This is a genomic window from Shewanella fodinae, assembly GCF_014651955.1.
Classification (GTDB): Bacteria; Pseudomonadota; Gammaproteobacteria; order Enterobacterales; family Shewanellaceae; genus Shewanella; species Shewanella fodinae.
The window spans coordinates 1-57,387 of record NZ_BMXW01000009.1 but is presented as its reverse complement, the minus strand read 5'-3'; the positions used below and the strand labels follow the sequence as shown (position 1 = coordinate 57,387).

The following is a 57,387-nucleotide window of genomic DNA, read 5'->3' as shown; positions in this document are numbered from 1 at the left end:
TTTAACGCTATGCTGTCACTGACGCGTATTGAAGAAGGCCAGCAGGCGTTGGAATTACAACCGGTGAGTTTGCATGATCTGTGTGCCGACTTGCGGGAAATGGCAGAAGCTCTGGCGGAAGAGCGCCAGCAAACACTAACGCTGGAAACCAACGAGGATTATGTTGTTTCTGGCGATAAACATCTGTTATTTCAAGCGCTGTTCAATTTAGTGGACAACGCCATCAAATATGCCGGTGAGGGCGCCAGTATCTGTATTCGCCAGCGCGGTGGCAGTATTGAGATCAGTGACAATGGCCCTGGTATCCCGGAAGCAGCCCGTGAAAAGGTGTTTGAACGATTGGTGCGGCTTGATCCCAGCCGACATGAGCAGGGCAGTGGTTTGGGGCTATCGATGGTAAAAGCGATTTTATCGCGCCATCATGCGACAATTAACCTCACCGATAACCAGCCGGGGCTGAAAGTTATTCTTAACTTCCCGCGTGCCTGAATAGCCGATGGACAGAAGCACCCTTCATGACCAATCCTGATAACTATCGTCTGCTCGCCACTGAGGCGGATTTCATTGTGGTGGATAAAGCCCCGGCCGTGCATTTCCATAGCCAGGATGGCACTGCCGGGCTGGTGGCGCAGTTGGAAGCCGACTTAAACATCAAGCTGTATCCGGTGCATCGGCTCGATACCATGACGTCAGGATTGTTGCTGCTGGCACGATCTTCTGCCGCCGCAGCTGGATTTACCGCCATGTTTAGCCAGCACCAGGTGCAGAAATACTATCTAGCATTAGCGAGCGGCAAACCGAAGAAAAAACAGGGCTGGGTGATTGGCGATATGGCTAAATCTCGTCGCGGCATGTATAAACTGCTGCGAACTACCGCCAATCCTGCCATTACACAGTTTTTTAGCCAGTCAGTGGCGGAAGGGTTGCGACTGTATTTGCTAAAACCCTTGAGTGGTAAAACCCATCAACTGCGGGTGGCACTGAGTAGTCTGGGCGTGCCAATCCTCGGCGATAGCTTGTACGGTGACGCTCAAACCATTACTGAACGTGGTTATCTGCACGCCTACGGTTTGGAGTTTCATTGGCAAGGGCAGGTGTTTCGCTATCTGTGTCCGCCGCAAACAGGCAGTCAGTTTCAAACGCCCGCAGTTGCCAACCAGTTGCAAGTTTGGGGTGAACCTTGGTCGCTCAACTGGCCGCAGCGTTAGCGGCAATTGTGCTACCTGAGCACAATTGCCATTCCGTCCAATTTAACTGGTCTCAAGTGTTGTTGTCAGGAAGCTCAATACGGCGCGTTCACTACCACAAATTGCTTTCCACCATCCAACGGCAAGTACCAAATACCATTCGCGCAATAATATAACCGTCCGTCATAGGCGACTTTTTTGGTCACCCCGGCAATTACGTCCACTACGGTGCCTGGTGTTAGGGTGCTGCTGCCTGTTACAACGGTTGGAGTACTGACCACGGTATAGTTGCCAGCGGGAGGATTCTGGACATAAATGTACTGATCTCCGCTCTGGCGATAATAGTTGTCCCCCACGATAGCGTAAGTAATCCCTGCAAATACCGCGAAAGTTGCCAAATCGGCCAGCGCATTGCCGTGATAGGACATCACATGTGGTGCTGAACGGTGTACATTGTTATTAACCACAATAATGTTACCTGCATGACCGTGGTGCGGATCGCCATGATGCCCGTGTTCATAGCCGCGTTCATCATGACCATCGTGGGCGTACACAAGGATGGGGGTAACGGCCAGACTTAAGGCGGTCAGGCCAGAAATCAGAAACTTCTGCATGGTAAGCATATCCTCAGTAAATGCTTTATAGCCGTCATACTGCCACCAAAGCGGCGGCCCAAGAAGCACTCTTAGGTTACAAAAGGTAAAGTCATTTCAAGGCGGTTGCAGATGGTTAACATGGCCTTAACCGGATTGGTCTGAACACAATTTTTTAGGTTGTTTCTTTCCTTGATGTGACCATATCTGACCGATTGCCCTAGCCTGGTTTTGCCCCATTGCGAGTCAGCATCATAAATTTTGGCTAGGTGTGATACACACTGATTGACCAAATTTTAGTAATACTACAGAGTGTCTATAGAAATCAGACCGTACCAGAGCTTTCGAACACATAGAAAGCGCTTGTATAATAATGGCTCGCGATATACATAGATTTAGGGAAAGGAAGTTTATGGAATTTGTTACTAGCGCTCTCCTAGGTGGAGCACTTTATGACTTGGTTAAGTCATCTATCAAGCCAACTGCTGCTTATGTAAAAGCTGCATTAGAAAATTTCGTAAATTTAAATTCTACTGTTGCAGCCAGCATCGCCCAAGAGATTGATAAGGAAGAGTTTAAAAACGTAGATTCTAAGGAACAACTTTCTGCAATTATTGAGGCAAACACTCGATTGAAAGCTATTGTTAATGAGTTGAATTCTCAACCTAAACACGTAGTCTATATCACTGCTAACGGTGATGGTGACGCATTCTATGGTGACAAGATTAGCGGAGATAAGATTATTGTAAATAATGACAGCGACAGTAGCGATCACTAGCTTACAACACAGATTATCCCTCCTGACTATACTCTGTGAGTGCATTACACTGGACTTGCTCTCAACTCTATTCTTATACATAAAATTCGGTAAGAGGTATTAATGACTACGTGTACTATCACCAGTAATGGAGCAGGTGATGCATTTAAAGGGGATAAATATGTCAACAATGGAGTTATCAACAGTATCGTTAATCATGTTACAGACGCCCTAAGCCTCGAACCAATTAAACCTAATCTTATCCAAATACTTAAGTCTTTGCAGGAAGGGAAAGTAAGCTCTGCATTACAGCGCTTGGAAACAATCAGCGGGATCCCGACTTTAAACCAAGAGGCAAAACTAGCCGTTTCGTGCCTTAAGATAATTTTGGTTGATAGTAATGAGGTAGCGACTGATGACCTTAATAGAATCGAAGCTTATAACACATCTCAACAATTATCCAGCTTCACAAAGGGATTAGCAGAAGCAGCACTACTCAAACTAATTGAGCAAAAAAGAGGTTTTGACATAGCTCGTCAAAGATTTGAAGATATATCCAAGACTCTTAATGATATAAGTATTCCTAGATATTTTTACATTACCAAACTGGCAAAAAGAGAAGACTTAGAAATAATTAATAAGAACGATGAAGTTTTTTCAACACTGTCGGATTTTGAACTTTTTGCACTATTTGATAGTTCTGTGAATCTTTCTATGTTCACTCTGGCTAGTAAAGCATTAGAAAAGTTAAAAAAATTAAACCCATTAAGAGAGTTTGAGCGGGAAAATATAATTCTACAGTGCATATCAATTCAAAATAAAATTAATAAGGATTTTTACCGTCTATCATATAAGGATAAAGTAGAGTTTGACAAGTTATGTACAGAACTTGTTTTATTGATTGATGCACTTGAATTTCCAGATTTTAAATTGATGCACATCCTTTGCAATTTTTTCTGCTATTCATACATGACGAATGAATCTATGAATGATTGCATAGAGAGAAATAGAAAAATTATAGAGACCAAAAATTTCTTTGATATCGAAGTACTTCAAAATCGATATTTGTGTACTTTGAATGAGGGTTATGAAGCATTGCATCAATGCGAACCAGAAGAACTCATGCTAATGTTAGTTAATCAGAAGGAGGAAGAAATTTGCAAATTTAATGTTTGTAATCTTCTCTACCAAAGCGGGGATAATGATCTTATCGTTGGCACATTAAATCGGTTGTCTGAAAAAAACACTATAGCATCCAATGCTAATCTAATCGCATTAGCGGCATTAAGTTCTCCTATTCTTGAAAGAAATGAGTTTCCATATGAAAACATTGAGAGCGCAATAAATTCATTTAAAAACACCAGTTTAAATCCTTCATTTATTAACATTGTTACTCAAGAATTAGCAATAAATGGATACCCAGAGTTAGCCTTGTTACTGACAGATATGTTTTTTGGGGATGACGTTCCATGGTTATCTGAATATTTTTACTCTCACTTATGTTATCTGCATGCATCAAGGCAGTTCCAAACGTTAGAGAATAAACTAAACCGTCTTTCTAATGAAGAAAAATATCTTGATGAAGTGGTAACCCTTTTCTCACTAATTGCAGAAAACCAAAACGACTACCTGATAGCATCACATTTACTTCGTAAAAGCATTGATAATTATCAAAAAAAGGTATCTTTGGAAGATTATGAAAAAAGAAAGCTTGTGTACTTGTGGGTACGATACCTTAATTCTGTTTATATGCAAGACCAAGAAAATGCGAGGAAACTCACATATGAAGTGCCATTAAGTGTCTTTGATAATTATTTCGACGATTACTCTTGGCAATTAGCATTTTATTTTTCCCACAGAATAGAGGATGTAGGAGAGCGTATCATCGATTGGTTCTTGAATGACCCACAGAATAACGCTAAATACTATTTTAAACTTATATTTCACGCAAGCTAAAACTTTTATCAGCAAAGTTGGCCAATGGCAGTAGGTAAGTATCTACATGCCTTTAAATATACTGGAAACCATCAATCAAATATTAAGCTGGTCGTGAGAAAAATATTTGTTTCGAAATGTCCACAATATCTAATTGACATCAATGGGATAGTAGCAAAAAAACTGATGGAAGCTAAAAATGGGGATGCATTATTATTGCCTGTAAAAATGTTCACGCTAACTGAAAAAATGTCCCCAATTATTGCTGCTTACCAAATTGCTATGGAAATAATGGACGATGATGAAAAAGAAGTTTTTCACATCATTAACCTACCTGAAGACGCGACCGCTGAAGAAATAATTGCTGAACTTGAAAAGTTAACCGCTCTTATCCAGGAGTCAAGAGAAAAACTGAAACCTTTGATGAGGCAATCATTTCCTGTGGATATGAAATTTCGTCATGTAAACGGTCAGAATAATTTTGAAAAAGCAATTTTAGCTGTATTATGTCCAGATGTAAGAATTGAAATTAATACGAGTAAAGTTGTATACGAAAAATCACTATGTACCGATTTTGTTATTGACGAGATGACAGCTGTCTTTCTTGCTTTTCTCGGACCTGACATATTCAATAATTGTACGTGGCACATGACCGAATATGTATATGATCTATTGAGTCAATACTGTGATATATATAAAGGTAAACGGCCTGTACTTAATGAAAAATACTGCACCGTTTATTTTGAAGATTTTAATGGCGAAGTTTCATTATCTAGCGATTTTATTAGTCATTTGACATCAATTTTGGAAAGGTCACAGAAACATTCTGATTCAAAACTCAATATTCCGTTGAATATTAAGCTAAAGCTACGGGATGTATTTACACATAGTTTCCTAATGAGTCACGCTTTGGCAATCAGCCTTAATATAGGGCATTTTTGTATCGATCATTTCACTAGATTTATTTTGCAAGGTTTTTCATCCATCCCGCTTCAACCAGATGATTTTCAGGAAAAGATTATCAATAACTCTAGTATTGAAGTTATCCATAATCTGATTGATTTAAACATCCATAACAACTTAAGTTCTATTGCTTATACTTGCCTACATAGAGTTATCCATGAAGGCGATACTGTTCAGCTAGGTTCATTAAAGAGTTACATAGAAGCACATTCATCTAATTGGGAACCAAGCAATATCAAATTTCTTGTAGAAGCCTGCTTATTTAAGCTAATGGAAAAAGCTCTATTAAAAGAAGCAGATTCTGGGGTGGAGAATGTAATGCTGGCACTGTTGCAATCACTGACTTCTTGCGAAACTTTGAGTGATCAAGTTATTCAGCTTCTATTGGAATGTTTACTTATGCCACTTGTGACTGACGAATTTCTAGAATTAACTCCACAAGAAGCCAGAAAGCTAGTAATAGATGCCTTACATGAAGTGACTGAGCTTTATTGTAATTGCTTAAGTAAAGCCGTCAGGAATAATAGTCATTCTGTCTCGGCATTTTGGAACAGCTTGGCAAAACTATGCAATGAATAGCAATATTTTATCAACAAAGATAGTGAATCTCCATTCTATTCCTCTGCTCTTGTGTTGCATTCTTTTCATAGAAATTCTTATCTGAAACTGTCGAGTTAGATTTAATGCTTTAACTCGGAATTGTCCAGAAGTGAGTTGTGTAGGCGTGCGCTCAAGCCACCCTATATAAATAATCAAAACCGTCACAGCATGTATGAGTTATTACACCTCAACTTATGGTGGCGCTGAGTAACATTAAGTACCAAGAAATTCACGCCGGAGAATGGGCCGTTTACGTTTTTTCCACGATCAGATAGGTATGCAGTTCAGGATGTTGATCATATTCCAGATGTTTTATCTGGCAGCCAAGTTGCAGCAGCAATGATAAAAAGCCTTGGGTTCCCAGGGTGGAATAATAAACTTCTGGCCCCATAACGTTGTTGCTGTGTTCACCCTCAGAGGCAACGCCACCAAAGGAAAAGATGAAGATGCCACCGAGGTTTAAGCCAGCAATAATCTTGGTGATCACCTGGCGTTGCTGCGTTAGTGGAATATGCCAGATGCTGTCCCAAGCGGTGATAAAATCGTAGGTTTTAGGTAGGGTAAACTGACAGATATCCGCGTGATAAAACGAATATTGTGGGTGGCGAAGCTGGGCCAACCGGATCATTTCTCCGGAAACATCCAGCCCCTCCGGTTGCAATCCTTTGGCTGCTAAAAGATCGATAAAACGGCCATTACAGCCACAACCTATGTCCAGTGCGCTGCCCATGTTTTTGCAAAACTTGAGTGCACGCTGGTGTTGCTTAATGCCGTTAAGGCGATTGAAACTGTCACTGTCCCAGATGGTTGCAAGCTGATCATAGGCTTTGCCCGTATCGACCGGGTGCATATCGAAGATTCTCTCCATTGACAAATATCGGTAAAATAACAACTTCAGTATGACTGCCACATTCAGGCGCAGCCAATGCTGGCTGGTGGTTTAGCGGCGATTACCAAGAATACGCAGAATTCGCAAAAACAGGTTGATGATATCCATATACAGTGCCGCAGCACTATCGATGGCATTATCCACGGTTTTAGGAATGGCGTTGGCGCGACCCCAGTCATAACCGATATAACCACAGAAAATCAGCACGACAATCCAGTCGAGAATACCGTGGTGAGTTTTGAAGAAAAACAGTTCAATCAGTTCCACCACGATCACCAGTAACAGCGCGATGGTCAAGGCGCCCGCTATCCGCGCAAAGAACGCCGGGAAAAGTGTGCCCAGCACCATCATACCGAGGGTGACCAGCGTGGTGATGCGCAGCGCCTCAACGACTAAGTCTGGCTGATACTGACTGACGACCAGATTGATGATTAAGCCAAATGGCACCACGACAAGGTTGTAACCAATAAAGCTGACTAGCGGGTTATCGGATTTCTGAAACAGATAGATCCCCGCAAAACAGCTAATAAAATAACCACCAAAAAACAGCCAAGGATTGATACTGGCAATACCCTGCGGGTCGATATTGCTGACCATCAGATAGTTGATGGCGAACCCCCACAACAAGGTAATGCCGATAATCAGATTGTACAGGCTATTACCGATCACCTTGTCATCGGTGCTGGTCCGGTCAAAAACGCTGTGTTCCATTGCGCATATATCCTGAAAATATCAATGACGATCAGATCAAGATATAGAAGAAATGTACGTGAAACCAGCAACATCTGTTGAATTTGCCCGGCAGGAAAGAAATCTGCTGCCGGGCATAGCGTCAGCTCAACTGTACCCCTAAGCGTTTGGCGGTATGCAACAACTGCTGCGTACTATCGGGTTCGATTTGGGCTAAGTGCTGCAAGTAACCGTTGCGGGAAGCCTCGACCAATGCTGCCGGTGCCACTTTGGGCGAACCGGTGTGATAGGGTGGTTGCGGATCGTATTCTAGTGTCAACTCGGTGGCTTGTGCTAACTGTTCATTGGTCAATAACGCTAACAGTTGTAGCGCAAAATCAATGCCGGAAGTCACCCCTGCGCCAGTCACCCGGTTACGGTCACGCACAACACGTTGTGCTACAGGTTGTGCACCGAAATAACGCAAATTGTCTCTAAGTGCCCAATGAGAGGTTGCTTGGTAACCTTTCAGCAATCCGGCGGCCCCCAGAATAAAGGAACCACTGCAGACACTGGTCACCCATTTTGCGTGAGCGCCCACCTGTGCTACCCAATCAACCATATCCTGCTGACGCATCTGCAAATAAGGGTTACTGGTTCCCGGCACAAACAGAATATCGGTATGTTGTAGTTCATTGAAAGTGGCCGTTGGCAAAAAGCCCAACTGGCGATTAGCACGGTTTTCAGCAAATACCGGATTTTTGTCGCGCCAGACAAAATCCACGTTGAAATGACTGTTGGCCAGCACTTCTACCGGACCTATCAGATCCTGTGCGGTCATGCCGTCATAGATAACAAATGCAATATGTGGTTTAGTCGGGTCAGCAGGCAATTGCTGGTGTGCCGTTGCTGGGGTGGCACTCACGTTACCCGTAAATGCGGCGGTACTCATTGCGGCAATGCCTCCCAAACAGGAAAGGGTAAAATCTCTGCGATCCATAATTCCTCCGATAAGATTAATGCTGGGCCACAATAGAGCGGTCGCGGTATGACCGAAAGGGGCGATGCCGCCAGAAAACGTAAGGATCTGGCCAACGTTGATAGAGTGTGAGCTGCCGGCCATTTAGTGGCGCTGAGTTTGGTGCCATGTGGTGGCTTAGGATAGATTGGCGCGATAGGGTTTCTGTGGAGTGTAACAATGTCAGCTGTTATTTGCCGACAATCTGATCGCCATCGTTTGGCCATCTTGGCCGTCGATGAGGTGGTGCTGTTTGATTTGGCGATCCCGCAACAAATGTTTCCTATGGCGCGTAGCAGCGAAGGCACAGCCTTGTATGAGGTGTTTTTCTGTGGCCCCAAACCTATAGCGCGTAGCGGTGCTGTCACCATCAACGAGGTAGCGCCGCTGTCCGAGTTGTTTTATGCGGATACCGTGATCATTCCCGGTAATCTACAGATGCTGGAATTCCATCAGCCGCAGGTCATTGAGGTGTTGCAGCAGGTAGCGGCCCAGGGCATTCGTTTGGCCTCTATTTGTACCGGAGCCGCAATTCTCGCAGCGACCGGACTGCTAAACGGCTTGCGAGCAACGACGCACTGGACGCTGGTGGAGACGCTGGCACAGTGCTATCCCGCCATTAAAATGGAATCCGATGTGCTGTTTGTCGATAACGGCCAGTTATTAACATCGGCCGGGCTCGCTGCCGGACAGGACTTGTGTCTACATATGATTAGCCGAGATTTTGGGGTACAAGTGGCAGAAAAAGTAGCAGATATGCTGGTTATGCCACTAGCGCGGCAAGGTTCACAAGCACAACAGCTATACCGCCATAACGAGCATGCGGCATCACCCTTGCAAGACTTGCAGTTGTGGATGCTGGATCAGCTCCATCAACCTCTGACCTTGAAAACACTGGCACAACGCGCCTGTATCAGCCAGCGCAGCCTGAGTCGGCGCTTTCACGAGCAAACGGGAATATCGCCTATGGCGTGGCTTTATGGCGCTAGGGTAAGACGGGCGCAGTCGTTACTGGAGTCCAGCCGCATGTCGGTGGAGCAGATTGCCGCAGCCTGTGGTTTTGGTAGCGCCGCTGGATTAAGAGAGGCATTTCGCCGGGAAGTTGGCAGTAGCCCCAGTGCTTGGCGTAAAACCTATAGTGCACTGGCAACTACTGACAGTTAACACTCAGCTGGCATGGCATACCGGGCAGTGGGGCTGTTTCGGTAACTTCATCTCGCGAAATTCCATGGTCATGGCATCGACCATCAGCAAGCGGCCATAAAGCGGTTTACCGAGCCCGGCGATCACTTTGATCGCTTCGGTGGCTTGCAAGCAGCCCATCAGTCCTACCACTGGTGCCAGAATGCCAGACTCCACGCAACTCAACTGCTGCTCGCCAAAGAGGCTGGAAAAACAGTGATAACACGGCATATCGCGCTGATAGTTAAAGATGGTGACCACCCCTTCCATGCGGATTGCGGCGGCTGATACCAGCGGTATTTGGTGATGAAAACAGGCCTTGTTCAACTGTTCCCGCACCGCCACATTATCGGTACAGTCCAAGACGATAGTGTGCTCTGCCACCAGCGCGTCTATCTCAGCATCGTCCAGCACCTGATTGATGGTGCGGATAGCCACATGCGGGTTGAGTTCGCGTAACTTTTCTTGTGCCGATACCACCTTGGGTTGGCCAACATTGCGCTCTAGATGCAGTACCTGACGTTGCAGATTGGAAAGCTCTACAGTGTCGAAATCCACCAGCGTTAACTGGCCGATGCCGGCAACGGTTAAATATTGCGCCGCGGTGCAGCCCAAACCACCCGCACCAATCATCAGCACTTTCGCTAGTTTTAACTGCTCTTGCCCTTCAATATCCATGCCTTTTATAGATATCTGGCGGCTGTAACGCAGCATTTCACTGTCGCTGAGAATATCGTCAATCTGCTCCATTAGCGGCGCTCCGTCAGCACAACACGCTGTTAAAAGGTTCTACGGTGACCAACTCGCCCGCCGCAGTATTGCCTTGCTGTTGTTCCAGCACAATAAAGCAGTTGGCTAAGTGCATAGAACTCAGCTGCGAAGAGTCTTGTGATCCTGTGGTGCTGACCTGCAAGGTGCCATCAATATTGTGATTTAGGATGCCGCGCTGATACTCAACCCGCCCCGGCTTTTTGCGAATGGCGCTGGTCAGTACAGCTTTGATTTTTAAAGGGGTTACAGCTTTATGCCCTTGCAGTTTGCGCAGTAGTGGCAGCACCAGCTTGTAGAAGGTGACCATAGACGACACCGGATTACCCGGCAACCCACAGAATATCGCTTCACCTATTTTGCCCATGGCAAAGGGTTTGCCAGGCTTCATGGCCAGTTTCCAGAAGGTGATTTTGCCTTCTTCATCCAGCACCTGTTTGGTGAAATCTGCTTCGCCCACTGAAACTCCGCCAGAAGTGAGTACCATATCGGCGCGGGCGGCGGCTTCACGGAAAGCCTGACGGATAGCTTCTGGATCATCTTTAATCACGCCAAGATCAATCCATTCCACACCCGCTTTAATCAGCAAGCCTTTGATGGAATAGCGGTTTGAATCATAAATTTGTCCTGGTGCCAGTTCACTACCAACCGGGCGCAGTTCATCGCCCGTTGAGAAAAATGCGACGCGGGCACGGCGGAATACCCGTAGGTGACTGATGCCGATAGTGGCGATAATGCCCATCTCGGCGGCGCGAATTTCAGTGCCGCTGGTGAGGACTTTGGCTCCAGCGGTCATTTCGCCGCCTCGCAGTCGCACATTTTCCCACTGCTCGCTGCAGGGCTCCAGTGTCACCTGGTCGCCGTTAACCTCAGCATATTCCTGCATTTGTACCGTGTCATAACCCTCGGGAACGGTGGCTCCGGTCATGATCCGGATACAGCTGCCGGGTTGGTACTCACCTACATAGGGATGACCGGCAAACGATTTTCCAATCACAGTGAGTGTGCCTTTGACTGGCAGATCGGCAAAGCGGTAGGCATAGCCATCCATGCCAGAGTTGTTGAATGGCGGCAGTTCAATACTGCTGCATAAATCTTCCGCCAAAATCCGCCCTAGCGCTTCAGTCAGTGGCACGGTTTCTGTTTCATATAGCGGTACAACCTGTTGCAGCAACATTGGTACCGCGTCATCGGGATGCAGTAATTGCGGACGGGCACAAGGGTCCTGAGACATGGACATAGAGCAACCTTAATTCTGACAGTAAAATTTGATCTGGCGGTTATTATGCCACGCTCAGATTGGCTGGCTATGCTCTCGCCGGAATTTGATGGGGATTTTACCGATAATTCCAACAATAACAGTGAACTGTGTCGCCAACAAAAAAAGCAGCCGCAGCTGCTTTTTGAGATTGAAATCCGGCTTAGCCGACATCCGCCATCAAAGACTGGCGGTAGGCGGCAATATCTTCAATGGTCAGTACCGGCATCTGATGTTGGGCACCAAACTCGATGATTTCCGGTAACCGGGCCATGGTGCCATCGGGATTGGTCACTTCGCACAATACTCCGGCGTGTTTGAGTCCTGCCAGTTTCATCAGATCCACCGTGGCCTCGGTATGACCGCGGCGGGTGAAAACGCCACCTGGCTGGGCGCGTAGTGGATATACATGGCCGGGACGCACCAGATGCTCCGGCTTGGCATCATCGGCAATCGCTGCTTTGATAGTCGTCACTCGGTCTGCAGCAGAAACGCCGGTGGTAACGCCATCGCGTGCTTCAATGCTGACAGTAAACGGTGTGCCGTACTGGCTGGTGTTGGTGGTCACCATTGGCGGTAAATCCAGTGCTTTGACCCGTTCATCGGTCAGACACAGGCAGACAATGCCGCTGCCTTCACGGATTAATAACGCCATCTGCTGGCTGGTTAAGGTTTCAGCGGCAAAAATCATGTCGCCTTCGTTTTCGCGGTCTTCATCATCGACCACCAGTACGCCTCGGCCTTCGCGCAGAGTTTGCAAGGCAATTTCAACCCGTTCACTGGGAGTACCAAAAGGTGCTAATAATGACTGATTCATGGTAAAAGTCCTTAAATCACAACGTGAATTTTCCAGAATCAGGGCAAGAAAGGAGTAGCCTAATCACCGCCACTGCAGCGATTTAAGCCTGAAAGACAGACTGTATAACAGTTGCCATATCCTCTTTCATCCGGACTGAGCCAGCTACTGCTAGCAACACCGTCGGCTCTGGAATAGTCACATGTGGTGAGGACACCAGATCTGCTGACCCTGACATTACATCAGGCGCTCGTGGGCTTTCGCTGTTTGGGCGATTTACCACCGGTGGGGAATTACACCCCGCCCTGAGAATACTGCCTGAGCATGCTCAGGCGGCAGTTAGCATGCGCCTGAGATTGTCAAATAACAAGGCTGTAGTTCACATTTCTGATCAGGCACTTGCGGTAATAAAACTTGCCGTTCACTATAGCACTTTCGGCCAGCAGTTTCGGCCATGAGCACAGCGCAAAACCGGCTGTAGTGGCATAGGAAAAACTCATGAACAAACTGTTGGTATCTCTTGGACTGGCGGGCATAGCGCTAATGCTGTGCGGATGCGAAAGTATGAAACAACAAACAGCAATCACCGCCCCGGTGGCGATGAAAATCCCCCATGCAATGACGTTGCACGGGGTTACTCGGACGGATGACTACTATTGGTTGCGCGATGACAGCCATAGTGATCCGCAAGTACTGGATTATCTACAGCAGGAAAATGCTTATACCGCCGCTAAATTACAGCCGTTTAAGCCGCTGCAACAGCAACTGTTTAAAGAGCTGACAGCAAGAGTCGCCGCTGAGGATAGCTCGGTACCTTATCATTGGCATAAGCATTGGTATTACAGCCGTTACCAGCAAGGACAGGAATACCCACTATTGGCACGCAGCAGCGCGCTTAACGGCCCGGAACAGCTGTTGCTAGATACCAATCAGCGGGCGGCCGGGCATGAATTTTACAGTCTCGGCGGCACCAGTGTCAGTCCTGATGAATCGTTACTGGCGTTTGCGGAAGACACGCTCAGTCGCCGCATCTATACCGTCTACTTTAAGGATCTGCACAGTGGGCAGTTATTAGCGGATAAGCTCACCGACGTTGATGGCGACGTGGTGTGGAGCAATGACGGACGTTATGTGTTCTATATTGCGAAAGATCCACAAACCCTGTTAGGTGATAGGGTCTTCCGCCACAAATTGGGTACACCGCAGTCCGCAGATGTCTTGGTGTATCACGAACTGGATGATGCCTATTATCTTGATTTAGGGAAAACGCTGGATGAGACCCGCATTGTATTGACCCATGAAAGCACCACCACCAGTGAAGTCTCATGGCTCGATGCCAATGCTCCGTTGGGGGAATTTTTAGCGGTTACGCCACGAGAAGAAGGGGTGGAGTACAGCGTTGCCAAACGCGGTAACGAGTTATACATACTGACTAACTGGCAAGCGCAGAATTTCCGCTTGATGCAAGTCAACATCAGCAAAGCGAGTCATAAAGCTAACTGGCAATCGGTGATCCCCCACAGTCCAGATGTATTGCTGGAAGACTTCTTGCTGCTAGATGATTTTCTGGTGTTGCAAACCCGCGAGCAGGGGCTGAGTCATATCCGTATTTATCCGGATGCCGATACGACTCGTGGCTATGAATTGCAGTTTGACGATGCCGCGTATGTGGTAGGGCTAGATGTTAACCCCAGTCAGCACAGCCGCGACTTGCGGGTGTATTATTCCAGCCCATCAACGCCGGAAACCATTTATGACTACCAGTTAGATTTTCCTGGGCGCCGCACACTGCTGAAACAGGAAAAGGTATTGGGCGGCTTTGATGCCGCGAACTACCGCACCGAACGGTTACGGATCACTGCCCGCGATGGCACTCCTGTACCAGTTACGCTGGTGTATCGCAAAGATAAATTCAAACGCGATGGTACCAATCCGCTGTATGTCTACGGCTACGGTGCCTATGGCATTGTGATCGAACCAGCATTTCATGATGATATTATCAGTTTGCTCGATCGCGGCGTGGTATATGCCATTGCCCATGTGCGTGGCAGCGAAATGCTCGGACGACACTGGTACCAAGACGGCAAGATGCTGCATAAGCAGAATAGTTTTAACGATTTTGTGGATGTGACCCGTGGTTTGCTGCAAGAAAAGTATGGCGCTGCCGGTAAGGTGCTAGCGGCAGGGCGCAGTGCGGGCGGCTTACTGATGGGCGAAGTGGTCAATCAAGCGCCGGAGCTGTATCTGGCGGTGGCCGCTCATGTGCCATTTGTGGATATTGTAACCACCATGCTGGATGAATCGATTCCGCTGACTACCAATGAGTACGATGAGTGGGGTAATCCCAATGACAAGCCCTATTTCGATTATATGCTGAGCTATTCGCCTTACGACAACGTCAGACATCAGGACTACCCCAACCTGTTGGTGACCAGCGGCTTGTATGATTCCCAGGTGCAGTACTTTGAACCCGCCAAGTGGGTGGCGAAACTTCGTGAGTATAAAACTGATGATCATCTGTTACTGCTGCATGTTGATATGAGTGCGGGGCACGGCGGCAAGAGTGGCCGCTACAGCAGCTATGAAGATACCGCGCTGGAGTACGCTTTCTTCCTCGGTTTGCTGGGATATAAATGAGTTCGTGGTCGCTATACATTATTCGCTGCCGTGATGGCGAGTTGTATACCGGTGTCACCACCGATGTGAATCGCCGTTTTGTTGAGCACCAAGGCGGTGGGCCAAGGGCGGCCAAATACTTAAAGGGCAAGGCACCGTTGCAGTTGGTCTATCAGGAGCTGGTGGGCAGTCGCAGTGAGGCACTCAAGCGTGAGATACAGATCAAGAAGCTTTCTCGCCAGCAAAAATTAGCCTTGCTGAGTGTCGGCAGGGCAACTGCTGGGTAATGGTGTCCGAGAGAAAAGGAGCGGGACTCACTGACTGTTGGGCAGCCACTGCAGTGAATCCCGCGGTCGGGAAGTTGTCCCAGAGTTGCCACAGCGTGGCTTTCGGAGAACAAACTTTCAAAGCAGTAATCAGGCCAAAATATATCTTACTGAATAATAACTAGAAATTTCTTACTATTGCGCTGAAGCTAGGCAGTTTTACCGATAAATAGCGGATTTAACGCTGACACTTAGTCAAGTTAACAAAAAAAGCAGCCTGAACAGATGTTCAGGCTGAAAGATGAAACGAACTTAAAAAGAACGCAAAAGGGAGCTCGGAACGGTTATTCCGGGGTACTGCAGGTAAAGCTTGCGGCGTCCTCAATACTGCCACTTCCGTTGTACTTGGCAATTTGAGGATATGGGCACAATGGTCGACTGCGTTGAGTAGACCAATCTGCTGGCAATTCCGCATTATTAGGCCGGACAAACGCATCAATCTTTTCTGGGGCCGTGCCACTTTCTACCCAGGTAACCAACTTTTCTAAGGCGTCAAAATTGTCTGTCGCAGGACCATCACCACAGTGGTTCATCCCTGGAACCAGGAATAACCGGGCGAATTTGTCTGCTTCATTGGTGTTGGCCTTTTCTAGGCCGTTATACCAGTTGATGGTGTCCTGAACCGAGAATACGGGGTCAGATGAACCATTGACCACCATGATCTTGGCACCGCGATCACGCAGTTTGCCCATATCTGTTGGGTCTGGTGGTGTCATAAAATCAATAGCCGATTCGGTGAAGTTGGCATCAGTGGCAAAGATTTTGGGTGCATCGGTATCCATACTGAAGTTTTTGACGAAGTTATAGGCATCGGATTCAGTATTGCCCAGCATGGTGGGTGGGGTGGTGAAGATATAGGCAACGGCGCCTGAGTCACGCGTCAATGCCATATTGTATTCCCAACTGAAGTAGTTGTCGGTGCCCATGCCTGCATCGTAAGGGAAACTGCTATAAATCGCTTCACCTACACTGTTGTGCGCACCATTCATGATGTTGGTTAATACGGTTTTTTGTGCCTCAGTCAAACAGGTACCATCACGGTCGCCGCTGCAAGTGGGAACATCGCGTTCAATATCAAACGCTTTTTGACATGCATCTAAAGCATTGACCATCCCATCGGCGGCACCATCTAGTGCATCGCACTGGCGTAGTACAGCTTTAGACACTACACCGAACTCTTGTTTAGTGATGGCGCCTTGGATGCTAGCCAGCACGTTGTTGGGGTCAACTGTCACCAGCGATGCGTACTGTTGGATGCCGTAAAGCTGATCGATAGCAGATTTAGGCAGATTGAAACCAGGGTCACCAACTAAGAAACCGTCATAAAGATCAGCATAGCGCGTGGCCGCAACCATGGTGTGACGGCCACCATTTGAGCAACCCCCAAAATAGGAGCGATCAGGCTGTTTCCCATAAGCGGTTTTAATCAGAGATTTCGCCATTGGTGTCAGTTGCGCCACGGCATTGTAACCATAGTCAAGACGCGCTTGCGGATCTAAACCAAACATTGGTGTTGGCGATGGGTGACCGGCATCAGAACTGATCACTGCAAAACCTTTGGTCAAGGCGCTGGAATCACTGTCGTTGGAAAACATAAATCGTCCAACAGCGGTGGCCACCGAGCCATCCAGACCACCGTTGGCCTGATAATAAAAACGACCGTTCCACGCCATGGGTAAGCGCATTTCAAAGCCAATACGGTAGGTGGTGTCACCACTGATACCTTTGCCGGTACGTTCGTTCATGTAGCCAGTAACCACACAATGTGCGGGAGCGTCATAAGATTCAGTGGCATTGTAGTTAACCGGACCGGCTTCAACAGTGTGCGCGGCGGTGATGACGGTGCTGTCGTAAACAAATTGCGTGACCAGATCTTCGCAGCTGTTCAATGCGCCGGGAGTGGCGGCCCCTAGAACGGGCAGTGCTGTTTCTGAAGTATTGTCAGAAGTATCGTTACTGTTGCAGCCCCAGATTGCTAAACATAATGGCGTTAACACAAATGGTAGTAATGTTTTAATTTTTTTCATGCGTAATTCCCCCTCTGGACCTATGTTGGGCGATCCAGATAGATTTCATTCGTCCATTGAAAGAAGGTTCCGTCCGGGAGCAGTGGACGGAACCTTGGTGGGTAGCTTAATGACCCAGTTTGAACTTGTAAGTAAGGTAGAGACGCAGATCGTTGAGGTCTTCACCGTTGTCGAAATCGACGATAGCGTATCTGACACGAGTGCTGAGTCCTTTCATCACTTTGTCTAACGCGTAAGTGACAGAGAAGTCAGTTTCAGTGAAGTCGCTGGCTTGACCATCTGGCACATCATAATCGGCATAGAACACATAGGCTTGAAGCCCTTCAACACCGGCCTGAGTAAAATCATAAGCCAATCTGGCAGCATAAACTTTTTCGTTGGCGCGGGTGCATTGGTATACCTGCTGGATTACCACTTTTTCATCGCCCCAAGGTGCAAGTAGTGCATCATCACCGGTTTTGGCATACATCAGGGAGGCGTCGAAACCTGCCAATTTAGCGCCCAGATGGAAGCCGTATTGATAGGTGTCTAATGAACCACCGGTTTGATCTCCAGTAGACTGCTGATCTAAGTAAGAAGGCGTGAAATACAACTCAGAATTACCAGCTTTGACAGACATATTGACCTTGGCATAGGTTTGGTCAAATACATCCTTCATACGGTAATGCCACAAATCTGCTTTCATCTTCATCGACTGCAGTGGCACATTGTAACTGGCACCAACAGCGATAACTGGTTCATCAGCAACATCGGCATTGACGCCTGCTCGACGCAGTTCGTTCTGCACAGCTTCTTTTACCGAAATGAAGTTGGAGTCTGACCAGCCCATGGAATCGGTGATGTAATAGGCTTGCAGTGTCAGGTTGTCAAAGCTGTTGTTGATGGCAGAGAGCCCTCGGAATGTGCGTGGAATAGCGCGAATATCATGCGGATTCATCATCGGGGTACGCAGTTCTTGAGCACCGTAGCGGAACAGAGTATTCCACCAGTTGCCTTCAATGTAGTACTCCTGCATGCGGTTGACGCTTTCATGTCCGCCGTCACTATTTGTGGCTACCAGACCATAAACGTCATCAGAGTCCCCATTGAAAACGTGATTAGCTGACGCAAATGTAGTTCCCAGTGTAATACCGTTCACTGCTGCGGTGCGGTAATTGAACAGTCCCCCCAACGAGGTATCGTGTTTCGTATTGGTGGTGCCATCATAGTCCCGGGTAAAGTCAAACATACGTAATTGTGCGTTTAACGTACCCTGAGAGAACATCTCATCAATGGTGGTGTCAGCCATTGCGGGAACAGTGATGGCAGCCAAAATCAGCGCGGAAAGATAGGTCTTTTTCATAATTTTTTCCCATTAATACCAGTCTGGTTGCCCATAACTGTCAGCGGATCTAATTTTTCACGTATTCAGCTCTAGCGTTTTCAGTAGCAACTTGGCCGTAATGGGTCATAAAACCGAGTGGGGCAGCATCATCAGGGGGGACGCAACTGGCGCCGTATTTGGCGCAAGTGGTTATAACCCTGATGATATTCCTCTGATCCGGTTTAACGGTTGCTATCGAAATTGCTATATGTTGGTTACTCTTTTTCGTGCCAGCTAAATGACTTAAGGGAGCTAAGTTGTTATTAGCGAAACGGAAAGGAGCATTAGACTCTGCGCGCAAATAGATGGGGTCTTTACGATATTTTGGATTTTGCAGCGCTGTTACCAATGTGTCTTTGATGACAACGGAGGTATCAGGTTCGTTAATATCCATACCCTGTATCTTCGCCAGATCTATGATGGGATCAGCATTGACCACTTCACGAGCGCCATATTGTTTATCTGAGGAAAAAATTAGTAATTTCTTCATCGTGGCGAACTTAAGTTATCACAGCTAATCAACATATATTAAACGTATGACATATGACCTTTAGCGTAAATCTATAGATATGAGTTCTGAAAATAGGCTCACAAATTTTAAAATTGTGAAAAATGGATCACTTTCGTTAATTAGTTAATTAGTAACTGTTTTATATTGTTGATATTAATTAGCGAATCGAGAATTAGCTTATGGCTCTAAATCATGAGATTATGCCTACTGGCAGGATACTCAGTAGCGGCAATGTCGTGCTATAATCCGCCACCTGACCAATGGGGGAGTGTTTAATTGGAAAATTTCAAGCCGCTCAAACAGATAAAAGCCTCTGATGCTGTTGCTCAACAACTACGAGCAGCGATTTTTGATGGTACTTATCGAGCCGGAGATAAGCTCCCTTCTGAACGAGAATTAATCGAGTCCTTTCAGGTTAGCCGTACCGTTGTCCGTGAGGCGATTAAGGGACTGGAAGCCAGTGGGTTGGTACAGATAAAGCAAGGTGCAACTGGCGGGGCTTTTGTTAAGTTGCTGACATTTGAGCGCCTCAGTGGCGTCTGTCGGGATCTGTTCTTTGTTGGGCGTCTATCGTTTAAAGAGATTTGTGAGGCAAGATTAATTGTTGAGCCACAAATCGCTAGAATGGCTGCATTGAATTGTGACGAAATGTATTCCAAGGCATTGTCGGATGCTGACCTTCATGAAAGTGATACCCTTGAATATCCTGAAACCGTTGTATTAAGACAAAAAGTGCATTGTTTGCTTGCTGATATGTGTGGAAATCGCTTTTTAGCGGCGATCAGTAAGTCTTTGTTACAGTTGGTTGGCGAAATTAACGAAGTATTAGATACTGATACCGATCTCATTCATCCTATTGGTTTACATAAAGAAATTGTAGATGCTGTGATTGCGAATGATCAGGATAAAGCAGAGCAAGCGATGCGAAATCATCTGACAGAATTCTTGGGAATATTGCAAAAAATTGAACAAGATTTCCGAGAAAATGAACGCACTTTAATCTAGCGCATGAATAAAAAGAGCTGTTGAATTGTTTGCGAAGAAACAATATTTGTAATGGTGTTATTAAAATTAAAACATCTGGTTATGCAGTATGAGTGGTTATTAAAGCATAATAGTATTAATTCGAAAGACAGTTTTCGCCAGTTCGCAATGAGTATTGTTTTTTAGTCATCGACAATAATTTTTAGGCGTATCTCATACAATTTTTATAGGTTGCTAATACGCCTATAAAATTCAGTTAACGATTATTTTTTCCATAAAGACGCTGTTTGGATCCAACGGATAATCAGCAAATGGCGGACATTCCCTAAAGCCAAATTTCTGGTATAACGACCGCGCAGGCGCAAAAAATGCCATACTGCCCGTTTCCAAACAGAGTCTATGCAAGCCCAAGTCACTTGCCTGTTGTTGCAAGTGTCGTAATAGCGCGGAAGCCACACCTTGACGTCTTGCGGCGGCGGTTGTGCGCATCGACTTAATCTCACCATATCTGTTTTCGATATCATGAGTATCGTGCAGCTTGAGGGCAATACTTCCGAGCAGTAGTTGCTGTTGCCAAGCGGTCCAGAACAAAATGTCTGGTTGTCGGAGTTTATCAATATCCAATGCATGCACACTTTCAGGCGGTGAGGTGGCATACATATCCTCTAGGTGGGATTGCAATAACGCAATCACTTGCGGAGAGTGTAAATCATCTAATTGAATAATAATGTTATTTGTCATTTTTTGATTGAGTCGATGAATGATTAAAATAGGTATCAGGTACCGATAGATTTTGTGCTCTGAAAAAGCTGAGTTGATCAAAATAGCCGCGCTGAGTGCGGATTTTTCCTGATTCAACCTGAAAGAAACCACAGCCTCTCAGCCCCAAAGGGTCACGCCATTCGAGAATTGCCCAATGACCAGACTCGTGTAATTGGACGATTTCACATTGCATGCTGGCGCGAGCGAATTCAGTTTCGAAAAATTGACGAATGGCGGCTACACCACATAAAGGCTCAGTCACGACTTGGTGGTTGACGGCATCGTCGTGGTATAGCGCACAAAGTCCTGTTATATCAGCCTGGTTAAAACATTTAACCCAAGTGAGAACCGTCTCTCTAGGGCTGGGAAACGCTTCTTTTTCTGAAGTAGATTCTATGCTCTTATGCGCCAGTTTATGTGCATGTTGCTCCCAGTGTTCACCGTCAAAATCGGTGACTTTTACGGCGCTTGGTTGGGTGTCCAGGCAATTAACATTGACGTCGATACCATCAGGGTTAGAACGGGGAATGTAAAAGGGTTTGATGCCACAGATCTGGCAGAAGGTGTGCTGTGCCACTTTGGTATTGAAACGGTAATTTGTCAGCACTGCTTCGCCACTGAGTAAATGAAATTTGCTGCGTGGCACAATGAGATGCAGGTATCCAGACTTACGGCAAATAGAGCAGTTACAATAGTCCGCTTCCAGTTCTGCTGGCGCTTCCACCTCAAAGGTCACTGCTTGGCAATGACAGCTTCCCCGATAAATCACTGGTTTCTCCTCGTGCTCTTTCCTGCCATTCCCCAGCGCATAAATCAGCTGGACGCGAATTTTGCTAGTGTTTGTCGCCAGATTTCTGCAATCTCATGAGTAAACAGATAAAACACAATATGTAGATGCTTAAATTGCGGCTCATTACAGGTCTGCAAGGCGATATTGGCAGCGGCGGATAACGGGTAACCGTATACCCCGCAGGCGATAGCGGGCAAGGCGACCGAATGACAGCCATGGGCCATGGCTAATTGCAGTGATGATCGATATGCCGCCGCCAGATGTTGTGCCGGAGCTGGGTCACTGTGGTAAATTGGGCCAACAGTATGAACCACATAGCGCGCGGCCAATTGGCCTGCTGTGGTAATCCGGGCTTCACCTACCGGGCAGCGTTCGCCATTGATTTTGGGGATTTTGCGACATTCAGCAAGCAACTGCGGCCCAGCGGCTCGATGTATGGCTCCGTCCACACCGCCACCGCCCAGCAAATGAGGATTCGCCGCATTCACGATGGCATCTTCTGTGGCCAGCGTAATATCACCTTCGACCAGTTGAATATGGTTCATGCTATCTCTCCTCCAAGCCCACTGGCGGAATAGTTTGCGGTTATCCTTACTTTAGCTGGTATATGTCTGGCTGCCAGATTTGCATCAGGCTCTGAGGATTAACAACTTCTGTAAAACCATATTGTGCGTATAGCGAATGGGCATCACGGGTTGCCAGCATCATCCGTCTAAGTCCTTGTAGTTCTGGATGATTAACAACGGCTTGGATTAGCATTTTACTCAATCCTAAGCCCCGATGTGGCGGCAGAATAAATACATCTGCGAGATAAGCAAAGGTCGCTTGATCAGTGATAACTCGGGCGAATCCCACTTGCTGACCGTGACCATCATAAACACCAAAACACAGTGAATTCTCCATGGCCTTGCGCAATACGGCTTCTGGGATCCCTGTGGCCCAATAACTGCCAGAAATAAACTGGTGAATGGTGGCAAAGTCCAATCTGGCGGGGTCACTACTGACTTGATAATCTGCGGCTGTCATTGAATGTTCCTGAGCGATCACTGTTCATAAAGTTCTAACGGCAGGTTATCTGGATCGCTAAAAAAGGTAAATCGCTTGCCGGTGTGTTCATCGGTGTGTATCGGTTCACAACTTATCTGCCGCGTTGCCAGCCATTTGAGTGTATGGGGCACGGATGCGACGCTAAAAGCCAAGTGCCATAATCCTGCGCTTCAGAAACGCTAGGCCGCACTGGCGCGTCAGGCAAGGGAAATAGTGCTCTAACTGTAAACCATCTGGTAACTGTAGACCCAATCGGTGAACTTCTTGGCTGTTGCACCAACGTTGATTGCTGGCGAAACAAGAAAAAAAGCGTGCTCAAAGCACGCTCACCACTATTTGGTAATTAGGAAGGGTGTCATATTAAAACTAATAACAGGTTGTAACCCTGCGTTTGGGAAGAGATAGCAAGCTTACAGTAACGGTACAAAGAGAATGCGTTGCAACGGCTTCCAGTTTTGCCAAAATCTGGTGTTTTCGCTCCCTGAGTGATTACCTCAACATCCTGTTACGCCTGATTTTCCATGACAAACAGAAATTGTTTGCCTAAGTCATCAGACCACTCAAAGACTATCACAACACAGACCAGAGTGAGGCCGCTATTTTGTAACAAATTTCTAGGCCGTCAATTGGTCTCGGATAATGGCAGACGCTATTATTTTTTTATTGTAAAAAAAGCCCGGCAAGCGCCGGGCTTGATTAATCACCGTGAGTTACCACACTTTTACGCGTTGTTCCGGTGGCAGATACAACTTATCGCCGGGTTGCACATTAAATGCGCTGTACCAAGCATCCAGATTGCGGACGGTCAGGGCGCGGTACATGCCGGGAGCATGACCATCAGTGGCGATACGCTGCCGTAACGCCTGATCGCGCATTTTGGTTGCCCATGTCTGGGCAAAACCGATAAAGAAACGTTGGTCGCCAGTAAATCCATCAATGACGGGGGCAGGTTGACCATTGAGTGAGGCATGGTAAGCATCTAGTGCAGCGGCCAGACCAGCCACGTCGGCAATGTTTTCACCTAGAGTCAGTTTGCCGTTAACGTGCAAATCTGGGAATGGATAGTAAGTATCGAACTGCGCAGCCAGCGCTTCACCCTGTTGGGCAAACCGCGCGAAATCTTCCTTCGTCCACCAGTTACGCATTGCGCCGGTGGAATCAAACGCCGCGCCGTTGTTGTCAAAACTGTGGCTGATTTCGTGACCGATCACCGCACCGATAGCACCATAGTTATAAGCAGCATCGGCTTTGGCGTCGAAAAACGGCGATTGCAGGATCCCGGCCGGGAAATTCAAGGCGTTCTGTACGGGCAGATTTACTGCGTTGACTATCTGCGGCACCATCCACCATTCGTGTTTATCTTGCGGTTTGCCAATCTTTGCCAACTGCTGCTGGTAGCGGATCTGCTCCCCGGCAATTTCATTGTGGTAGGCATTGTCAGCATTAACCTGATAGTGGCTGTAATCTGGCCAACTGTCTGGATAACCTACACCAACCACCAGAGAATCTACTTTCGCCAAGGCTTCTTTTTTGGTGGTCGGTGCCATCCATGCCAACGCTTCTACCCGCTGATGGAAGGCCTGAATAATCTGCTGCACCATATCGCTGACTTGAGCTTTGGCGGAGGCAGGGAAATACTTTTCGACATAGTCTTTGCCGACAGCATCGCCCAAGTATTCATCCAAGGCACTCAGCGCACGTTTATCGCGGCTGCGTTGCTGTGGTGTACCAGACAGCGCCGTGCCATAAAACGCAAAATGAGCATCATCGATAGCCGCTGGTAGCACATCGGTATGGGCGTTGATTTGATGGAAGACCAGCCAGTCCTTCCAGGACTCCAGTGGTTCAGAAGCCACTAGCGCTGCCAGGTGCGTGATCGCGGCGGCATGGTAAGCGGCAAAGCGCTGTTGTTGCCCCAGATGTGCCGCATTCAGAAATGCTTGCCAATCTATGCCTGGTGCTTTGCTGTCAAAATCAGCTCGACTCCAGATGGTGGATGATTTGGCGAAGTCTTCACTCTCTTCTCGGCTCACGTGTGCCGTGGCGATTTTGGTTTCTAGGGCAAAAATCCGTTCAGCTTTAGCCGCTGCATCGGCAATGCCAGCAGCATTCAGCAGGGTCTCAATGTAATGGCGATACTGCTGGCGAATATCCGCCATTTTGGGGGAGTCAGACAGGTAATATTCGCGTTCCGGCAGGCCCAGTCCACCCTGCAAAATATAGGGCAAAACTTCCCCCGGTGTTGCCAGTCCTTGGGTGACGAATACGCCAAACAGGTTTTCGGTGGCATAGTGGGTGGCGTTCAGCGGATCGACATCGGCCCGCAGATTACTGCCTAATACGGCGGCCAGTTGTTGTTTATCTTTGATGGCGGCATAGCGTGCCAGATCGGCTTGCACCGGCTGTAAACCAGCGGCATTGATGGCCGCGGTGTCGATGTAGGCTTTGTAAAAATTGGCAATGCGCGCTTCATCGCTGTTTGCTGGATGGGGCGTTTTTACCAGGTCTGCGATCAGCTCTGCCTTGTGTTTCTCGGTCGCTTCGAAAGCCACCAAAAAGGCACCAGTACTGGAACGGTCAGCTGGAATTTCAGTGGTTTTCATCCAGTTACCATTAGCATACTGATAAAAATCATCACCCGGCTTAACGGAGGTGTCCATGGCCTTGACGTTTATTCCAATATCAACAGCCGTTGTTGCTACCGGGGTTTTTGTCTCAGTCACTGCCGTTTGTGATGGCGGTGTCTTGTCATTACAGGCGGTCAATCCACCCAGCAGGACGGTACTGACCGCCACTGCAGTTATTAGTCGAGTAAACATAGGGTTCCCTTGTTAATTGTGCGGAGGGGGAAAATTCTTCAGCAGGCAGTGTACCTTGATGTGCATCGATTCTCATTAATGAGATTCAGCATAATATGTGAATTAATGTGTCTGGCCGCTATTGCAGATAAAAGCCGAGAAGCAGGGTGGCGACCAGCAGCGCAACTGCGGCAATTTTGAGCCATTTGGTTTGCTGTTGATAACGAGCGAGCACGGGATCGTGGCGTTGACTCAGGCTGCCTTCACGCAACGATAAGTGAATGGCCGCTACCACGCCACCTCGTGTCTGGCTAATGTCCCGCCATTGCTGTGGCAATTGTTGCTGCAGATATTGTTTAATCCGGTGATCGAGCCACCATTTCAATAACAGAATAAGTAGTGCCGTTGCGATCACCGCGAGCAGTATCTGGTTCATATTTTTTTATACAAGGTTAATTGGCGTTATAGCCTAACGCGCTCCAGCTCGTGAGCATAGCCACTGTAGGCAAAAATTGTCAGATAAGGATAACGGTTGCGGGTGACTCAGTCATGACCTCTGCGATAGCCATGCTTTTGTCATTATCTGCTCATGTTAACCCTATGCTGTATTTTAATTTCAATGGATGTTAAAGAGGCTTTTAAAATCTTTGTTTCTTTTAGCAAATAGTTTTTCCGTAAACAAAAAAATTTGAAATTGCAACAAACTGTTAAAATCGCGCCCGAACTCCTCAGGGGGATGTTTCAGCCATAAGAAACACCTTCAATTTATAAAATTATATGAATCAATCGGGTAATCAATGATGAGCAAACTGTCCAAGCTTTTTTTAAGTGTTAATGCGGCGTTGATCGCTAGCGGCTCGCTGGCTTATGCAGACGAACAAGCGACCAAGAGCGATGATGGTAAATTAGAGCGGATTATGGTGACGGCCCAGAAACGGGTGCAGAACGCTCAGGAAGTACCAATGTCTATCTCTGCGCTGAAAAGTGATGATTTGCAAGCCATGGGGGCCGCTGGTGATGATATTCGTTTTATGTCTTCACGCATTCCCAGTCTGAACATTGAGTCTTCATTTGGTCGTACCTTTCCCCGTTTCTATATTCGTGGCATGGGTAACACCGATTTCGATCTGAACTCTTCACAGCCGGTATCGCTGGTGGTCGATGATGTGGTACAGGAAAACGCGATTCTCAAAGGTTATCCAATTTTTGATCTAGAACGAGTGGAAGTTCTGCGTGGTCCGCAGGGGTCGTTGTTCGGCCGCAACACCACTGCGGGTATCATTAAGCTGGAAACCAAAAAACCGACGCAAGAATTCAGCGCTTATGCCAAAGCCTCTTATGGCACTTACAATACCATCAATATGGAAGGTGCTGTGGGTGGTGGTCTAACAGATACCGTTTCTGCCCGCTTGTCAGTGCTGGATCAACATCGTGATGACTGGGTCGATAACAAAGCACCCGGCTTCGAAGCTAATAATCAAGCAGAAGGTTACAACGACCGAGCTGCCCGTTTGCAGGTGTTGTGGCAACCTAACAGCGATTTTAACGCCTTGCTGAATGCCCATTACCGTAACCTAGATGGCACGCCCCGGGTGTTCCGCGCCAACATTATTAAAGCTGGCACTAATGATCTGGTGGATGGTTTTGATCGTGATACCGTGTATCAGGATGCCGCCAGCCGAGCTGAGCAGTCCGTCAAAACTCACGGCGGCAGCGCTAAACTGGAATACAACTTGGGTGACTACACGCTGACATCTATCACGGGATACGAGTCTGCGGAAGCATTCTCCCATGGTGATATCGACGGTGGTTATGGGGCTGCATATTTGCCTTACATGGGGCCCGGCTTTATTCCTTATACCTCTGAATCTGCCGATGGTCTGCCAGATCACAGCCAGTGGACACAGGAACTGCGTCTGTCCAGCAACGAACTGGGCCGCCTAGACTATCAGGTTGGGCTGTTCTATTTCGATGAATCGCTCGATATTGACAGCTTCAACTATGATGAGAATGGCCTGCAAAATGGTTACGCTTACCAGAAACAGGACACCAAGGCGTGGGCCGCGTTCGGTTCATTAGATTACGATTTGACCGACGACTTCAAGCTCACGGCTGGGGTACGTTACTCCCATGACAAGAAAGATTTCGTGGCACAGCGTTTAGTCTCTCCTGCCGGTGCTGGTGCTACGGATAAGTTGTACGCCGACCCATCCGATGGCCAGATTAGCTGGGATTTGAGCGGTATCTATAGCCTTGATAGCGACACTAATATCTACGGGCGTGTAGCCAAAGGCTTCCGCGCACCCTCAATTCAGGGGCGTTTATTGTTTGGTGATGATGTCACCGTCGCTAATTCAGAAACCATGTACAGCGGTGAGTTGGGTATCAAGTCGGATATTCTAGATAACCGCGGCCGCGTCAACTTTGATGTGTTTTACTATCAGTTGCAAGATCAGCAACTTACCGCAGTTGGCGGCGGTGTTAACTACAACCGCCTGATCAACGCCGATAAGTCTGAAGGCTACGGTTTTGAATTGGATTCCCAGTTTGCGGTAACTGAAAACCTGTTGGTGACGGCGGGTGTTAGCTACAACCACACGGAAATCAAAGACGACCAGTTGGCAATTGCTGCTTGTGGCGGCGGCTGTACGGTGACTGATCCACTGGATGCTGATGGCAATGCGCTCATCAATGGTAATTCATTACCTCAGGCTCCGCGCTGGACGGCTAACATCACCGCTAACTACAGTTACCCTCTGGCAGTGGGTGAGCTGTTTGTATTCACTGATTGGGCATATCGCTCCAAGGTTTCCTTCTTCTTGTATGAATCCAAGGAGTTTGAGAGCAAGTATTTGCTGGAAGGTGGTCTGCGTGCCGGTTACCGTTGGAGCAGCGGTGGCCACGACTATGAAGTGGCGGCTTATGGTCGCAACATCACTGACACCACACGTGTTACAGGTGCTATTGACTTCAACAATCTGACGGGCTTTGTTAACGAGCCACGTATCATTGGGGTTGAATTCAAAGCCAGCTTCTTCTGATCCTGTTAACTATCCGTTGAGAAAAGCCCTGCAGAAGCAGGGCTTTTTGTTTTTCGCAGTTTACAGAGTGCTTAGCGGCGGTGTGTTTACTGACCTCGCTCGCGGCTGCGATACACTGGGTACAGCAGATACTCTTGATCAAAATAAGGGCTACGTTCGTAGAACCAGCGTAAACGTGCTTTAGGGTCGGCCGCAAATGCTGGATCTTTTAATGCCTGCTCAAATGCTTTCTTTAGCTCCGGTTGTTGTGCCAGCATTTGCTGAGCCAGCGGCTCAATTGCGTAATCTTCAATATACTCGGTGCGGTTGGCTATGTTGTTGAAAAATCCCCATTGCAGCAGTGAATCGGGCGATTGCGGCTCCAGCAACATGACGGCGAGATCGCCCAAAGGTTGATCAGTGGGAATTTCTACGGTGCCCGCCGGTAGCGTGACTGCGGCTTTTTCCAGTTTGCTATTGGCTTGCAACCGTTGATGGCCCTCGAAGCTGCTCTGACCAAATTGAGGGTTACTGAGGCGATATTGTTGTAACGTCAGGGTGGTTGGCTGCTCCAGTGTTTCCATGCGGATGCCATGTAGGGCTAAACGCTGGATAACCTTCTGCCACTGTGGCGGAATATAATAGGCAGCCGGGCGACTTACCCGTAATCCTTCTTTCGTATCACCAAACAGTGGTAGTTGCGGATAAAGCTTGGCTTCGCCGTTCCAGTGCACCACGTTGGCACCGGAAATGGCGCTGTGTTCAACGGTGTAAGCTATTCCAAGAAAATCCCGAGTCGTTGGCTGCTGCTCTTGTTCCCACGTTAGGGTCAGCAGTTGAGGATAACGGTAGCGGTCTTTTTCAATGGCCGCCTGCAAGCGGGTGGCTTGTTCTCCAACGGTTCGCAACGTTTGTTCCAGCAACACATAAGTGCCCAGCACCCTTTGCTTGAAGGGTTTCAAACTATGGTTTTCGATAAGCACGGTTGGTAGATGCCGCGCATCACCATAACCATCTGAAAAGCGTGGGCTCGGGTGCCACAGTTTTAACCCCTTGGACAGGTCAGTATTGTCTACGGTGAACACCAGTGGCCCTGGTGTGTGGCCTGCGGCAGTGAGCGCCTGTTCTATCTGAGGTCGGTAATTCTGGGTAAACCACTGATAAATATTGGGACTCAAGCCTTCGGCGGTGTTATAGCCAAAGGTAATGTCATACTGATAATCGAGGCCATCGGTAACATGCACGTCAATATAGAGTTGCGGATCCCAATTGTTGATAGCGCGCAATATACTTTGAATTTCGAGTGTGTCTGCCTTGGCATAGTCGCGGTTAAGATTGAGATTCTGACTGTTACTGCGCCAGCCCATTTGCACCGGGCCGCGTTGGTTAACCCGATTGTATTCACCGCTGCGTTCATGACCATCGACATTTAGGATCGGCACGAACAGCAAGTTCACATGTTCCAATAATTGCCGCTTTTCGCCCTGGAAAATATCACGCAGCAGCATCATGCCAGCATCTTTACCATCTATTTCGCCACCGTGGATCCCAGCTTGTACCAGTACGGTTGGTTTATGATTGGCTTGCAGTTCCTGCGGCGTTTTGGCGCCTTCATCACTGGCAATGTACATCCAAATATCACGCCCTTGGGGACTCAAGCCTAGGCTGACTTTTTCCAGTCCACTGCTGTCGCTCATCAGTTTATCGAGCCATTGCATGGTTTCTTGGTAACTTGGGCTGCGGATGCCACCACTCTGCTCAAACGGGGTGGCCCAACGGCTGTCTCCCGTTTGCATTAATGCCTCATCTGTACCATGCCAAGGGCGCTGTGGCGGCAGGATATTATCATTGACATAAGTTGATACCGGGGCTGTTTGCGCTAGCACGGATAGTGGCAATAGTGCGACACACAAGGCAAACAGCGGGATGAAACGCATGGGGAACTCCGACGACAGGTTGAATACCGGCCTTTGATATTTCAACAATTTAGTGTGAGTTTCAAGGGCAAAGTGGACAATATTGGCTGCTTATAATAAATAAGCCAGCATTGTCGCTGGCTTATTTTTAAGAATGTTATTGCTGACGTTCTGGTGCGCTGCTGATGTTAAAAATGGCTTCCACATCGATGGCGTCAAAGCGGTAGTGGCTGTTGCAATATTCACAGTCCATTTCTACCGCGCCACGCTCGGCGATAACACTGTCGATTTCCGCTTTATCCAAGGTACAAATGGCGGTGGCACAACGTTCGCGCGAACAGCTGCAATGGAAACTGATGTCGATAGGTTCAAACAACCGCAGATCTTCTTGATGATACAACCGATGTAATATTTCCCGCGCAGGCAACTGATACAGTTCTTCGGCGCTGATAGTGGCGGTCAGTTGCTGCAAGTGCTCAAAATCTTCGCGTTGTGGTTGTTCGCTTGGTAACACTTGCAGCAGCATGCCCGCGGCATGATGACCGTCCGCGAACAGCCATATGCCGGTAGGCAACTGCTCTGATTGGGCAAAATAGTCCTCCAAACACTGCGCAACCGTGGCTTTATCCAGTGCAACTACACCTTGATAGCGTTCACCCTCTTCTGGCGTTACGGTAATTGCCATATAACCGTCAGGAAATAGCTGCTGCAACGTCGCATCGTCGGCTATTTCACCTTGCCAGCGCGCAACACCGCGCAGTTGCTGGTTGTTGGTGCCATTGATCACCGCCAGAGATACCGGCCCTTTACTTTGCAGCTGTACGCTAATATCGCCGTTGAACTTCAACGTAGCAGTTAATAAGGAGGTGGCTGCTAACAGTTCTCCCAGCAGTGTCTGGATTCTTGCTGGATACTGATGTGTTGCCAGCACCTGCTGGTAACTTTGCTGCAGTTGTACCATCTCGCCGCGAACATCGGCGTTATCAAACAGGTATCGGTGAAGTTGGTCTTGGTTCATTCGGGTTCTCACAATCAGGATTCTTTAAAACGCAGCAGTTGGCGCCGCTGTTTTTTATCCGGCTTACTGTCGGGGGCCGGATTCAGTAGTATGTTCAACCGTCTGGCTTCAGCATTTGCCTGGCGCTTACTGATGCTGTCACTGGTCTCTTCATAGAGTGTCTGAGCGATGGCCGCGCTTTGGCGCACACCAGAAATTTTTTTGATCACGATCTCTTTCTCGTCATATCCCTGACGTAATTTTATGCGGGCGCCAATTTCGGCATTTTTACTGGATTTAGCCCGTTGACCGTTATAGTGCACTTTACCACTGTTGATCATCTCTTTGGCTAGGGCTCGGGTTTTATAAAAGCGGGCAGCCCATAACCATTTATCTAGCCTGACAGCTTCGTCATTGTGGCTTTCCAGCATGGTGCCGCTCCTATTTGCAGATGGTATGGATGAGTTCACAGAGTTGCCAAAACCGACAACTTATACCTTTAACTGGCTTCAAAGAGTGGGGCGCATCACACCCTTTTTTGGCGCGAAAAGGTAGCATAATCCGGCTGTTTTAGCCAATGTCTGGCGGGTGGTACTCTTGTTGCCGTCCCTGCTCTAGGTTAGCATGGCGCAAGATTTAATTAGTAAATCAGATAATAATATAGCAACAGTGCCTGATTAAGAGGCCCGGGAAAATATGGATTCTCTGGACAAGATTATCACCAAGGTAGCGGCTATTCCGTCAAAACCGGCCAGTAATGCTGTTTTCTGGTTGTTACTGCTGTTGGTGCTGTACCTAGCAGCGCAGATCACTTGGAAGCTGATCCCGGTGGCTCCCGCTCCATTGCTGTGGCAGCCAGCAGACATCGGCCAACGTCAGCAACAGAATGTGGATTTGTCAGTGATTAAAGGACTGGCATTATTCGGTCAGGCAGACGCTAACAGCAGCGCGCCAGCAAAATCTACTGCGCCGGAGCTGATCACCGATGCTCCTAAAACCTCCTTATCTATTCTGTTAACTGGCGTGGTGGCTTCTACGGCTGAGCAGCGTGGACTGGCAGTAATTGAGTCACAGGGTAGCCAAGATACCTACAGTCCGGGCGATAAAATCAAAGGGACATCAGCTTCGCTGAAAGAGGTCTACGCTGACCGCATCATAATTACTAACGCTGGCCGCTACGAGACATTGATGCTCGACGGGCTGGAGTTCACCACCACGAATACCGCCAACCAGCAGCTACAGCAGGCGCGCACTGAAAAACCGCTGAAGGTTGATCGTCGTGATGCGGCATTGGGACGCGATATTCAGGCGTCCCGCGATCAATTGCTGGCGGACCCCGGCAAGCTCAGCGATTATCTGGCGATTTCGCCAGTGCAGCAGGAAGGGGAACTGGTGGGATACCGTATTAACCCGGGGAAAAATCCCGAGTTATTTCAAAAGGCCGGGTTTAAACCCAATGATTTGGCGAAAGCCATTAATGGCTATGATTTGACTGACATGACCCAAGCGCTTGACGTGATGGGTCAATTGCCAGATCTGACCGAGATTTCCGTTACCGTCGAACGGGATGGTCAACTGGTCGAACTTATGTTTAGTTTGCCGCAGTAACGCAGGTTTAGGGGAAGTTGAATAATGAATAATAAGCGGATTCGAACCAAGCTGATTGCGGGGCTGGTGGCTTCAGTTGCTTTGTTTTCCCAATCGAATGCTTGGTCGGAACAATATGCGGCCAACTTTAAGGGCACGGATATTCAGGAATTTATCAATATTGTGGGTAAAAACCTGAATAAAACCATCATTGTTGATCCAACTGTGCGCGGTAAAATCAATGTGCGCAGCTACGATATGCTCAACGATCAGCAATACTACCAGTTCTTCCTCAACGTGCTGCAGGTTTATGGTTACGCCGTGGTGGAGATGGAAAACAATGTCATCAAGGTGGTCAAGGATAAAGATGCCAAAGTGTCATCTATTCGCCTAGCTGATGATAAAGCGCCGGGACTCGGTGACGAAATGGTCACCCGCATTGTTGCCTTGTATAACACCGAAGCCAAACAGTTGGCGCCTTTGCTGCGACAACTGAACGATAACGCTGGTGGCGGCAACGTGGTGAACTATGACCCATCAAACGTGCTGATGATCACTGGCCGGGCGGCGGTGGTGAACAAGCTGGTGGATATCGTCAAGCAAGTGGACAAACAGGGTGATGTTGATACCCAAGTGGTACAGCTGAAATTTGCCTCAGCGGGCGAAATTGTGCGGATTATTGATAATTTGTACCGTACCAGTGCTAACCAGGCGCAGATGCCTGGGCAGGCACCTAAAGTCGTCGCGGATGAACGCACCAATGCGGTGGTGGTCAGTGGCGATCAACGTAGCCGTGAACGGGCCGTTGAACTGATCTCCCGTCTAGATGCGGAACAGGCAACTACCGGTAACACCAAGGTGCGTTATCTGAAATATGCCAAAGCCAAAGACCTAGTGGAAGTGCTGAACGGCTTTGCTCAGAAAATGGAGAGTAAAGACGGCGCTAATGCCGCCACCGCTGCTGTGGCGGGGGGAACTGGCAAGCGCAATAACAATATCACCATCATGGCGCACGAAGAGACCAATTCTTTGGTGATCAGCGCCGAACCTGACCAGATGCGCACATTGGAAAATGTCATCAATCAATTGGATATCCGTCGCGCGCAGGTACTGGTGGAAGCCATCATCGTCGAAATTTCTGAAGGCGATAATATTGGGTTAGGTGTGCAGATGGGGTCGCTATCAGGTGGCATGACCCAGTTCAATAACCTTGGGCCGACGCTGGCAGAAGTAGGCGCTGGGGTGTGGAGTGCGCGTACTAAAGATGGCAATACTATCACAACCTACGATAGCAATAACCAGCCCATAGTGACCAAAAATCCAGATACAGACGGTGACGTAACCGCACTGGCTAGCGCGCTGAGTAAAGTGAACGGTGTGGCATGGGGAATTGTTTCCGGCGATTTTGGTGCCTTGATCCAAGCGGTGGCATCGGACACTAATTCAAACGTACTGGCAACGCCTTCTATTACCACCATGGATAATCAGGAAGCATCCTTTATTGTCGGCGACGAAGTCCCTGTCATTACCGGTTCACAGAGTTCGCAAAACGGTAACAGCAATCCTTTTACCACTGTGGAGCGTAAAGAGGTCGGCGTTAAGTTGAAAGTGGTGCCGCAGATCAACGAAGGTAACGCCGTTAAGTTGACGATTGAGCAGGAAGTGTCAGGTATCAATGGTAACACCAGTGTTGACGTTACTTTTGCGACTCGACGGTTAACCACCACGGTGATGGCGGATTCTGGGCAGATAGTGGTGCTCGGTGGGCTGATCAACGAAGAAACTCAGGAAAGTGTGCAGAAAGTACCATTGCTGGGTGATATTCCGTTCCTCGGGCAGTTGTTCCGTTCCAGCAGTAGCAAAAAGACCAAGCGCAACCTGATGGTCTTTATCAAACCCACCATCGTCCGTGACGGCGTGACCATGGAAGGCATTGCGGGGCGTAAATACAACTACTTCCGCGCGCTACAGCTAGAACAGCAACAGCGAGGCATTAACCTGATGCCAGATGCTAAAGTGCCGGTAATGGATGAGTTAAAAACCGGCGAGCAGTTACCACCAGAAGTCAATGATATTCTGGAGCGTTACAAAAACGGACAGGCGCTGGCGACACCTAAACGTGAATCTGAGCCAGCATTAAGAGCAATTAGCGGCGACAAAAAACAAGACGGCAGTGACCATGAGTGAGATTGAAACTCAGACAGAGGAGTTGACCCAAGTCTCCAGTGAATTGGGATTGGTGGCCGAGTCCGAGGGTGATGAGCTGTTTCATTCGGCAAGCAGTGAACGTCTGCCCTTTGCATTTGCCCATCGCCACGGCGTGGTGCTGAGTAAGGACGGCGAGCAGTTGGTATTGTTTTATACTGCCAGAGCCTCAATGTCCGCGTTGTTGGAAGCCCGACGTTATGCGGGCTGTGAGTTGCGCCTGCAAAAAGTGGACGAAACAACATTTGAATATCGGTTGACCCAGACCTATCAGAGTAACTCCTCTGAAGCGCAACAGTTGATGGAAGACATCGGCAACGAAATGGATCTGTTTACTCTGGCAGAAGAACTGCCACAGACAGAAGATCTGTTGGAAGGGGATGACGATGCGCCGATTATTCGCTTGATCAACGCATTATTGTCCGAGGCCATCAAAGAAGAAGCCTCAGATATCCACATCGAAACCTATGAAAAGCAGCTAGTGATCCGTTTTCGCATTGATGGCGTGCTGCGGGAAGTACTACGTCCCAATCGGAAGTTGTCATCGCTGCTGGTATCCCGTATCAAGGTAATGGCGCGGCTGGACATCGCGGAGAAACGAGTACCTCAAGATGGCCGTATCTCGTTGCGTATCGGCGGTCGTGCGGTGGATGTGCGTGTTTCTACCATGCCGTCCAGCCACGGTGAACGAGTGGTCTTGCGTTTGCTGGATAAAAATGCCGGTAACCTCGATTTAGTGCAGCTCGGGATGACGGAAGCCATCCGGGTACAGTTTGAAGAACTGCTGCGTAAACCCCATGGCATCATTTTGGTGACCGGGCCAACAGGTTCCGGTAAAAGTACTACGCTGTATGCGGGCTTAACTGACATTAACCATAAAGATATCAATATCCTGACAGTAGAAGACCCCATTGAATATGAAATTGAGGGCATAGGTCAGACACAGGTTAACACCAAGGTGGATATGACTTTTGCCCGTGGGCTGCGCGCCATTTTGCGTCAGGACCCAGATGTAGTCATGATTGGTGAAATTCGTGACCTAGAGACGGCTCAAATTGCGGTACAGGCCTCTTTGACAGGCCATCTAGTGTTATCAACTTTGCACACCAACACCGCCTCTGGCGCGATTACCCGTCTACAGGACATGGGGGTAGAGCCATTTCTGGTGTCGTCCAGTTTGCTAGGCGTACTGGCACAGCGTCTGGTGCGCACCCTCTGTGATGAATGTAAAGAGCCACATCTGCCAAGCAAACAGGAGCGGGAACTGCTGGGATTGTCTAAAAAGGATGAAACACCGATATACCGTGCTAAGGGCTGCAAAGCTTGTGGTTTTAACGGTTATAAAGGGCGTACCGGCATCCATGAACTGTTGTTGGTGGATGATAAAATCCGCGAATTGATCCACGGTGGCCGCGGCGAACTAGCGATAGAGAAATATATCCGTGAATTCGCCCCTAGCATCCGCCACGACGGTATGCAGAAAGTACTGGCAGGGATCACCACCCTGGAAGAAGTACTGCGCGTAACCCGCGAGGAGTAAACAATGGCGGCGTTTGACTATAAAGCCCTCAACAGTGCGGGCAAGCAAGTCAAGGGGGTGATTGAAGCGGATACCCCACGGCATGCGCGCAGTCAGTTAAGAGAGCAAAAGCTGATGCCGTTAGAGCTGACTCAGGTCACCGAAAAGGAGTCCAGGGTCGCGAAAGCGGGTTGGTTAAATCGTCGGCAACGGATCTCGGTAACAGAGCTGGCGTTGATTACCCGCCAGATGGCGACACTGATTGCAGCAGGATTGCCGATAGAAGAGGCCTTAAAAGCAGTCGCACAGCAGTGTGACAAAGATCGCTTGGCCTCTATGGTGATGGCGGTGCGTTCGCGGGTGGTTGAAGGTTATTCTCTGGCCGATTCCATGGCCGAATTTCCCCACGTTTTTGATGATCTTTATCGTGCTATGGTGGCCTCAGGCGAGCGTTCCGGTCATTTGGAAGTGGTGCTTAACCGCTTGGCCGATTACACCGAAAGACGTCAACAGCTGAAAAATAAACTCACCCAAGCCATGATCTATCCCACAATGCTAACGCTGGTGGCAATCGCGGTTATCTCTATTTTGCTCACCGCCGTGGTGCCCAAAGTGGTGGAGCAGTTCCAGCATATGGGACAAGAGTTACCGGCAACCACCCGCGCCTTGATAGCCTCTTCTGATTTCCTCAAGGATTATGGCTTGATTGTGCTGGGGGTGATAATCCTGGCGCTCGTGTTGTTTAAACGCATGTTGCTCAAAGCGGATTTCCGGCTGAAGTACGATGGGTTTCTGCTACGCATGCCAGTAGTGGGAAAAGTGAGCAAGGGGCTCAACACCGCACGTTTTGCCCGTACACTGAGTATTCTCAGCGCTAGCTCTGTGCCGTTACTGGAGGGAATGCGCATCGCCAGTGACGTCATGCAGAATATGCGGGTCCGCGATGCCGTTACTGAGGCGACCGCCCGGGTGCGAGAAGGCACCAGTCTTGGGGCAGCACTGACCAATACCAAGCTGTTCCCACCCATGATGCTGTATATGATTGCCTCGGGAGAAAAAAGTGGCGAGCTGGAGCAGATGCTAGAGCGCGCCGCCGATAACCAGGATCGTGAATTTGAATCGAACGTCAACATCGCGCTGGGGATTTTTGAGCCAGCGTTGGTGGTCAGTATGGCGGTAATTGTGCTGTTCATTGTGATGGCTATTCTGCAACCCATTCTGGCACTCAACAACATGGTCAGTGGCTAAGGCAACTGACCGTTTTTAGGAGGAAGTAACGCAATGCAACGCAAAGACAGACAACGCGGTTTTACTCTGTTGGAAATGATGGTGGTCATTGTGATCCTGGGGATCCTTGCCTCCATGGTGGTGCCCAACATTATGGGCAACAAAGAGAAGGCGGATCGGCAGAAAGCCGTGTCCGATGTTGTGGCGCTGGAGAACCAGCTGGACATGTATAAGCTGGATAACAGCGTATATCCCACTACTGAACAGGGTTTGGAGGCACTGGTACAGAAGCCGACTATTTCTCCAGAGCCCCGCAACTACCGTGAAGATGGCTATGTGAAACGTCTACCACAGGATCCTTGGGGCAACCCTTACATGCTGTTGAGCCCTGGTGAACACGGCAAAATTGATGTTTTCAGTGCCGGTCCAGATGGGCAGAGCGGTACAGAAGACGATATCGGTAACTGGAATCTACAGAAATATCAATAATATGCAGCGCTTGCGAGTGCAGGGTTTTACCCTGCTAGAAGTGATGTTGGTGGTGCTGCTGATGGGACTGATGGCGGCAGCCGTGACACTGTCTATTGGTGGCGGTAACCAGCAACAGCAACTGGCTCGTGAGGCGCAGCGTTTTATAACGGTAACTGAGGCGGTGACAAATGAAGCCGTGCTCAGCGGCCAGTTTGTCGGCATAGTGGTTGATAAAGATGCATACCACTACGTGGTCTACGTGGATGATAAATGGCAGCCGTTACAACGTGATAACCTGTTGGCCGAACATAAACTACCGCAGGGTATCACTACCGATTTGCAAGTAGAGGGGCTGCCGCTCGATCAGGAAGAGCAAAAAGATTCGTTATTTGACGATGACAAGCCTTTCAACGATGACAAGAAAGATGACAAAAATCCCGAACCACAGATCATGCTGCTACCTAGCGGCGAGATGACCGGCTTTGAGCTGACCTTTATCGCTAATGGCGGCGAGCAGCAATATGAGCAACTGGTGAGCGGTGATAACCTCGGCCGTCTGGTGATGGGGAGGTTTGATGATGCAACGCAGTAAAGGCATGACCCTACTGGAGGTCATGGTGGCGCTGGCGGTATTTGCGGTTGCGGCAGTTGCCATCACTAAAAGCATTGGTGACCAAGTCACTAATCTGCCGATATTGGAAGAAAAGACACTGGCGCAGTGGGTGGCGGATAACCAGATGGTTGATGCTAGATTGCAGGAAAGTTTTCCGTCACTCGGTACCAAAGAAGGCCACGTGGAAATGGCGGGAAAAACCTGGTACTGGCGCCAGGAAGTCGTAAAAACCACCGACGATAAATTTCGCATGATCCGCATCAGCATCAGTGATAGCGATAAATATAAGCGGATTATTACTAAGGTAAGCAGCTATGTATTCAACCAAGAATAGCGGCTTTACCCTGTTGGAAATGCTAGTCGCCATTGGCATTTTTGCCATGTTGGGACTGGCGGCAAACGCGGTGCTGCAAACCGTTATTAAAGACGATGAAGTGACCCGCGACTTCTCCACCCGGCTGCGTTATCTGCAACAAGGTTTTGGCAGTATTGAGCGGGATATGGGACAGATGGTGGCGCGCACGTTTCGCACGGCGGCTGGTAGCCGCACTGAGATGGTGATGCAGGTGGGCAATAACCTGCTGGACTCAGAGTCACAGGCGCTGGTGTTTTATCGTATCGGTTGGCTCAACCCTGGAGGACTGCTCCCCAGAGGCAACATTCAATCACTGGCTTATGTGGTGCAAGAAGGCAAATTGCAACGCTGGTATTACCCTTATCCAGAACCGGAGATCGGCAGTGAACCGATTAAAACGGTGCTGATGGATAAAGTCTTATCAGTGAAGTATGCCTTTTTTGTTGACGGAAAATGGCAGCAAGCCGATCAACAGAGTTTTAATCGATTGCCGGTTGCCATTGCCATAGAAGTAGAACTTGAAGATCGTGGCACCATCATACGTAAGTTTTTGTTACCGGCAGGCGCTGCCACGCAGGGTGGGCAGAATGATGACCTCCCGCCAGATGGCAAAGACGACAAACAGCCGGGGACTGGTGGTGACGCCAATGGTGAGGAACAAGGTAACGGCGATGCCGATGCTAAAACCGGTGGTAGCCGGGAAGCCGAGGACTAATTATGCAGCGTAAACAGCGAGGAGTTGCCTTAATCGTTGTGCTGCTGGTTGTCGCCATCATCGCCGTGCTTGCTGTTAGCATCAGCGGTCGTAATCAGGTCTCGGTGCGGCGCACAATCAATCTGGCGGAATATGATCAAGCATACTGGTATGCCATCTCCGCCGAAGAGTTGGCGCGTAAGGTGCTCAAGCAGGATCTGGATGATTCGGAAGGCCGAGTACATCTGCAGCAATATTGGGCCTTGGCGAATGTGGTGTTCCCAGCAGAAGCGGGGCAAATAGGCGGCACTATTACTGATTTACGTAGTTGTTTTAATTTGAATGCGTTAAGCCAAGCAACAACAGCCAAACCCGGGCAAACCGAAACCCTGCCATTAGCTGCACGGCAGTACACGGCGTTGTTGGTTGCTTTGGGCGTTGATGAATTTAATGCTGAACGCCTGACATACACCCTTAAGGATTACCTGGATGCCGATACCGATGTTAGTGCTTACGGTGCTGAAGATGCGGAATATGAATCGCGCAAAGTACCATATCGGGCAGCTAACACCTTAATGAGTGATCGGAGTGAACTGCGGGCGGTGTTGGGGTATAGCCAAGAGATTTACCGTAAACTGTTACCTTATGTCTGTGTGATCCCTGGCAATAATACTCAGATACTGAACGTCAACACCGTGAAGGTAGAGCAGGCGCCTTTGTTAGCGGCAATGCTGGAAAATAAGATTTCAGTGGGTGAGGCAGAAAGCATTATTAATCAACGAGCCGCCAATGGCTTTGATAAAATTGATGACTTCTGGCAACAAGGTTCATTGACCACGATTGCTAGCCAGGACGATAAACTCAAATCCAGTTTCACCGTCTCCAGTAAGTTTTTCCTATTGGATGGCCGAGCGAAAGTGGACGATGCGGTATTTCATATGCAGAGTGTATTGCACGTGATTGGTGGCAATAAACTGGAAGTGCTGACCCGTCAGTACGGAGCCCAATAGTAACGGCCTTTGCCCTTAGGGAATGGTGGAGAATAACAGTGAGTGAACGCTTATTTATCCGTTTAGGCAGTAACATCAATGAGCCTTGTGCCTGGTTGGTGTGGTCTGAACAGGAACAGGAGATCATTGCCTCCGGTGAGCTGGCGGACGCCCGTGCGCTCTCGACACTGAGTGAACGAGCAGGTAATCGGGCCGTAGATGTACTAGTGGCTGGGGATGCGGTCAGCCTGACGACTGTGACTTTGCCGGAAAAAGGCCAGCGCCAAGCGCTGAAAGCGTTGCCCTTCATGCTGGAAGAGTCACTGGCGCAAAGTGTTGATGAGTTGCACTTTGTACCGGGGCCTCGTGATGGTGATACTTTGCACGTTGCCGTAGTGGCCCATAGTCTCGTGCAGGAATGGCTGTCTTGGTTGCAAGATGCGGGTCTGAAACCACGCAAGCTGGTGCCAGACTGTCTGGCACTGCCGCTGCAGGGAATGGATTGGGCGTTGATGGAATTTCATGGACAAATGCTGCTACGCCGGGGCATTGCCGATGGTATCAGCGTTAGCCGCGATTGGTTTGATGTATTGTTTCCTACATTGCTCGAACAGCGTGACACTCCTCCTGCCATCGCTTGCTACAGCCAGTTTGCTGCGGAAGGTGCCGATTGCCAGCCGCAGCCGTTGGAATTGCCATTATTAATCATGGCTCAAGGCTATCTGGACGCGCCTTTTAATCTGTTATGTGGTCGTTACACCCCTAAACGTGAGTACAGCAAGCAGTTACTGCCCTGGAAAAAGGTCGCGGTTGTTGCGGCAATCGCCTTAGTTCTGGGAGTGGCCAACAAAGGGCTCAATATTTATCAGTTACATAGTCAGACCGCCGCATTGCAGGCACAGACCGAAACCCTCTATCGCCAGGTAGCGGGCAACAGTCGCATCGTCAATGTGCGGTCGCAGATGGAGTCGTTACTGCGATCCTTGCAGGGCCAAGGTGCTGGCGGCGAGCTGTTTGAAATGCTGGGCAATTTGCAGCAGGCCTTCAAACAAGTCCCCGAGCTTAAACCCAACAATTTGCGATTCGACGGTAGCCGCAGTGAAATCAGGATGCAGGTAACAGCCAAAGATTATGCCCAAATTGAGAAATTCAAAGCGCTGGCTGGCGACCATTTTCAATTGGACGCCGGTGCCATGAACAGCGTTGAAGGTGCCGTCACCAGTACTCTGACCCTGAGGAGCAAATAACATGGAAAATTTGCAAAAATGGTGGGCCTCGCTGGCGCAGCGCGAACAACGGCTGGTGACCATCATGGCGGGCATCGTACTGATCGCCATTTTTTATTGGGGACTTTGGACACCACTGAGCAATGCCGAAACGCAGGCTCAAGTGCAACTCAACGCCCAGCAGCAGACGCTATTGTTTGTCAAACAAAGTGCAGCGAAAATCGCCGCGCTAAAAAAAGCCGGAAGTCGTCCAGCGCAAACCAGCAGTTTAAGCACATTGGTGACACAAAGTGCCAGTGCCTATGGTCTAGCCATCACCCGCATGCAACCTCAGGGCAAACAGATCCAACTGTGGATGGATGATGTGCCGTTTGATGCCCTGTTATCCTATCTGGGAGAATTGGTGCAAAAACAGGGGTTGTCGCTGGACAGCCTAGACGTGGCCGAAGGTGAAAAACCGGGTATGGTAAAAGTCAGACGTATTCAGCTATCTCAGTCATAAGGTATTGTTTTGAAACTGTTCAGTAAAATTGCAATCGGGATTCTGATTTATCTGCTGTTTATGGTTGTGCTGTTCCCGGCACGAATTGCGGTAGCCTTGGCGCCTTTGCCTGCTGGGGTTCAGCTCAGTGGTGTCAGTGGCAGTTTGTGGCATGGTCAGGCGGGAGTCGCCAAGTTTGGGCAACGGCAACTGGAGCAACTGAGCTGGCAACTCAGTCCTTGGGCATTGTTGACGGGGTCTATAAAGGCTCAGCTACAGTTAGGTAATCGCAGCAGTGCCGTCAACGGTAGTGGTTTAGTGAGTTGGTCGGCCTCTGGTGTCCGAGCCAAGGCGTTGCGCTTGCATGCCCCTGTGAGTTTTCTCGTGGGCAATAGCCATCTCCCGTTTAAAACTGTGCTCAGTGGTGACGTGTCACTGATACTGGATAATGCGGTACAGGGGCAACCTTGGTGTGCCGCACTTAACGGTAAATTACTTTTGAATCAAATTGGCTTGAATAACCAGTTTGGTACTTATCCATTGGGCAATATTGAATTCACACTGCAATGTGTTCAAGGACAGTTGCAGTTGGCCACTGACGATCAAAAAAATGCCATTGGCGTCGCGGGGACGATTTTGCTAAAAGATAAGCTGCAGATGGAAGTTAACGGCCGCATGCGCCGTACGGACGCTCAGTCAAAGGACTTGCAGGATTCGCTAATATTACTGGGCAAACCGGATGCGAGTGGCAACTATCCATTGAAATATAATGGTCGCATTCCTGGTCTGTAATGGCCCCACAACATAATAAGCCGGCAATGTCCGGCTTTTTTTATGGGGTGCTAACAGCCAACCCCTGAGTCAGCAATTGATAATCACTGATCGAAGGGAAATGCGTAAAACGGGTGTTTGGACGTTTGCTGTCGGGATTATTGATCCCCAACAGATGCTGGATGCCCGCCTCCCTGGCGGCGAGTAAGATGTTTTCGTTGTCATCCACAAACAGGCAACGCGCTGGTTGTAGTTGAAAACGTGCAAATACTTGTTGCCAGAACAGTGGGGATTCTTTGGGAACACCCAGTTGATGACTTGATAGTACGACGTCCAGATACTGGTCTAGATGCGTATGTTGCAGTTTCAGTTGCAGACTATGTGGATGGGCATTGGTCAGTAATATCCGTCTTTTCCCCGCTTGTTGTAATGCCAGCAGAAACGGCACGGTATCCTGACGCAGGCGGATTTTATCCGTAATGCTGAGGTGCAATGCCAGAATATCCAGCCGCAACTCCTGCGCCCAGTAATCCAGACAATACCATTGCAGTGTTCCCTCTACCCGTAGATAAGCGCGCTGTACCAGCTGTTGGGCCTCTGAGCGACTGATATTTCTTTGCACGCTAATGGTGTCAGGCACCAGCGATAGCCAGAAATAGTTGTCAAAATGCAGGTCCAGCAGAGTGCCATCCATATCCAGTAATACAGTGTCAATTTGCGCCCAGGGGAACATGCCAGCCTCTGTTAATTCCTGCTAATTGGTATAACATTGCAACCTATATCACATTTTTTCAGTTGGCAAGCGAGGCCTGAATGAGCAAACGGCAGCAAAAGCCGGAAATTCTTGCTACAGAAACTGTCGCTCAGAGTCGCCTATTCCATATAGAACAGGTGCACTTACGTTTTTCCAATCAGCAGGAACGTTATTACGAAAGAATGAAAGGCGGCTCTCGTGGTGCCGTGATGATAGTGCCAGTGCTGCAGCAACAGTGGCTGTTGCTGGGGCGCGAATACGCCGCTGGCACCGATAGCTATGAACTGGGATTCCCTAAAGGTCTGATTGACCCTGGCGAGACTCCGGAGCAGGCTGCCAACCGAGAACTACAGGAAGAGATTGGCTACGGTAGCCGTCACCTAGTGCATTTAAAAGAATTGAGCCTGGCTCCAGGCTATTTTGCCAGCAAGATGCAGATATTTCTGGCAGAAGATCTGTACGAGAGCCGTTTAGAAGGCGATGAGCCGGAGCCGATTGAAATGGTCCGTTGGGCGTTACCGGAATGGCGTGGCTTGCTGGAATTGAGCGATTTTTCTGAGTCTCGTAGTGTCAGTGCCTTGTTTTTGGCACTAGAGCGACTGAAACTTAAAGGATAATGGGTTGAACCCGCAAAGAGATGGTGCCGAGAAACCGGCCGCTGACTTTAATTTCCTCTGCAATGAGGTTGGAGTGGTTATGAAGCCAGAAGAGTTGCTGGAACAGGTCATAGCAATAGCTAGCGACGCGGGCAAGATGATCCGCGGTATCTATCAACAGGGCAGTTTTCAGCAGAACATAAAAGACGACCTGACCCCAGTCACCTCGGCAGATATTGCAGCGCACGAACTGATCACTCAACGTCTCAGTCAATTAACACCTGACATTCCGGTACTGTCCGAAGAAGCATCCGATATCCCGTTGGCCGAGCGTGGACACTGGTCCAGCTACTGGCTGGTGGATCCGCTGGATGGAACCGGGGAGTTTATTGCAGGCAGTGGTGACTTTTCGGTGATTATTGCGTTGGTGCAGCAGCATCGGCCCGTGTTGGGTGTGGTGTATGTGCCAATGTCGGAAAAATGTTATTACGCGGTTGTGGGCCACGGCGCTTTTATTCGCCACCACGGCGTTGCGCAACGTATTCACAGCCGACAACCCGCGCCAGCACAACACTTACGGCTTGCAATTAGTCGGCGTCAGGATCCGGCAAAAGTTCTGCGGTTATTCAGAGAGCCTGAGCATTGTGAACTACTGCCTTTAGGGGGCGCGGCACTGAAGAGTTGCATGGTGGCCGAAGGGCGTGCCGATTGTTATGTGCGTGTCGGTCCTACCGGAGAATGGGACACTGGCGCTGCGCAGATTATTATCGAGGAAGCCGGTGGTCGTCTGCTGGATACTTCATTGCAGCCACTGACCTATAACGAGCGCGACACACTGGAAAATCCCAATTTTATAGTGATGGGCGCACCAGAATTGGCTTGGGAACATATCCTCAAAGCCGTTTAGATTTGACGTTCATCCAACCATTGGTTGATTGCCGCCTGATCGCCCCGAAATAAAATCCGCTCAGCCTTTTGCTGTAACTGGTATTCATACATAGGATCGTAATAACGCGTCAGCAGTAGGGCGATCCATTCCAGATGTAATGCAGTATTGTTACGTTGTTGCTGTTCTTGCAGTGCCTGCGTCATCAATGCTTGTAACTCGCTCGCCTGCTGTAATCCCAAGCGTTTACGGATACCGTTGATGCTTTGATATAGATATTGCGTAAAGGCGGTAAAACCAGCTTCATCGCCATCACGTTGACAGAACTGACGGCACATTTTGTGGACATATTGCTCCAGCAATCGCTGTAATCTTTGCTGCCAGGGCGCTTCCAGCACCACCATATTGGCCGCCTGCATGTTGTTAAAAAAAGGTGTTGGAATAAAACAGTGACCAATCAGATGACTTTCATCTTCCAGTAGCAGGCAACTGGGCTGACGTTGCTGATGTTTGAGGATGGCGATCGCCAATTGATTTTCAAAATTGATCTGGGTCGGCTGCGGTGTTAATTCTTTACCGAAGCTGGAACCACGATGATTTGCGGTTTCCTCCAGATCGACAGCTTCTTGAGGTCGTTGTTGGATTACATCGGTTTTCCCCGAACCAGTAGTGCCACTGAGTATCAGCATCTGGGGGGCTAACTGCGGCGCTTCTAACGTTTGTAACAAAAACTGCCGCATCCCTTTATAACCGCCTGCAACATAAGGTATGTCTACGCCGGCTTCACGCAGCCAGCCCTGTGAAATCTGCGAGCGCATACCACCGCGGAAACAATAAAGATACAGGTCGGGATGTTGCTGATAAAACTGTAGCCACGCCTCTACGCGCGCGGCTTTGGTTGCCCCATTAACCAACTGATGCCCTAAGGCAAGTGCTGCACTTGGCCCATGATGTTGGTAACAGGTACCCACCTGCTGTCGCTCGTCATCGGTCATCAACGGCAGATTGTTACTGCTTGGAAAGGCCCCCTTCGCAAATTCTACGGGGGCCCGTAAATCGATAAGCGGCCTATCATTAAGAAAAATTTCACGATAGACCGCAGCGGCAACCACAGATTGACTCATTATTGCAGTTGGATCCATTCGGCATGTGGCTGGCGTTCTGACAGCGTACCAATTTTATAACCAGTGACACCGTGGGTGGCCAATACATCCAGCAGTGCCGCTTCCTGTGCAGGCGCTACGGTGATTAGCAAGCCGCCGCTGGTTTGTGGATCGCACAGTAAGGCTTTCTGCCGCTCGTCTAGCTCAGGCAGATGTTCACCGTAACTGTCAAAGTTGCGGTGGGTTCCTCCGGGGATGCAGCCCTTAGCCAAATATTCTTCCGCTTTGGGTAACAACGGTAACTTGGCAATATTGAGCGTAGCAGTCAGTTTTGCGCCCTGACACACTTCCAGTAAATGCCCAGCCAGCCCAAACCCGGTGACGTCCGTCATCGCATTTACGCCTGCTAAGCGTGCGACTTCGGCACCGATTTTGTTCAGTTGGCACATAGCGTCTGGGGCGATGTGACTATCTGCTTCTGCCAGTTTCTTTTGCTTCTGGGCCGTGGTTAGGATGCCAATCCCCAGTGGTTTAGTCAGATACAGTAGGTCGCCTGCCTTAGCGGTGTCATTCTGCTTCAGATGCGCCAAATCAACTTTACCGGTAACGGCCAAACCGAAAATGGGTTCCGGTGCATCAATGCTATGACCTCCCGCCAGCATGATCCCGGCATCTGCACAGGCTTGGCGGCCACCGTCCACCACTTGCTGGGCCACTTCCGGTGCCAGTTTGCTGACCGGCCAGCCCAGAATGGCAATGGCCATCAATGGTGTGCCGCCCATGGCATAAACATCACTGATGGCGTTAGTGGCCGCTATTCTGCCAAAGGTAAATGGATCGTCCACAATGGGCATGAAGAAATCGGTGGTACTGATAATGCCAGTGTGCTCATCCAGTTTGTATACCGCAGCGTCATCTCGGGTCTGGTTCCCTACCAATAAATTGGGATCGGTAAAGCCCGGCAGTTGTGAAGCGAGAATTGTCGTGAGCACTTTGGGAGAAATTTTACAGCCACAGCCAGCGCCGTGGCTGTACTCGGTAAGTTTAATCTGAGCTTCGGACATCTGAGACTCCATATCGTTGGATGCGAAGCTCCGATCTTAACCCTAAACGGCTGCGTTACAAGCTGACTATGTCGCGATTATCAATAAATTGCGGATTAGCCACCAAGACTCGCCGTCAGCTGTTGCCAGTGACGCTGTTGCTGGCGAAAGCTACGTTTTAGTTCGGCCACTTGAGGTAAAAGCTGCTCGTGCGCTAGTTGATGGCGTTTGGCCTCCAACAGTTGTTTTTTGGCTTCATAGTAGGCCAGCAGGTGCTGCTTCAATTCTTCATATTCTCGCTGCACTCGTTCTAGCAACTCATCGGCATTCGTCAGGTGTGTTAAACGTTTCTGGGCCCGCTTTAATTGCATCTGAAACTTGGCAGCGGCAATTTTCTCTTGTGGTACCTGCCGTAGCTCACTTGCTAAACCACACCAAGCTAAGGTCCGGATCAACCATTTGGTGGGATCGTAGTGCCACCAACGAATACCATTACGGTAGTCATGTTCAAATATATGGTGAAAGTTGTGATAGCCTTCGCCGTAGGTCAGTAGCGCTAAAATACCGTTATCTCTCGCCGTGTTGCGGTCGGTATAAGGCTGACGTCCCCACACATGGGCCAGCGAATTAATAAAGAAAGTACAGTGATGTACCACCACCAACCGCAATAATCCAGCCAGCAGTAGCATTGACAGCACATCGCCATGCAACCAACCCAGCAGTAGAGGTAAGCCAATATTCATCAGCGCCGCCAGCCACAGGTAATATTTATGCTGCCACATCACCACTGCGTCCTGTTGTAGATCGCGAGCATTACTGTAATCGGCATAACGCTCCGGCTGATACTCTCGTAACATCCAACCAATATGGCTAAACCAGAAACCTCTGTTAGCTGAATAAGGGTCTTTGTCGTTGTTGTCTACATGCTTGTGGTGCACCCGGTGATCCGAGGCCCAGTGCAACGCACTGTTCTGAAATGCTAGGGCCCCGCCAAGAGCATATAACACTCGCACCAGCGGATGTGCCTTGTAGGCTTTATGGGACCATAAGCGGTGATATCCCGCGGTGATGGAGAGGCCAGCCGCAAAAGCCAGTATCACAAACCAGCTCCACTCTACAGCATCAAAACCATGGCTGAATCCGCGCCAGGGCACGAGTATACAGGCTCCGGCAAAGGTACTGATAAAGAAAAGGACGTTAATCCAGATAAGGGGTGGCTGCTTCATATATGTCATCCCGAAGATATTGGGCTTACAAGTGTAAGCCAAAATGCAAGGCTTAGCCAATCACACCTTTGGTCTAAGGGTCTTTGTTTATCTGTCAAAGCAGGTATTATCTGCCTAACAGCTTAAGAGTAGGGCAAAAATATGGGTGTAAGAGCGCAACAGAAAGAGAAAACCCGCAGAGCATTGGTTGATGCTGCATTTAACCAACTAAGTGCAGAACGCAGTTTTTCCAGCCTGAGTCTGCGTGAAGTGGCTCGCGAGGCCAATATTGCACCTACCTCATTTTATCGCCATTTCAAGGACATGAATGAACTGGGTCTGACCATGGTCGATGAAGGCGGGCTAGCTTTGCGGCAGATGATGCGCAAAGGTCGCCAGCGAGCCGAAGCTGGTGGCAGCGTGATCCGTATTTCTGTCGAAACCTTTATGGAAGTGTTGGAATCCAACCCCAACGTGTTCCGTATTTTGCTACACGAACGTTCTGGCACATCAGCCGCCTTCCGCGCCGCCGTTGAGCGTGAAATCGAGCACTTCATTTCTGAATTGTCACATTATGTTGAAGATTCTGCCGGCCGCAGCCCCGATCTTGCCCGAGAACAAGCTGAAGCGCTGGTGATCTTGGTGTTTAATGCCGGTGCAGCAGCGTTGGATATGAAGCGGTCAGATCGAAAGCTGTTAGCTGACCGACTCGTGACGCAATTGCGGATGGTAGTGAAAGGTGCTGAAGCGTTACAACAAAAGCGAGACAACCCAGAACTGCGTGCCCGCCTATCCCGCTAGTTTTGACTTAGTCAGTAATTTTGCTGGGGTATAACGTTAGCGTCAGTATGAGCGTGGTATAAAACTGACAATCCTACAACGGTTTATGTAAACACTAATAAAATTGAAAATTATCAACCTGAATCGCCACTACTTCACTAGACGACTTTTAGCCTCATTAAAATACTGACGTTCATACTCTAACGGTGATAGTCCATCATTGGAACTATGCTGTCGTTTCGGGTTGTAAAACATCTCAATATAATTAAACACATCCATCTTTGCGTCGTCCCTTGTTGCATAGATTTTTCGCTTGATCCGTTCACGTTTCAGCAGTTGAAAGAAACTCTCGGCTACTGCGTTATCGTGGCAATTGCCTCGACGACTCATGCTACCTTCCAAACCATGGGCACTTAAAAATTCACTCCAATCATGGCTGGTGTATTGGCTTCCCTGATCTGAGTGTACCAGCACTTTGCCATCAAGTTTACGACGCCACACAGCCATCAATAAGGCATCTAACGCAAGTTCTTTGGTGATCCTGTTGCCCATTGACCAACCAATAATGCGACGTGAGAACAAGTCCATTACAGCGCCAAGATAGAGCCAACCTTCATGCGTTTTGATGTACGTAATATCCGTTACCCATGCCTTGTTGGGCGCTAATGGATCGAATTGCCGTTCTAAACGATTTGGCGTAACAACGTGTTGCTCACCACTAGGTGCTCTCGGTTTGTGATAGCCAACTTGCGCTCGCAAGCCTGCTCGTTGCATCAGGCGATGTACACGATTAATACCGCATCGTTCACCAAGGTCACGCAGATCTCGATGGAGTTTACGGTATCCATATACACCACCAGACTCGAGCCAACACTGTTTTAGTTGACCTGTCAGTCGTTCATTATCGTGTTGCCGCTTTGACTTAGCGCAGCTTCTCCACGCGTAATACCCGCTCGGATGAACATCAAACAGCCGACACAGTTGTCGCACAGAGTGACTGTGATGATGCTCTTGGATAAAGGCGTATCTTACTCGGGGTGGCTTGCGAAGTACGCCGCGGCTTTTTTTAACAGGTCACGTTCTTCCGTAACGCGCTTGAGCTCTTTTTGTAGTCGTCGAATTTCGGCGGACTCAGCAGACTGCTGAAGGTGTTCCTCAGAGTCAGGACCATAGCGCTTAATCCAAGCATAAAGACTATGGGTGGTAGTACCTAAACGCTGAGCAACGTCAGCAACAGAATGACCGGCAACAGTGACTTGTTTTACTGCTTCGATTTTGAATTGTTCGGGGTAACGTTTATGGCTCATGGACACCTCTTTTTTTAGCTAGTTTATCTAACTAAAAGGTGTCTAGGAAATCAGTGGCGATTCAAAGCCCAGTTTGGAGCGACTTAAAAAACTAATCTATATGACTAAACCTGTTCCGGAAGCGTGTATTAAAAAAATGGAGATTATTGATGAGTCAAGAAATTTATATGAAGGTGGAGGAGAAACTATTTTGGTGAGGTGTGCAGGCAGGTAGAGCTGATACAGTATGTGCACAATTTGGCAAATAAAAATAGTTTTGTATTGGCCGGGACCATTGCACCAGCAATGGTTGGACAATATTACGCATTGGGTGTGGACAGTTACAACTATTACCTTACCAATTTAGAGAGGGAACGTTAATGCGGCAGGTGTACATGGGGTTATCTATTTTTTTGTTGGCAGGTCTATTGCCGGGATGTGCTTATTATGTTTATGGCACCCACTCTGCGTATGGTTTTCAAAAAGTCGATACAGAAGAATATCTTGGACCGATTGATACGGGTTATGACTCCAAAATCACCAGCCCAGTGCTTACTTTTGCTAATGGCGTACAAGTCAAATTTAGTATTTCAGGAATGTATAATTATCCTCCAAAACCAAAGGATTTAGGCATGTTTAATAATGCCAGAATTGAAATGTTTATCACCTCGTTAATGCCGGGAATAAAGCTAGATACAACGGGTATTATTTTAGACCAATATCGTGTTGGTAAAAAAACACTTGTTAAGTTTTTAGAGCTTAAACGTTATCCCAGTTTGGCAAGAGGCCAGAATGGGTTATTGGTATGTCGTTACTCGGAACTGTCAGAAAAAGCTTTCTATGATTTTTACCAGGGAGACAGCATTAATATTCCTCATAGGACAACGGATTTCAGTTTGGTAACTTCAGAGTTACGCTCTGACCCCACCATTCTCTGTGGTGAATTGGTTGCGATAAATACTAACTTTGCCGGAGAACAAGGGTATTTTACCATTACGTTACCTTTGATTGAGGATGGAATGACTCACGAATATAAAGTGTATTTTTATCCAGTAGGCTATCGTTTCACCATGAAGTAACTTGGTTGTGCATGGTTGATAAAACTGTCAAGGCGCCGTCATCCAAGATAGTGCAGATTTTCTAATGGTTTGGTTGAGTATATTATTGGCACTATTTCAGCGTTAGCCATGCTCCTGCTGTGTTTCCTAAAAGAATAAACAGCTATACAGCGCTTATCACGACAGGAGAAACGAGCCTGTATCCCTTGTTCCGTTGTTGATTATTTTCACGAGGCAGAATATTATCCTGATTTAGAGCTCATAATGTTGTTTTTTCGCTATTAGGAAACAAAGCCACTATATGGGAAAGTGAGATTTCCGGGGACGAGTTGGTGGAATAATGGGAGACCATGGAGATGGCATTAACGGAAACAAATGATTCATTAATAGTAGCATATGATGATTTAAGTAGTTTGTCTGAAGATAAACATAAAATGGCTTTTATAAATGCTTTTCAAGAAACATTTGATTTTGCTAAGTCAAAGTTTGGGTTAGATAAATTTAATGAGGTAATGCTTTTTAGTGATGCGGAAATAGAATTTAATATAAGTGGTGTAATAGAAAAGTATGATAATTTTTTTATCTATGAATTTGATGCGGTGTGCTTTTTCAAAAATCTTGAAACGGTTTCGTTAGCCATATATAATTCTGAAAATTTTGAAGTTAGGTTAAAAATTTTCAATATAAATCAAAAGATTGATGCTTTGATTTGTGCAGATCCTGTTTATTTCAGGTTTATAAAGAAAAATCATAGAAAGTAATTATTTTATTAATTTTTGTGGGGGAAATAGAAAATCTCGTGCTCTGCGGGTTATTTCTATTGTAATAAGAAAATAAATGACGTTTTCCTCCGATTCTGCTGATAAAGAACCTGACTCTTGGACTATAACAATTAATGCTGTTACCAATAATAGTTTAGGTCTATTTTTTTTCTGATGATGGCACAATCTTAGAAGGTACTATTAGAATATATTGTTATTCTGTAACTTCGGCTACTTACAGTGCAGTAGCAAAATCAATGGTACAAATTAATCAAACACAAAATGGATTAATAATAAATTTGGGATTGCACCTACAAATTGGTGCATCGTTGCCGATATCTCTATTTCATGGACTTCATGGTTGATGTCTAATTCAAATAAATTTGGAGAGGCTGGTTATAATAGTATTACATTAAAATATGGTATAGGATATGGAAGTAATATAAATTTTTTAACTCAAAATTATGAATTATGGCATATTGCTGGATTGTATTTTCAGCTAAATAATACACAAACATTAAAGAGTTATTCTTCAAAATGAAGTAATTTAATAATTTTTTAGTAGATGATAAATCTATTAAGGGTTTATGAAAAGTGAAAAAATTAGTAATGATTGCATTTATTTTATACTTTATATCTTTATTTTTTATTAAGATTGATAATGGTCAAAAATATAATGGAGCTGATTTAATGTCACAACTTGGAGGCCCTGATAAAGTAATATTAAAGGTAAGGTTACTAGATTGTAAGAGTTATGGATGTGAAAGATTAGTAGATACTTTGAGTAGAGTTAGTGATATATCTGGGTTAAGAATAGATACTATCGAGAATGAGACATCCGTAATCGAACATGTTTTAGGAATAACTAATCTAAAATTATATTTGAGTTTAGATGGTTCTTCATTAATGAGAATGGATGTAACTATAAAAAATGATGAAAAAATATTATATTGATGATGCAGTATTTGTTTTTGAATAAATTAGGTAAATGATATCAATCAAAATTAAGTCATTGTTGATATAAGGCTGATAATAACTTTTGGTTTAAACAATCAGCGACTTTGTTTCCTAAAAATGCGGTGCTTATCGCAGCACAAAAAACAGGCTCATAGCTCTTGATCCGTAGTTGATTATTTTCCATTAAGGCAGGATATTATCCTGATTTACTGGAAATAACTTTGTGCTTTCGCTATTTGAAAAAAAGCCACAATCAGCAGTCGTGTTTGAAAAATTACCCAGGGCTGATTAATTTGTTGAGTGTTGTACTTCGGCGTTGAATTCGCGATTTCTAATGTACATGACTTTTGGAATTCTGATATGTGGTGGATATAGGACAGCCACCAATTTCGCGGTGGGGGCAAAACAGCCTTAATTGAGCAAAAGCTGTATATTGGCAATGTGGTCATCACCAAACGCAGTAAATAGTACCTCTGATGAATTATACTTGCATAAGGATTATCAAGGCTCCACTACCACGGTGACCAATAGTGCTGGCGCAGTGGTACAGCAATTTATTAGCGACCCTTGGGGCAAGCAAACGGCCACATTCACCAGCAGACTGTTAGCCAACTATATTGCGCCAGCTGCCACTAAAGGCTATACCGGGCACTAAGGAATCGAACACTTAGACCTTATTCACATAAACGGTCGGATCTACGATGCCACCATCGGGCGCTTCATGCAGGCTGATCCCAATATTCAGGAACCAACCAATAGCCAGAGCTACAACAGATATAGCTATGTGCTGAATAACCTGATGAGCTATACCGATCCAAGTGAATACTTTTTTAGTGGTTTGAAAAAGTTTGTGAAGAAGTATTGGAAGGTCGTTGTAGCTGCTGTTGCAACTTATTATACGTTTGGTGCAGTATCTGGATTAGTTCAGGGGATGATGGAAACTGCGTCGGCGTGTGCTTCACTTCGATGCCTATTGCTGCTGGAATTGCGGGAGGCGCAGCGGCAGGTGGGATAATGACCGGCAGTCTAAGTGGTGCAAGTAAGGGGTATTAACTGGTGCAATTACGGGCGGAGTAGCCGGAGCGTTAAGTGGTATGGGAACTGGGCTATGAGATTCCGTATCTCGTTTATCTATTTCTGCTATAGGTGGATGCTCGGCTGGGGCCGCTTCAGGAGGGTCTTGTAATCGAGGCGCTAAGTTAGCAGTCCTTGCGCAAGGATTGGAAATTGGTATGGATTACATTGCGAGAACGAATACTTCACTTGTGACATCTCAAGGTGAGGCAGTGGTAAAACCTAGCGGTATTTTGAAAAAAGAATGGATAGATAACTACAAAAATGTTGATTGGTTGGATGAGTGGAGTGATAACACAGGAATGGGGGGGACTATGAGTAAGCGAGAGTTCGAGAACTTAATAGGAGTCCCAGTTTCAGAGGCAAAAGCTATATTAATAGCTCAAGGAATTGAGCCTAATAGTGTTTTATAAAACCTTGGATTTATGGGTGAGTCCAGTTCACTCATGAGCTTTTTGTCACAGAACATTCCCGGTGTAAGGGGAGCATCAATTACCCATGATAGTTTTTTTGGTATGACAGAGCATGCTTTCGGTATGGAAAACACTTGGTATGGAACAGCATTTACTATTGGGTCAATACCTCCTGTTTTTGCTGTTCAGTACGGTGCATACGGTATCTATAGTTATGACTATTTTTATAAAAATATGGTGAAGGAATAACTTATGAAACTATTATGGTTAACACTTATTCTAGTGACTAGTGGTTGCACTACCACCATACTGGAGGTGGCAAGTGTTCCTTCAACCAATCCATGGGGTTCTGTTCCAGACACAAAGGTGTATAAGTATAATAAAGGCCTGGATAATATTATTGAATTTTCTGATCTTAATCTGTCGTTATCACTGACTAATTACGAAACTAAGTACCGAGGCTTTGCCATACTGGGCATTGAGATGGAACGTTGGCCCGATGATCAATTTTTTGACGATAAAATTATACTCGCATTGGGTGTAAAACCCTTGAAGATGGATGTCGAGTTAATAGCAAATAATATCGGGCTGATCATGAAGGTTGATGGTTTTGAACAGTATTTCATCAAGCCTTATAAGGTTATGAAATTTGATAATCATCATACTAAATTTTGTGGTTTCGATAACTCCTTTGATGGTTGGGGAACTCATAGCGTAGAGCTTGGTGATAAAACAGAGAATTTGTATACTGGCAGTAAATTTGTAGATAACTGTTACAACGTATACTTTAAGTTGCCTAAAAAGGTCAAAGATGTGAATTTTGCTCTCGACTTTACCAATTCCCTTCTACCGATGGATAATCATAAAGTCATCTATTTTCATAAAAAGTTGATTAAATGGATGTCATCAAATTAAAATATTCTTTGGATTACTATGAATAAATTATTAGTAGTTATCTTATTTTCAATCATATTCTATGGTTGCATAACTATTGATAATCGATTTTTCGATTTGAATAGTAATACAGACTATCGAAATTGGATAATTTCTCTTAAATCAAAATATGGAGGTGGTGACTATTACGAATTTCAAGCGGTTGATTTTTCTCCGACAGGGGATAAAAAGCCCAGTTTGGAGCGACTTAAAAAACTAATCTATATGACTAAACCTGTTCCGGAAGCGTGTATTAAAAAAATGGAGATTATTGATGAGTCAAGAAATTTATATGAAGGTGGAGGAGAAACTATTTTGGTGAGGTGTGCAGGCAGGTAGAGCTGATACAGTATGTGCACAATTTGGCAAATAAAAATAGTTTTGTATTGGCCGGGACCATTGCACCAGCAATGGTTGGACAATATTACGCATTGAGTGTGGACAGTTACAACTATTACCTTACCAATTTAGAGAGGGAACGTTAATGCGGCAGGTGTACATCAGGGCGGGATCGTACTTTTTAGCCCGTGTTGAGTTGTAGCTCTATGCTGTGATCTAATGGCTGCCCATTTCGCAATTAGCAGCCCTGATGGACTTACTCGAACACTTGACGGTTGTTGAAGAAACC

59 protein-coding genes, 1 pseudogene and 1 riboswitch (1 of these 61 only partly in view) are annotated in these 57,387 nt (G+C 47.5%); of the genes and pseudogenes, 35 read left to right on the top strand and 25 right to left on the bottom strand.

The features are described 5' to 3' along the window. Positions 1-489, top strand: partial view of a sensor histidine kinase gene (locus tag IE064_RS10015; protein WP_189617694.1) — the 3' end only. The gene continues 777 nt to the left of window position 1, outside the view; only the last 489 of its 1,266 coding nucleotides appear in the window; the start codon falls outside the window, past its left edge; it ends in the stop codon at positions 487-489. Between the two features lie 26 nt (positions 490-515). Then, on the top strand, positions 516-1,208 hold the full coding sequence (locus IE064_RS10010; RefSeq protein WP_189617693.1) for a TIGR01621 family pseudouridine synthase: 693 nt from the start codon (positions 516-518) through the stop codon (positions 1,206-1,208). Between the two features lie 74 nt (positions 1,209-1,282). On the opposite strand, the gene IE064_RS10005 is transcribed toward IE064_RS10010, so the two are convergent. Continuing rightward, positions 1,283-1,801: a hypothetical protein gene (locus tag IE064_RS10005; protein ID WP_189617692.1), complete on the bottom strand. Its 519-nt coding sequence runs from the start codon at positions 1,799-1,801 to the stop codon at positions 1,283-1,285. Positions 1,802-2,192: 391 nt separating this feature from the next. Here IE064_RS10005 and IE064_RS10000 point away from each other — a divergent pair, with 391 nt between their 5' ends. The 3 genes from IE064_RS10000 to IE064_RS09990 all read left to right on the top strand — a co-directional run bounded on the left by IE064_RS10000 (position 2,193) and on the right by IE064_RS09990 (position 6,014). After that, positions 2,193-2,558 (top strand): hypothetical protein, encoded by a 366-nt coding sequence (locus IE064_RS10000; protein ID WP_189617691.1) that lies wholly within the window; start codon positions 2,193-2,195, stop codon positions 2,556-2,558. A gap of 102 nt (positions 2,559-2,660) precedes the next feature. Next, complete coding sequence (locus IE064_RS09995) at positions 2,661-4,493, top strand: hypothetical protein (protein ID WP_189617690.1); 1,833 nt, start codon at positions 2,661-2,663, stop codon at positions 4,491-4,493. A 24-nt stretch (positions 4,494-4,517) separates the two neighbouring features. Next, positions 4,518-6,014 carry a hypothetical protein gene (locus IE064_RS09990; protein ID WP_189617689.1) on the top strand — a complete coding sequence of 499 codons (1,497 nt, stop codon included), beginning with the start codon at positions 4,518-4,520 and terminating at the stop codon, positions 6,012-6,014. 271 nt (positions 6,015-6,285) lie between these two features. On the opposite strand, the gene IE064_RS09985 is transcribed toward IE064_RS09990, so the two are convergent. The 3 genes from IE064_RS09985 to IE064_RS09975 all read right to left on the bottom strand — a co-directional run bounded on the left by IE064_RS09985 (position 6,286) and on the right by IE064_RS09975 (position 8,593). Further along, positions 6,286-6,885: a class I SAM-dependent methyltransferase gene (locus tag IE064_RS09985; protein WP_189617688.1), complete on the bottom strand. Its 600-nt coding sequence runs from the start codon at positions 6,883-6,885 to the stop codon at positions 6,286-6,288. A 90-nt stretch (positions 6,886-6,975) separates the two neighbouring features. Further along, on the bottom strand, positions 6,976-7,635 hold the full coding sequence (locus IE064_RS09980) for a Bax inhibitor-1 family protein (RefSeq protein WP_189617687.1): 660 nt from the start codon (positions 7,633-7,635) through the stop codon (positions 6,976-6,978). Between the two features lie 121 nt (positions 7,636-7,756). After that, complete coding sequence (locus IE064_RS09975; protein WP_189617686.1) at positions 7,757-8,593, bottom strand: DJ-1/PfpI family protein; 837 nt, start codon at positions 8,591-8,593, stop codon at positions 7,757-7,759. Positions 8,594-8,791: 198 nt separating this feature from the next. Here IE064_RS09975 and IE064_RS09970 point away from each other — a divergent pair, with 198 nt between their 5' ends. Next, positions 8,792-9,775, top strand: coding sequence for a GlxA family transcriptional regulator (locus IE064_RS09970; RefSeq protein ID WP_189617685.1), 984 nt, complete (start codon positions 8,792-8,794; stop codon positions 9,773-9,775). 3 nt (positions 9,776-9,778) lie between these two features. On the opposite strand, the gene moeB is transcribed toward IE064_RS09970, so the two are convergent. The 3 genes from moeB to ribB form a co-directional block, all read right to left on the bottom strand. Continuing rightward, positions 9,779-10,543 carry a molybdopterin-synthase adenylyltransferase MoeB gene (gene moeB / locus IE064_RS09965; RefSeq protein WP_189617684.1) on the bottom strand — a complete coding sequence of 255 codons (765 nt, stop codon included), beginning with the start codon at positions 10,541-10,543 and terminating at the stop codon, positions 9,779-9,781. 13 nt (positions 10,544-10,556) lie between these two features. Beyond that, the gene (gene moeA / locus IE064_RS09960) at positions 10,557-11,801 is read right to left on the bottom strand and encodes a molybdopterin molybdotransferase MoeA (RefSeq protein WP_189617683.1); all 1,245 of its coding nucleotides are present in this window, start codon (positions 11,799-11,801) and stop codon (positions 10,557-10,559) included. Between the two features lie 181 nt (positions 11,802-11,982). Further along, a complete protein-coding gene (ribB, locus tag IE064_RS09955; RefSeq protein ID WP_133040572.1) occupies positions 11,983-12,636 on the bottom strand; it encodes a 3,4-dihydroxy-2-butanone-4-phosphate synthase in 654 nt (217 codons plus the stop codon). 114 nt (positions 12,637-12,750) lie between these two features. Next, positions 12,751-12,932: riboswitch (FMN riboswitch) on the bottom strand. A 181-nt stretch (positions 12,933-13,113) separates the two neighbouring features. Here ribB and IE064_RS09950 point away from each other — a divergent pair. After that, positions 13,114-15,252 carry a S9 family peptidase gene (locus IE064_RS09950; protein ID WP_189617682.1) on the top strand — a complete coding sequence of 713 codons (2,139 nt, stop codon included), beginning with the start codon at positions 13,114-13,116 and terminating at the stop codon, positions 15,250-15,252. Further along, complete coding sequence (locus IE064_RS09945) at positions 15,249-15,518, top strand: GIY-YIG nuclease family protein (RefSeq protein WP_189617681.1); 270 nt, start codon at positions 15,249-15,251, stop codon at positions 15,516-15,518. Before IE064_RS09950 ends, IE064_RS09945 begins: the two co-directional genes overlap by 4 nt. A 323-nt stretch (positions 15,519-15,841) precedes the next feature. Here IE064_RS09945 and IE064_RS09940 read toward each other — a convergent pair whose 3' ends face one another. From IE064_RS09940 to IE064_RS09930, 3 genes are all read right to left on the bottom strand, one after another. Next, positions 15,842-17,584, bottom strand: coding sequence for a tannase/feruloyl esterase family alpha/beta hydrolase (locus IE064_RS09940; RefSeq protein ID WP_189617680.1), 1,743 nt, complete (start codon positions 17,582-17,584; stop codon positions 15,842-15,844). A 106-nt stretch (positions 17,585-17,690) separates the two neighbouring features. After that, positions 17,691-18,926: an OprD family outer membrane porin gene (locus IE064_RS09935; RefSeq protein ID WP_189617679.1), complete on the bottom strand. Its 1,236-nt coding sequence runs from the start codon at positions 18,924-18,926 to the stop codon at positions 17,691-17,693. Positions 18,927-18,975: 49 nt separating this feature from the next. Beyond that, positions 18,976-19,437, bottom strand: coding sequence for a hypothetical protein (locus IE064_RS09930; RefSeq protein WP_189617678.1), 462 nt, complete (start codon positions 19,435-19,437; stop codon positions 18,976-18,978). Positions 19,438-19,734: 297 nt separating this feature from the next. On the opposite strand from IE064_RS09930, the gene IE064_RS09925 reads away from it, so the two are divergent. Continuing rightward, positions 19,735-20,463 carry a FadR/GntR family transcriptional regulator gene (locus IE064_RS09925; protein WP_189617677.1) on the top strand — a complete coding sequence of 243 codons (729 nt, stop codon included), beginning with the start codon at positions 19,735-19,737 and terminating at the stop codon, positions 20,461-20,463. A gap of 231 nt (positions 20,464-20,694) precedes the next feature. Here IE064_RS09925 and IE064_RS09920 read toward each other — a convergent pair whose 3' ends face one another. From IE064_RS09920 to IE064_RS09885, 7 genes and pseudogenes are all read right to left on the bottom strand, one after another. Beyond that, complete coding sequence (locus IE064_RS09920) at positions 20,695-21,183, bottom strand: GNAT family N-acetyltransferase (protein WP_207571374.1); 489 nt, start codon at positions 21,181-21,183, stop codon at positions 20,695-20,697. After that, the gene (locus IE064_RS18135) at positions 21,173-21,973 is read right to left on the bottom strand and encodes a GFA family protein (protein WP_229799954.1); all 801 of its coding nucleotides are present in this window, start codon (positions 21,971-21,973) and stop codon (positions 21,173-21,175) included. Before IE064_RS18135 ends, IE064_RS09920 begins: the two co-directional genes overlap by 11 nt. Positions 21,974-22,017: 44 nt before the next feature. Continuing rightward, positions 22,018-22,539, bottom strand: coding sequence for an O-acetyl-ADP-ribose deacetylase (locus tag IE064_RS09905; RefSeq protein WP_189617676.1), 522 nt, complete (start codon positions 22,537-22,539; stop codon positions 22,018-22,020). A gap of 46 nt (positions 22,540-22,585) precedes the next feature. After that, positions 22,586-23,020 (bottom strand): GNAT family N-acetyltransferase, encoded by a 435-nt coding sequence (locus IE064_RS09900; RefSeq protein ID WP_189617675.1) that lies wholly within the window; start codon positions 23,018-23,020, stop codon positions 22,586-22,588. Positions 23,021-23,037: 17 nt separating this feature from the next. Next, positions 23,038-23,196, bottom strand: a pseudogene (locus tag IE064_RS09895) (VOC family protein); the annotation flags it as partial. Positions 23,197-23,751: 555 nt separating this feature from the next. After that, on the bottom strand, positions 23,752-25,860 hold the full coding sequence (locus IE064_RS09890; RefSeq protein WP_189617673.1) for a M13 family metallopeptidase: 2,109 nt from the start codon (positions 25,858-25,860) through the stop codon (positions 23,752-23,754). A gap of 118 nt (positions 25,861-25,978) precedes the next feature. Next, on the bottom strand, positions 25,979-26,275 hold the full coding sequence (locus IE064_RS09885; protein WP_189617672.1) for a hypothetical protein: 297 nt from the start codon (positions 26,273-26,275) through the stop codon (positions 25,979-25,981). 361 nt (positions 26,276-26,636) lie between these two features. Between IE064_RS09885 and IE064_RS09880 the strand changes: the two genes are divergently transcribed. Beyond that, positions 26,637-28,880, top strand: a complete 2,244-nt coding sequence (locus IE064_RS09880; protein ID WP_189617671.1) for a TonB-dependent receptor — start codon at positions 26,637-26,639, stop codon at positions 28,878-28,880. Between the two features lie 86 nt (positions 28,881-28,966). On the opposite strand, the gene IE064_RS09875 is transcribed toward IE064_RS09880, so the two are convergent. The 3 genes from IE064_RS09875 to hslR form a co-directional block, all read right to left on the bottom strand. Next, a complete protein-coding gene (locus IE064_RS09875; RefSeq protein WP_189617670.1) occupies positions 28,967-30,796 on the bottom strand; it encodes a M14 family metallopeptidase in 1,830 nt (609 codons plus the stop codon). Between the two features lie 136 nt (positions 30,797-30,932). Beyond that, positions 30,933-31,793, bottom strand: coding sequence for an Hsp33 family molecular chaperone HslO (gene hslO, locus IE064_RS09870; RefSeq protein WP_189617669.1), 861 nt, complete (start codon positions 31,791-31,793; stop codon positions 30,933-30,935). Between the two features lie 14 nt (positions 31,794-31,807). Further along, positions 31,808-32,203 (bottom strand): ribosome-associated heat shock protein Hsp15, encoded by a 396-nt coding sequence (gene hslR / locus IE064_RS09865; protein WP_189617668.1) that lies wholly within the window; start codon positions 32,201-32,203, stop codon positions 31,808-31,810. Positions 32,204-32,468: 265 nt separating this feature from the next. Between hslR and gspC the strand changes: the two genes are divergently transcribed. From gspC to IE064_RS09805, 12 genes are read left to right on the top strand one after another with little or no spacing between them, the layout of a single operon-like run. Further along, a complete protein-coding gene (gene gspC / locus IE064_RS09860; protein ID WP_133040291.1) occupies positions 32,469-33,380 on the top strand; it encodes a type II secretion system protein GspC in 912 nt (303 codons plus the stop codon). Between the two features lie 24 nt (positions 33,381-33,404). Continuing rightward, the gene (gspD, locus tag IE064_RS09855) at positions 33,405-35,546 is read left to right on the top strand and encodes a type II secretion system secretin GspD (protein WP_189617667.1); all 2,142 of its coding nucleotides are present in this window, start codon (positions 33,405-33,407) and stop codon (positions 35,544-35,546) included. Further along, a complete protein-coding gene (gene gspE / locus IE064_RS09850) occupies positions 35,539-37,104 on the top strand; it encodes a type II secretion system ATPase GspE (protein WP_189617666.1) in 1,566 nt (521 codons plus the stop codon). The genes gspD and gspE overlap by 8 nt, the downstream gene beginning before the upstream one ends. 3 nt (positions 37,105-37,107) lie before the next feature. Beyond that, a complete protein-coding gene (gspF, locus tag IE064_RS09845; protein WP_189617665.1) occupies positions 37,108-38,331 on the top strand; it encodes a type II secretion system inner membrane protein GspF in 1,224 nt (407 codons plus the stop codon). Between the two features lie 33 nt (positions 38,332-38,364). After that, positions 38,365-38,799, top strand: coding sequence for a type II secretion system major pseudopilin GspG (gene gspG / locus IE064_RS09840; protein ID WP_133040287.1), 435 nt, complete (start codon positions 38,365-38,367; stop codon positions 38,797-38,799). A 1-nt stretch (position 38,800) separates the two neighbouring features. Continuing rightward, positions 38,801-39,373: a type II secretion system minor pseudopilin GspH gene (gspH, locus tag IE064_RS09835; protein ID WP_189617664.1), complete on the top strand. Its 573-nt coding sequence runs from the start codon at positions 38,801-38,803 to the stop codon at positions 39,371-39,373. Continuing rightward, the gene (gene gspI / locus IE064_RS09830) at positions 39,360-39,728 is read left to right on the top strand and encodes a type II secretion system minor pseudopilin GspI (protein ID WP_189617751.1); all 369 of its coding nucleotides are present in this window, start codon (positions 39,360-39,362) and stop codon (positions 39,726-39,728) included. The genes gspH and gspI overlap by 14 nt, the downstream gene beginning before the upstream one ends. Continuing rightward, a complete protein-coding gene (gspJ, locus tag IE064_RS09825) occupies positions 39,709-40,464 on the top strand; it encodes a type II secretion system minor pseudopilin GspJ (protein ID WP_189617663.1) in 756 nt (251 codons plus the stop codon). Before gspI ends, gspJ begins: the two co-directional genes overlap by 20 nt. Before the next feature lie 2 nt (positions 40,465-40,466). Then, complete coding sequence (gene gspK, locus IE064_RS09820; protein ID WP_189617662.1) at positions 40,467-41,453, top strand: type II secretion system minor pseudopilin GspK; 987 nt, start codon at positions 40,467-40,469, stop codon at positions 41,451-41,453. 38 nt (positions 41,454-41,491) lie between these two features. After that, entirely contained in the window at positions 41,492-42,679 is a 1,188-nt protein-coding gene (gene gspL / locus IE064_RS09815; RefSeq protein ID WP_189617661.1) for a type II secretion system protein GspL, read from the top strand. A gap of 1 nt (position 42,680) precedes the next feature. Beyond that, the gene (locus IE064_RS09810; protein ID WP_189617660.1) at positions 42,681-43,160 is read left to right on the top strand and encodes a type II secretion system protein M; all 480 of its coding nucleotides are present in this window, start codon (positions 42,681-42,683) and stop codon (positions 43,158-43,160) included. Between the two features lie 9 nt (positions 43,161-43,169). Further along, complete coding sequence (locus tag IE064_RS09805; RefSeq protein WP_189617659.1) at positions 43,170-43,931, top strand: type II secretion system protein N; 762 nt, start codon at positions 43,170-43,172, stop codon at positions 43,929-43,931. 40 nt (positions 43,932-43,971) lie between these two features. Here IE064_RS09805 and yrfG read toward each other — a convergent pair whose 3' ends face one another. Next, positions 43,972-44,643 (bottom strand): GMP/IMP nucleotidase, encoded by a 672-nt coding sequence (yrfG, locus tag IE064_RS09800; RefSeq protein ID WP_189617658.1) that lies wholly within the window; start codon positions 44,641-44,643, stop codon positions 43,972-43,974. 80 nt (positions 44,644-44,723) lie between these two features. Between yrfG and nudE the strand changes: the two genes are divergently transcribed. Together nudE and cysQ are read left to right on the top strand one after the other, a co-directional pair. After that, positions 44,724-45,281 (top strand): ADP compounds hydrolase NudE, encoded by a 558-nt coding sequence (gene nudE, locus IE064_RS09795; RefSeq protein ID WP_189617657.1) that lies wholly within the window; start codon positions 44,724-44,726, stop codon positions 45,279-45,281. Between the two features lie 79 nt (positions 45,282-45,360). After that, complete coding sequence (gene cysQ, locus IE064_RS09790; protein ID WP_133040278.1) at positions 45,361-46,167, top strand: 3'(2'),5'-bisphosphate nucleotidase CysQ; 807 nt, start codon at positions 45,361-45,363, stop codon at positions 46,165-46,167. Here cysQ and mnmH read toward each other — a convergent pair. The 3 genes from mnmH to IE064_RS09775 form a co-directional block, all read right to left on the bottom strand. After that, complete coding sequence (mnmH, locus tag IE064_RS09785) at positions 46,164-47,270, bottom strand: tRNA 2-selenouridine(34) synthase MnmH (RefSeq protein WP_189617656.1); 1,107 nt, start codon at positions 47,268-47,270, stop codon at positions 46,164-46,166. The two genes, cysQ and mnmH, sit on opposite strands and share 4 nt — an antisense overlap. After that, positions 47,270-48,313 (bottom strand): selenide, water dikinase SelD, encoded by a 1,044-nt coding sequence (gene selD / locus IE064_RS09780; protein ID WP_189617655.1) that lies wholly within the window; start codon positions 48,311-48,313, stop codon positions 47,270-47,272. Before selD ends, mnmH begins: the two co-directional genes overlap by 1 nt. A 95-nt stretch (positions 48,314-48,408) precedes the next feature. Beyond that, positions 48,409-49,518 carry a fatty acid desaturase gene (locus IE064_RS09775; protein ID WP_189617654.1) on the bottom strand — a complete coding sequence of 370 codons (1,110 nt, stop codon included), beginning with the start codon at positions 49,516-49,518 and terminating at the stop codon, positions 48,409-48,411. 141 nt (positions 49,519-49,659) lie between these two features. Here IE064_RS09775 and fabR point away from each other — a divergent pair, with 141 nt between their 5' ends. After that, positions 49,660-50,298 carry an HTH-type transcriptional repressor FabR gene (gene fabR / locus IE064_RS09770; protein ID WP_133040274.1) on the top strand — a complete coding sequence of 213 codons (639 nt, stop codon included), beginning with the start codon at positions 49,660-49,662 and terminating at the stop codon, positions 50,296-50,298. 129 nt (positions 50,299-50,427) lie between these two features. On the opposite strand, the gene IE064_RS09765 is transcribed toward fabR, so the two are convergent. Continuing rightward, positions 50,428-51,584, bottom strand: a protein-coding gene (locus IE064_RS09765) for an IS3 family transposase (RefSeq protein ID WP_189617653.1) whose coding sequence is annotated in 2 segments (ribosomal slippage) — positions 50,428-51,347 and positions 51,347-51,584 — 1,158 coding nt in all. Because the reading frame shifts where the segments join, the coding sequence is not laid out codon by codon here. A gap of 374 nt (positions 51,585-51,958) precedes the next feature. Between IE064_RS09765 and IE064_RS09760 the strand changes: the two genes are divergently transcribed. The 10 genes from IE064_RS09760 (at position 51,959) to IE064_RS09715 (ending at position 57,098) form a co-directional block, all read left to right on the top strand. Then, positions 51,959-52,642, top strand: a complete 684-nt coding sequence (locus IE064_RS09760; RefSeq protein WP_189617652.1) for a hypothetical protein — start codon at positions 51,959-51,961, stop codon at positions 52,640-52,642. 335 nt (positions 52,643-52,977) lie between these two features. Beyond that, a complete protein-coding gene (locus IE064_RS09755; protein WP_189617651.1) occupies positions 52,978-53,382 on the top strand; it encodes a hypothetical protein in 405 nt (134 codons plus the stop codon). 364 nt (positions 53,383-53,746) lie between these two features. Then, the gene (locus IE064_RS09750; protein ID WP_189617650.1) at positions 53,747-53,923 is read left to right on the top strand and encodes a hypothetical protein; all 177 of its coding nucleotides are present in this window, start codon (positions 53,747-53,749) and stop codon (positions 53,921-53,923) included. Between the two features lie 53 nt (positions 53,924-53,976). Continuing rightward, a complete protein-coding gene (locus IE064_RS09745; protein ID WP_189617649.1) occupies positions 53,977-54,336 on the top strand; it encodes a hypothetical protein in 360 nt (119 codons plus the stop codon). A gap of 490 nt (positions 54,337-54,826) precedes the next feature. Beyond that, a complete protein-coding gene (locus IE064_RS09740) occupies positions 54,827-54,994 on the top strand; it encodes a hypothetical protein (RefSeq protein ID WP_189617648.1) in 168 nt (55 codons plus the stop codon). A gap of 3 nt (positions 54,995-54,997) precedes the next feature. Next, the gene (locus tag IE064_RS09735; protein ID WP_189617750.1) at positions 54,998-55,354 is read left to right on the top strand and encodes an RHS repeat-associated core domain-containing protein; all 357 of its coding nucleotides are present in this window, start codon (positions 54,998-55,000) and stop codon (positions 55,352-55,354) included. Between the two features lie 217 nt (positions 55,355-55,571). Beyond that, positions 55,572-55,826, top strand: coding sequence for a hypothetical protein (locus IE064_RS09730; protein ID WP_189617647.1), 255 nt, complete (start codon positions 55,572-55,574; stop codon positions 55,824-55,826). A 12-nt stretch (positions 55,827-55,838) separates the two neighbouring features. Beyond that, the gene (locus tag IE064_RS09725; RefSeq protein ID WP_189617646.1) at positions 55,839-56,075 is read left to right on the top strand and encodes a hypothetical protein; all 237 of its coding nucleotides are present in this window, start codon (positions 55,839-55,841) and stop codon (positions 56,073-56,075) included. Positions 56,076-56,078: 3 nt separating this feature from the next. Then, positions 56,079-56,741: a hypothetical protein gene (locus IE064_RS09720; RefSeq protein ID WP_133040270.1), complete on the top strand. Its 663-nt coding sequence runs from the start codon at positions 56,079-56,081 to the stop codon at positions 56,739-56,741. An 18-nt stretch (positions 56,742-56,759) separates the two neighbouring features. Continuing rightward, positions 56,760-57,098, top strand: a complete 339-nt coding sequence (locus IE064_RS09715) for a hypothetical protein (RefSeq protein WP_189617645.1) — start codon at positions 56,760-56,762, stop codon at positions 57,096-57,098. Positions 57,099-57,387: the final 289 nt, after the last annotated feature.

Excerpts from the sequence above, each read along its gene's own strand:
- IE064_RS10010 (WP_189617693.1), top strand. The coding sequence starts at position 516 with ATGACCAATCCTGATAACTATCGTCTGCTCGCCACTGAGGCGGATTTC.
- IE064_RS10005 (WP_189617692.1), bottom strand. The coding sequence starts at position 1,801 with ATGCAGAAGTTTCTGATTTCTGGCCTGACCGCCTTAAGTCTGGCCGTT.
- IE064_RS10000 (WP_189617691.1), top strand. The coding sequence starts at position 2,193 with ATGGAATTTGTTACTAGCGCTCTCCTAGGTGGAGCACTTTATGACTTG.
- IE064_RS09995 (WP_189617690.1), top strand. The coding sequence starts at position 2,661 with ATGACTACGTGTACTATCACCAGTAATGGAGCAGGTGATGCATTTAAA.
- IE064_RS09990 (WP_189617689.1), top strand. The coding sequence starts at position 4,518 with ATGGCAGTAGGTAAGTATCTACATGCCTTTAAATATACTGGAAACCAT.
- IE064_RS09985 (WP_189617688.1), bottom strand. The coding sequence starts at position 6,885 with ATGCACCCGGTCGATACGGGCAAAGCCTATGATCAGCTTGCAACCATC.
- IE064_RS09980 (WP_189617687.1), bottom strand. The coding sequence starts at position 7,635 with ATGGAACACAGCGTTTTTGACCGGACCAGCACCGATGACAAGGTGATC.
- IE064_RS09975 (WP_189617686.1), bottom strand. The coding sequence starts at position 8,593 with ATGGATCGCAGAGATTTTACCCTTTCCTGTTTGGGAGGCATTGCCGCA.
- IE064_RS09970 (WP_189617685.1), top strand. The coding sequence starts at position 8,792 with ATGTCAGCTGTTATTTGCCGACAATCTGATCGCCATCGTTTGGCCATC.
- moeB (WP_189617684.1), bottom strand. The coding sequence starts at position 10,543 with ATGGAGCAGATTGACGATATTCTCAGCGACAGTGAAATGCTGCGTTAC.
- moeA (WP_189617683.1), bottom strand. The coding sequence starts at position 11,801 with ATGTCCATGTCTCAGGACCCTTGTGCCCGTCCGCAATTACTGCATCCC.
- ribB (WP_133040572.1), bottom strand. The coding sequence starts at position 12,636 with ATGAATCAGTCATTATTAGCACCTTTTGGTACTCCCAGTGAACGGGTT.
- IE064_RS09950 (WP_189617682.1), top strand. The coding sequence starts at position 13,114 with ATGAACAAACTGTTGGTATCTCTTGGACTGGCGGGCATAGCGCTAATG.
- IE064_RS09945 (WP_189617681.1), top strand. The coding sequence starts at position 15,249 with ATGAGTTCGTGGTCGCTATACATTATTCGCTGCCGTGATGGCGAGTTG.
- IE064_RS09940 (WP_189617680.1), bottom strand. The coding sequence starts at position 17,584 with ATGAAAAAAATTAAAACATTACTACCATTTGTGTTAACGCCATTATGT.
- IE064_RS09935 (WP_189617679.1), bottom strand. The coding sequence starts at position 18,926 with ATGAAAAAGACCTATCTTTCCGCGCTGATTTTGGCTGCCATCACTGTT.
- IE064_RS09930 (WP_189617678.1), bottom strand. The coding sequence starts at position 19,437 with ATGAAGAAATTACTAATTTTTTCCTCAGATAAACAATATGGCGCTCGT.
- IE064_RS09920 (WP_207571374.1), bottom strand. The coding sequence starts at position 21,183 with ATGACAAATAACATTATTATTCAATTAGATGATTTACACTCTCCGCAA.
- IE064_RS09905 (WP_189617676.1), bottom strand. The coding sequence starts at position 22,539 with ATGAACCATATTCAACTGGTCGAAGGTGATATTACGCTGGCCACAGAA.
- IE064_RS09900 (WP_189617675.1), bottom strand. The coding sequence starts at position 23,020 with ATGACAGCCGCAGATTATCAAGTCAGTAGTGACCCCGCCAGATTGGAC.
- IE064_RS09890 (WP_189617673.1), bottom strand. The coding sequence starts at position 25,860 with ATGTTTACTCGACTAATAACTGCAGTGGCGGTCAGTACCGTCCTGCTG.
- IE064_RS09885 (WP_189617672.1), bottom strand. The coding sequence starts at position 26,275 with ATGAACCAGATACTGCTCGCGGTGATCGCAACGGCACTACTTATTCTG.
- IE064_RS09880 (WP_189617671.1), top strand. The coding sequence starts at position 26,637 with ATGATGAGCAAACTGTCCAAGCTTTTTTTAAGTGTTAATGCGGCGTTG.
- IE064_RS09875 (WP_189617670.1), bottom strand. The coding sequence starts at position 30,796 with ATGCGTTTCATCCCGCTGTTTGCCTTGTGTGTCGCACTATTGCCACTA.
- hslO (WP_189617669.1), bottom strand. The coding sequence starts at position 31,793 with ATGAACCAAGACCAACTTCACCGATACCTGTTTGATAACGCCGATGTT.
- hslR (WP_189617668.1), bottom strand. The coding sequence starts at position 32,203 with ATGCTGGAAAGCCACAATGACGAAGCTGTCAGGCTAGATAAATGGTTA.
- gspC (WP_133040291.1), top strand. The coding sequence starts at position 32,469 with ATGGATTCTCTGGACAAGATTATCACCAAGGTAGCGGCTATTCCGTCA.
- gspD (WP_189617667.1), top strand. The coding sequence starts at position 33,405 with ATGAATAATAAGCGGATTCGAACCAAGCTGATTGCGGGGCTGGTGGCT.
- gspE (WP_189617666.1), top strand. The coding sequence starts at position 35,539 with ATGAGTGAGATTGAAACTCAGACAGAGGAGTTGACCCAAGTCTCCAGT.
- gspF (WP_189617665.1), top strand. The coding sequence starts at position 37,108 with ATGGCGGCGTTTGACTATAAAGCCCTCAACAGTGCGGGCAAGCAAGTC.
- gspG (WP_133040287.1), top strand. The coding sequence starts at position 38,365 with ATGCAACGCAAAGACAGACAACGCGGTTTTACTCTGTTGGAAATGATG.
- gspH (WP_189617664.1), top strand. The coding sequence starts at position 38,801 with ATGCAGCGCTTGCGAGTGCAGGGTTTTACCCTGCTAGAAGTGATGTTG.
- gspI (WP_189617751.1), top strand. The coding sequence starts at position 39,360 with ATGCAACGCAGTAAAGGCATGACCCTACTGGAGGTCATGGTGGCGCTG.
- gspJ (WP_189617663.1), top strand. The coding sequence starts at position 39,709 with ATGTATTCAACCAAGAATAGCGGCTTTACCCTGTTGGAAATGCTAGTC.
- gspK (WP_189617662.1), top strand. The coding sequence starts at position 40,467 with ATGCAGCGTAAACAGCGAGGAGTTGCCTTAATCGTTGTGCTGCTGGTT.
- IE064_RS09810 (WP_189617660.1), top strand. The coding sequence starts at position 42,681 with ATGGAAAATTTGCAAAAATGGTGGGCCTCGCTGGCGCAGCGCGAACAA.
- yrfG (WP_189617658.1), bottom strand. The coding sequence starts at position 44,643 with ATGTTCCCCTGGGCGCAAATTGACACTGTATTACTGGATATGGATGGC.
- nudE (WP_189617657.1), top strand. The coding sequence starts at position 44,724 with ATGAGCAAACGGCAGCAAAAGCCGGAAATTCTTGCTACAGAAACTGTC.
- cysQ (WP_133040278.1), top strand. The coding sequence starts at position 45,361 with ATGAAGCCAGAAGAGTTGCTGGAACAGGTCATAGCAATAGCTAGCGAC.
- mnmH (WP_189617656.1), bottom strand. The coding sequence starts at position 47,270 with ATGAGTCAATCTGTGGTTGCCGCTGCGGTCTATCGTGAAATTTTTCTT.
- selD (WP_189617655.1), bottom strand. The coding sequence starts at position 48,313 with ATGTCCGAAGCTCAGATTAAACTTACCGAGTACAGCCACGGCGCTGGC.
- IE064_RS09775 (WP_189617654.1), bottom strand. The coding sequence starts at position 49,518 with ATGAAGCAGCCACCCCTTATCTGGATTAACGTCCTTTTCTTTATCAGT.
- fabR (WP_133040274.1), top strand. The coding sequence starts at position 49,660 with ATGGGTGTAAGAGCGCAACAGAAAGAGAAAACCCGCAGAGCATTGGTT.
- IE064_RS09760 (WP_189617652.1), top strand. The coding sequence starts at position 51,959 with ATGGGGTTATCTATTTTTTTGTTGGCAGGTCTATTGCCGGGATGTGCT.
- IE064_RS09755 (WP_189617651.1), top strand. The coding sequence starts at position 52,978 with ATGGCATTAACGGAAACAAATGATTCATTAATAGTAGCATATGATGAT.
- IE064_RS09750 (WP_189617650.1), top strand. The coding sequence starts at position 53,747 with ATGTCTAATTCAAATAAATTTGGAGAGGCTGGTTATAATAGTATTACA.
- IE064_RS09730 (WP_189617647.1), top strand. The coding sequence starts at position 55,572 with ATGGATTACATTGCGAGAACGAATACTTCACTTGTGACATCTCAAGGT.
- IE064_RS09725 (WP_189617646.1), top strand. The coding sequence starts at position 55,839 with ATGGGTGAGTCCAGTTCACTCATGAGCTTTTTGTCACAGAACATTCCC.
- IE064_RS09720 (WP_133040270.1), top strand. The coding sequence starts at position 56,079 with ATGAAACTATTATGGTTAACACTTATTCTAGTGACTAGTGGTTGCACT.
- IE064_RS09715 (WP_189617645.1), top strand. The coding sequence starts at position 56,760 with ATGAATAAATTATTAGTAGTTATCTTATTTTCAATCATATTCTATGGT.